Below are 53,075 nucleotides of genomic sequence, written 5' to 3'. Positions count from 1 at the left end.
CCTCTTCGACCCGCGCGCCCAGCAGAATGTAAAGCGTCGCGTCCCCGCCATCGTCGAGGATCATGTTCGCGCCGCCTTCCTCGAACCGGAATATGCGGTCGCAATAGTCCCAGTATTCCTCCAGCGTCTCGCCCTTGATCGCGAAGACCGGAACGCCCGTTGTCGCAATCGCCGCCGCCGCGTGATCCTGCGTGGAGAAGATGTTGCACGAGGCCCACCGCACGTCGGCACCCAGCGCCACAAGCGTCTCGATCAGAACGGCGGTCTGGATGGTCATGTGCAGCGATCCGGCAATCCGCGCGCCCTTCAAGGGCTTCTGCTGACCATACTCCTCGCGCAGTGCCATCAGCCCCGGCATTTCCGTTTCCGCGATGTCAAGCTCCTTGCGACCGTAGTCCGCAAGCCCAATGTCCTTGACGATGTAATCTGCCGACATCCCGCCGCTCTCCTTACGCATTGATTTTGCGATCCAGATAGCACCGGGAGAGGGAGGAGACAATGCTACCCCTCTGAACCAAGGGAAGTGGGGAGCACGCAGGGAGGAGACGCCATGCCCCCAGCACCGAAAATCGCGATCGCAAGCGGTCCGGTAAATCAACCAAATCCGGCAGGACCGCTGGCAGCATGTGATCCGATGGCGAACAGGGTCCACCTCAGATGCGGCAAGACTTGAGCAGCCTTCTCGGGCAATTGCATATCGCACGATGCCGGGCTAGGCAGAGTCAGATCCACGAGCGACCGGAAAACGCGATGCCCTCCAAACCCGCCCGCGCATGGCAACGCATGTTGTCCGGTCGTCGGCTCGACCTGCTCGACCCCACTCCCGTCGACATCGAGATTGACGACATTGCCCACGGTCTCGCCTTCGTGGCGCGCTGGAATGGCCAAACGCGGGGCGACTTCCCCTATTCCGTTGCGGAGCACTCCCTTTTGGTTGAGGCGCTTTTTGCCCGAATATCACCCGGCGCCCCGGCAAAATGGCGGCTTGCCGCATTGCTGCACGACGCGCCGGAATATGTGATCGGCGACATGATTTCCCCGGTGAAAGCGTCGGTTGGTCCCGGTTACGATGAACTGGACAAACGCCTAGCAGCGGCGATTCACATCCGTTTCGGCCTGCCTGCCGTAATCCCGAAAACCGTCAAGGCCCGGATCAAGCGCGCCGACCGGATCAGCGCCTGGATGGAGGCGACGCAGATCGCCGGTTTCTCCGAGGCCGAAGCCGACAAGTACTTCAATCGACCGAAACCGGAGCTGATCGAAGGGCTTTCAATCACACTGCGCCCGCCGGTGGACACCCGAACTGCCTACACTGATCGCCATGCAACGCTTCTGGCCCGTATGGGCTGACGGCCCGTCTCCGTTTGCCAGAGATTGCACGGCGTATTACGCTCACACCGTCAACCGCAAGGAACCTGCCATGAGCGACACCCCTTATCTCATTCCCGCCGAAGACATCGCCGCGATGGGCGGGCTGGAAAAAACACATTTCCTCAATCCCAACGCCCGCCGCGTGAACAAGTCGCTGGGCGATCTGACGGGACTGACAGGCATGGGCTTTCACATCATTGAGATTGCGCCGGGATGCGACACGACAGAGCACCACATGCACCATTTTGAGGACGAATGCGTTTATGTTCTGGAAGGCGAGGCGACAGCCTTCATTGGCGACAAAGCCCTTCCGATCAAACCCGGCGATTTCCTCGGCTACCGCAAGGGCGGGCTGGCCCACTCGATTACCAATACCGGCCGCGACACCTTCCGCTGCATTGTCGTGGGCCAGCGGCTGGCGCACGACGTCGGCGACTATCCCAGACAGGCAAAGCGCATCTTCCGGAATGCCGGAATGCCATGGAACCTTGTCGACCTCGACGACATCGACGAACCGAAGGCCGGGGCAAAGAAGTGACGGCGAAGACGAAATCGACACCGACGTATTGCCGACAAAATACCGACGTTATACCGACATGGGAAATTCAATGATTCTAGCGGCTTATTACCGTGGAGAGCGTTTCGCCAGAATCCGCTGCAACGTCCGCCGATGCATGTTCAGGCGCCGCGCCGTTTCGCTCACATTCCGGTCGCAAAGCTCATAAACCCGCTGGATATGCTCCCACCGCACGCGGTCTGCGCTCATGGGGTTTTCCGGTGGCGGCGGAAGCTCATCGCCCGACCGCAAAAGCGCGTTCGTGATATCGGTCGCATCGGCCGGCTTCGACAGATAATCCGTGGCGCCGATCTTCACAGCCGCCACCGCCGTCGCAATCGCGCCATAGCCTGTCAGCACGACAACGCGGCAATCCCCTCGCCGCTCGCGCAGGACCTCAACGACATCAAGCCCGTTGCCATCGTCAAGCCGCAGATCCACAACCGCATAGGCCGGCGGCCGCGCCGTGGCGATAGCTTTTCCCGCCGCGACGGAACCGGCCATTTCCACTTCGAAACCACGCTTTTCCATGGCCTTGCTCAGGCGACGCAGAAAGGCTTCGTCATCATCGACCAGCAACAAAGAGCGGTCTTCGCCTATATCTTGCAGGTTTGTCTCCGCCATCCCGCCAACCCCTGGAACAAATTCGTCTATGCAACGTCTTAGCCCGCAGGGTGGCGGCGGTCAAACCATCCCCGCAACTTACATGTTTTCAAGGAAACAACCGATCCGCTTCGCCATGTCATCCGCAGTGATGTCACGACGGAAGAACTCGACAAACCCATGCTCTGGCAGCACCAGGTAGCTGAAGGTGGAGTGATCGACGAGATAGTACTCCGGATCGCCTTCTTCCTGCTTCTTGTAGTAGGTGCGGTAGGCTTGGCTCGCGGCCTTCACTTGTTCCGGCGAACCTGTCAGTCCCAGCATGCGCGGATGCAGATAATCGGTAAATTCCGCAAGCACCTCCGGCGTATCGCGCTCCGGGTCGATGGAGATGAAGACCGGCTGAACGATCTTTCCCTGCTTTTCCAGGAGCTCAACCGCTTCAGCATTCCGCGCCGTATCGAGCGGGCAGACGTCCGGGCAGAAGGTATAGCCGAAATAAAGCAGCGACGGCTCTGTTATCACATCTTCGTCGGTCACAGTCTCACCGGTCTCAGAGACAAGTTCGAATGGCCCACCTATCGCATCGGTGCCCCCCGCGACCTGCCCGGAGCGGCATTGCGCAAACTGATCGTCTTCACCGCCGCGCGACACGTACCAGATCGCGGTCAAAAGGGCGATCATGACAACAACAGCAATCATGGCGATAGTGCGGATCATTTCGGGCCTCCGGGGCGCAGCGGTCAGTTGATTGATATGATGGCCCGACTTAACAATTGCTACCATCTGCACAAGAGACAAAGGCGCGCATATGTCCGATTTCTCAACGGATCTGATCTTGGGTCAGCGCCGCAGCAACTCGATCCGGCTACGCACCATCATAATGGTCCGCTGGATCGCCGTGATTGGTCAGCTTGTCGCGCTGATCGTGGCGCAGCGCCTGTTCCATCTGCAACTGGAGCTTGGCCTGTGCTATCTTGCGGTGGGCATTTCCGTGATCGGCAACCTGATCGCGATGTTCACCTTTCCCGAGAACCGCCTCCTGTCCGAGCGGGAAAACGCCGCGATGATCCTTTTCGATCTGTTGCAACTTTGTTTTCTGCTGTTTCTGACCGGGGGTCTGCACAATCCCTTTTCGATTCTCGTGGTTGGCCCGGTGACGATCTCCGCCTCCGCTCTCGGATTGCGCGCAACGCTTCTTATCGCAACCGTGGCCATCGCTCTTGTGACCCTGATGATCGAATTTCATCTGCCATTGCGCACGCGCGACGGGATCATCCTGCGTATCCCGGAAATATTCGTTTTTGGGAACTGGATTGCCATCGTGATTGCCATCTTCTTCTCCTCGCTCTACTCCCGCCGTGTGATGTCGGAAATGGCCGCAATGTCCGCCGCGCTGAGCGCCACGCAGCTGGCCCTCGCACGCGAACAGAAGCTTACAGATCTTGGCGGTGTGGTGGCGGCTACGGCGCATGAGCTTGGCACACCGTTGGCGACGATCAAGCTGACAAGCGCGGAACTGATGGAAGAGCTGAAGGACCACCCGGATCTTCATGACGATGCCGCTCTGATCCGCGATCAGGCAGATCGCTGCCGTGACATTCTTCGGTCGATGGGACGAGCCGGCAAGGACGATCTGCACATGCACAGCGCACCTCTTACGACCGTGATCGAAGAGTCTGCCGAACCCCATATGGATCGTGGCAAGACGATCCATTTCGAACACGGCGGTCAGGGCAGTGCCCTCGGTGCGGTTCCGCTGATCCAACGGCGCCCGGAGGTGATTCACGGCTTGCGCAACCTGATCCAGAACGCAGTGGATTTCAGCAGTGAAAACGTCTGGATTGAATCCGGATGGACCGATAACGAAATCGTAATTCGCATTGTGGATGATGGCGAAGGGTTTCCGCCACAGCTCCTCGGGCGCATTGGCGATCCGTTCGTGCGGCGCCGCCGGAGCGAGAACGACAGGCATCAACGTCCCGGGTATGAGGGAATGGGCCTTGGCCTCTTTATCGCCAAGACCCTTTTGGAACGAAGCGGGGCCGAGCTCAGCTTTGCCAACGGCTCGGATGGGAGCTTCCCGGCCGCCAACTCTAAGCGCCGCGGGGCGATTGTCGAGGTGGTCTGGCCACGCGGACGACTGGCTGCTTCAACCGAACAAACTCGAGTTCTTGGTGAAAACCCTGTTTTCTAATCGGCAAATTCTTATAACGTTAACGATGCGTTAACCACAAATTAAGCAAACTGGTTATGCGCCCAACGCCCGGGGGATGTGGCCATGACGCGAATCGAAAGCCTCGAAATCCTTCTCTTCGCAGGTCTCTGCCTGATCGTCGCCTCCCTCGCTCTCTGGCTGGTTGCGCGGATCGACCGGACCAAGGCCGAACAAAGTGCAGTCCTGGAAACCTCGGATCAGGAGCGTCCAATATTCCTCTTTGATCGCGGTCAGTTCGTGGATGCGACTCTTCCAGCCCTCGATATGGCAAAGGACCACGGACTGGAAGATCTCGGCTGGTCCGGATTGGCGGACATTTTGCAGCCGCGCTTTTCGCGGTTTCCCGACAGGGTCTCCGATCTGGGTCGCGGAAACTACCGCGTGATCCGCGCCGATCCGCCGGATCGTGCTGTGGTGAAGGTGTTGCGATGGGATGAGGTCACAAAGGTCACGATAGTCGAGGCCCGGACTGAATCCAGCGCACCCTCCGGCACCAATGACACGCCCTCTGCCGCAGAGAGGGCCCCCTATCCAATATGGCAAACCGGTGCTTCGGGTGGTGTGTTGTGGGCCAATGCCGCCTACGATGCGCTTGCGCCAGTGGATGACACAGGCTATCGCCCCGCAGTTTTCGACGTGCCGGTATCTGAAAGCTTCGACATCTTGCAGCCTGTGCGAACATCGGTTCACCTGCCCGGACAGGACGAACCGCTCTGGTTCGATGTGGCAAGCGTTGCCGATAATGAAACCTTGTTGCACTACGCGGTTGACGCCAACGCAATTGTCAAAGCAGAGGTTGCCCAGCGCAACTTCGTGCAGACATTGACCAAGACATTTGCGCAGCTTTCCATCGGCCTCGCAATCTTCGATCGGAACCGGCAGCTCGCGCTTTTCAACCCGGCGCTGATCGACTTGACGACACTTCCTGCCGACTTCTTGTCGGCAGGGCCCACACTTTTCTCCTTTTTCGATCGGATGCGCGAAACCCAGGTGATGCCCGAACCAAAGGACTATGCGTCCTGGCGTGAACAACTCGCTGAACTCGTGGACGCCGCAACGGACGGGCGCTACAGCGATACTTGGACCCTTCCGTCCGGTCTGACTTACAGGGTCACAGGCCGCCCGCACCCCGATGGCGCGGTGGCTTTCCTTTTCGAGGATATCAGTGCCGAAGTTTCCCTCACCCGGCGTTTTCGCGCCGAGCTCGAGCTGGGACAATCCGTACTCGACAGGATAACCCAGTCGATCTCGGTATTCTCCTCGGTGGGCGTCTTGTCGCTGACGAACAAGACCTGCAAGCAGCTTTGGGGGGTGGAAACCGGATACTGCTTTGCGGAATTGACGTTGGCGGAATCGTTGGATTTCTGGCGGGAAAGATGCGAACCAACCAACCTTTGGACTCGAATTCGCGATTTCGCCAACAGCTATCAGAACCGCGAACCATGGGAGACCACAGTGACACGGCTTGACGGCACACCCCTGATCTGTCGGGTCGCTCCACTCAGCGGCGGTGCGTTTATGGTGGTTTTCGCGGTCGTCGTGGAGGAAAGGACACAGCGGGAAGAACGCGAGATCTCCGCGCTCTGAGAGGATCGCGCTTGCAGGGGCGGGCAGGGATAGTAGAGTTGCCTCATGCCCACCCGAACGCTTCAGCTTACCCTTTCCTCTCCCGAACAGACCTGCGCACTTGCCCGTCGGCTCGGCGCATGTGTCGGTGCGGGAGACGTTCTCCTGTTGCAGGGGGGAATCGGGGCGGGAAAGACCCATTTTGCGCGCTGCCTGATACGGTCTCTTCTGGCTGAGCCGGAGGACGTTCCTTCACCGACCTTTACCCTTGTACAAACCTATGATGGATTGAAGGGTGAGATCTGGCACGCAGACCTCTATCGTCTCTCCGACCCCGCCGAGATTGAAGAGCTTGGACTGATTGACGCCTTTGCGGATTGCCTTTGCCTGGTCGAGTGGCCTGACCGGCTTTCCGGTCTCGCCCCGGACAGGTCACTTTGGTTCGATTTTTCGATGCTTCAATCCGAAGGCGCCCGCGCCCTGACCCTGAGCTGGTCGTCGCCACGCTGGGACACATTGCAGGATATTCTGATTCATGACTGATCGCGTTGCGAAAACAACTTCTTTCCTGACGCGGGCCGGCTGGGATACAGCAACACGTGAATCCTTGGCTGGAGACGCCTCAAACCGCCGCTATGAGAGGTTACGCCATGCGGACGGACGGCAGGCGGTATTGATGGATGCACCATCCGAACGCGGCGAAGACGTTCGCCCTTTTGCCCGGATCTCCCGGTACTTGCGCGCACTCGGGCTCTCCGCTCCCGATATTCTGGCCGAAGACGATGAAAATGGGCTTCTTCTGCTCGAAGATTTGGGCGATGCCCTCTTTGTCCGCGTCGTTGCTCGGAACCCGGCACTGGAACGCCCCCTCTACGAGGCCGCGACGGACCTGCTTGCGGATCTGCACCGCGCGGATCCGCCAGAGAATCTTGAGGTTTATGATCCGATGTTGATGTCACGCATGGCCGCGTTGGCATGGCGCTGGTATCGACGAGCGGCAGGGCTTGTCTTCGAGGATCAGGCGCAGGCCTTTGAGGCGGCCTTCTATCCGCTTCTCGATCAGCATGCAGGGCAGGCGGATGTACTCATTCAGCGCGACTACCATGCGGAGAATCTGATCTGGCTGCCTGACCGTAGCGGTGTGGCGCGGGTCGGACTTCTGGACTTTCAGGATGCCATGATTGGACATCGCGCCTATGATCTCGTGTCGCTTCTGCAAGATGCCCGCCGCGACGTACCAAGAGAGACAGAGGCCGAGATGACAGATCGCTACATATCGCGATGCGGCGTGGACCGGGATGCTTTTCTGGCCGCCTATCACGTTCTGGGTGCCCAGCGGAACCTCCGCATTCTGGGGGTATTCGCGCGCCTCTCGCTTCAATCCGGCAAGCCACACTACGTTAATCTGATACCCCGCGTCTGGAACCTGCTGGAGCGAGACCTTGCCCATCCCGCCCTTCATCCGATAGCCGAAACCGTCCGCCGGGAGCTGCCCGCACCAACAGACTCCATTCTGACCAGCTTGAAAAATCAATGCGCCACGATCCCGACGCCATAATGCTGTTCGCAGCGGGGTTCGGCACTCGGATGGGCCCGCTCACCGCCACGCGACCCAAGCCGATGATTCCGGTGGGTGGGCGACCGTTGATTGACCATACTCTCGAACTTGCAAAACAGGTTGAGCCTCGGGTGATTGTCGCAAATCTGCATTATCTGCCTGAAGTTCTGGAACGTCACCTCGCGCCAAAGGACGTGCGGTTGAGCCGTGAGCATCCCGATATTCTCGACACCGGGGGCGGGCTACTCGCCGCACTGCCGCTGCTCGGAGCAGAGCCGGTCTATACTGCGAATACCGATGCGATCTGGCAGGGGCCGAACCCCTTTGAACTGCTACGCACAGCATGGGAGCCTGATCGTATGGATGCGTTTCTGCTTTGTGTCGAACCCGCCTCGGCGGTTGGCCATCAGGGGCAGGGAGATTTCCTGCTCGGACAGGATGGTCGCCTGCGCCGTGGGCCGGGGGTGATTTATGGCGGTATCCAGATCATCAGGACGGACAGCCTGCGTGACATTCCCGAACGCAGCTTCTCTCTCAACCTGCTCTGGAACCGGATGGAGACAGAGGGTCGTCTTTTCGGGCTGACCTATCCCGGGCGCTGGTGTGATGTGGGCCGCCCCGACGGAATCAGATTGGCAGAAACCCTGCTGGAGGCGCCTGATGTTTGACGATACCGACGCGCCACGCGTTTTTGCCCTGCCTCCCGGGGCAGATTTTCCTGCAGAGTTGATCGCCGGGCTTCGGACACGCATGGCCGACCGAGCCCCGGAAGCGATGGCGCGGACAGAAGTCATTGTGAACACGCAACGCATGCGCCGGCGCCTGCGGGGCCTGTTCGACAACGGACCACCAATGCTGTTGCCAAAAATCCGCCTTCTCGGTGATCTGGCACAAGGGGCACATGCCGCCGATCTGCCGCCACCGATCCATCCACTCCGCCGCCGATTCGAGCTTGTTCAGCTGATCGCACTCCTGCTGGAGAAAGAGCCGGATCTTGCCCCGCGCACCTCGCTTTTCGATCTGGCGGACAGTCTCGCCGCACTCATGGGAGAGATGAGCGGCGAGGGTGTAGCGCCCGAAGTCATTGCAACCCTTGATGTGTCCGATCAGTCCGGGCATTGGGCGCGCGCACAGAAGTTCTTTGGCATCGTGCGGGAGTTTCTGGATCGCTTCGAGACTGCACCAGATCCGGAAACACGACAACGTCGCGCCGTCGAGCGATTGATAGCGCATTGGCAGGACGCCCCGCCACAAGATCCGGTGATCGTGGCGGGCTCCACCGGGTCGCGGGGCACAACCGCCCTCTTGATGCAGGCGGTGGCGCGACTGCCGCAGGGCGCGTTGATTCTGCCCGGTTTCGATTTCGACATGCCCGGATCAGTATGGGATCGCCTATCCGACGCTCTTCAGGGCGAGGATCATCCGCAATACTGTTTTCGCAAACTCCTGGACGTGCTAGACATGGACCCTGGAGATGTGCGCCCGTGGACCGTTAAAGAGCCGCCGAACCCTGCGCGAAACAGGCTCATCTCGCTTGCCCTGCGGCCTGCGCCGGTTACCGATCAATGGCTCGAAGAAGGGCCCTCACTGGGGGATTTGTCGCCGGCGGCACAGAATGTCACGCTGCTTGAAGCCCCATCGATGCGCATTGAGGCGCTTTCCATAGCGATGCGTCTTCGCAAGGCTGCCGAAGAGGGTCAGGTCGCAGCGTTGATCACCCCGGACCGAATGCTGACCCGGCAAGTCTCTGCCGCATTGGACCGCTGGAACATCCTGCCCGATGACAGTGCCGGAACACCGTTGCACCTAACCCCGCCGGGGCGCTTTCTGCGCCATGTCGCCGCATTGTTTCAAAGAAAACTGACCTCCGAGACACTTCTGACTCTGCTCAAGCATCCGCTCACCCATTCCGGGGGCGGTCGGGGAGAGCATCTGCGTCTGACCCGTGAGCTGGAGCTGACAATCCGGAGAAAGGGGTGGATCTATCCCCGGCCCGAGTCTCTCATCACATGGGCAGCAGAACGCGATGACGGCTCCGAAAACTGGGCTGAATGGGTCGCGTCCTGTTTCTGCGACCGGCAGGAGCCGGCCGCAGTTTCGCTGGAGATGCGCGTTGATCAGCTTCTGGCCCTGTCCGAACGCATTGCGGGCGCAGGAGGAGACGGGCCCTGTGAGCTTTGGCAGGAAGGCGCCGGTCGCGAAGCCCAGGAGGTGATGACCGCGCTTCGCGAGAATGCCGCCTACGCCGGTGAACTCAATGCCGCCGATTTTACCGATCTACTGGGCGCTGTCCTCTCGGGAGGAGAGGTGCGCGACCGCGACGCGCCGCACCCGCGCATCCTGATCTGGGGCACGTTGGAGGCTCGTGTGCAGGGGGCCGATCTGGTCATCCTGGGCGGTCTCAACGAAGGCGGTTGGCCGGAATCTACCCCACCGGACCCATGGCTCAACCGCGCCATGCGGGACAGGGCCGGACTGCTTCTGCCGGAACGGCGAATTGGACTGGCGGCGCATGATTTTCAACAGGCTATCGGTGCGCAAGAGGTCTGGCTCACCCGGTCGATCCGGTCGGAAGATGCCGAAACCGTACCGTCGCGCTGGCTCAACCGGCTATGCAACCTGATGAACGGATTGCCACAACAGGGGGGGGCAAGGGCGCTTGAGGATATGCGCGATCGCGGCCAAGTCTGGCTGGATCATGCAAATACACTTGAGAAGGCAGATGATGTTCCCGCGGTCAAACGTCCCTCGCCCTGCCCGCCCATCGCGGCACGCCCAAGAAAGCTGTCGGTCACCGCAATCAAGCGACTGATCCGCGATCCCTACGCCATCTATGCACGCGAGGTGCTCCGGCTCAAACCTCTCGACCCGCTGCTCAAGACGCCCGATGCGCTTTTACGGGGAATCGTCGTGCACGACCTGTTGGAACGGTTCGTCAGGCAGGGTACCGATGACCCCGACCGCCTTACTCAGATGGCTTTGGTCGATCTCTCGGACAAGGTTCTCGCCGAAAACGTCCCATGGCCATCGGCGAGAGCGCTCTGGAAGGCCCGGATTGAACGGGTCTCCCGGCATTTCGTCGATACAGAGATCGCACGGCAAGCCGAAGCAACCCCTATCGCCTATGAACAGGGCGCCAGAGCGGTCATCGACTCGCTTGGGTTCACACTGACAGCCAAGGCCGACAGAATTGACCGTGATCACTCTGGCCGCCTCATCATCTACGACTACAAGACTGGCAACCCGCCCACCAAGGCTCAGCAGAAGGCGTTTGACAAGCAATTGCTGCTGGAGGCCGCGATGGCGGAACAGGGCGCGTTCGACGGGATAGACCCCGCACCCGTCGCCCGCGCCGTCTATATCGGTCTTGGTACCGCCCCCAAGGACGTGCCCGCACCGCTGGACACGATTCCGACAGAGACGGTCTGGGCGGAGTTTCAGCACCTGATCGCGGCCTACCTCCAACCCGATCAGGGCTTCACCTCCCGTCGCGCGATGGAAAAGGACAGCGACAAGGGTGATTATGATCAACTCGCCCGGTTTGGCGAATGGGAAGCTGCCGACCCTTCCATGCCGGAGACGCTGCGATGACACCACGCGACGACGCCACCGAAAATCAGGTCATCGCGGCACGGCCATCTGTCTCCACCTGGCTTTCGGCGAATGCCGGGTCAGGCAAGACCCGCGTATTGACCGACCGTGTTGCGCGGCTTCTGCTTGATGGCGTGCAACCGCAGCACATCCTGTGCCTCACGTACACCAAGGCCGCAGCCAGCGAGATGCAGAACCGGCTTTTCAGGAGGCTGGGTGACTGGGCAATGCGCGACGACGACGCGCTGCGCCATGAACTGTTCGATCTGGGCATCGAGGGCCCGATCGTCGGTGATCGGCTCCGCGATGCACGGACATTGTTTGCACGCGCCATTGAAACACCCGGCGGGCTTAAGATCCAGACCATCCATTCCTTCTGTGCCGCGCTACTGCGCCGCTTCCCCCTTGAAGCCGGTGTGTCTCCATTGTTCACGGAGATGGAGGACCGCGCCGCAACCCTCTTGCGCGAGGAAATCATGGATGAAATGGCCGAGGGTGAGGATGCGCCTCTGGTCCTTGACATGGCTCGGCTTCTCACGGCGGAGGATTTCGGCAAGCTCACCTCCGAAATCGTAAGATGTGCCCCTGCGGTGCGGGCCTGCGACGTGCAAAGAGATATGCCCGCGTCCCTTGGTATCTCCCCGGACGCCCGGAAAGAAGACGTGTTCGACATAGCCTTTGACGGGACCGAACAGGCGCTTTGGGCGGAACTCCTGCCTGCCCTTCGCGGCGTTGCGGGCAAGACCTATCCAAAGATGGCTGACCAACTTGCCGCGATTGATCCAACCGCGCCGAGTTTTGACGACCTTGAAACGCTCTTTTCGCTGTTTCTCTATCAGTCGAGCCAAAAGGGCCACCACGAGAAGTGGGAGTCGAAATCTGTCAATTTCCCGCAAAGCAACCACAAGACAGCGGTTGAGGCGGTGGCCCCCATCTCCTCGGCTCTACACGCCTTCATGGACCGTGTGGCAGAAGCAAAGCAATTTCTCACTACTCTGGAGGCGATCCGACAGTCGAAGGTTCTTGTCAGTTTCGCTCGGAGATTCCTTCACCACTATGAGCGCCGCAAGCAACAGCGCGGCTGGCTCGATTTCGACGACCTGATCCAGCGGGCACGCGCTCTGCTCAGCGCTCCGGCCGTCGCACAATGGGTGCTTTACCGGCTCGACGGCGGGATTGATCATATCCTCGTGGACGAGGCGCAGGATACCAGTCCCGACCAGTGGCAGGTCATCGAACGCCTGGCACAGGAGTTTACCGCAGGGCACGGCGCGCGCAGCGATGTGAAGCGCACAATTTTCGTCGTTGGCGATAAGAAACAGTCGATCTACAGCTTTCAGGGTGCGGACCCGACGGAATTCGACAGGATGCGTGCGGAGTTCGATCACCGTTTGACTGCGGCAGGCGAGAGGCTCAACAACCGCGAACTCTCCCATTCCTTCCGCTCGTCCGAGGCTATCCTGCGACTTGTCGATCACTGTTTTGAATCAAGCGTGCAGGCCGGTTTTCCGCAAGATATGAACCACCGCGCCTTTCACCCCGGTTTGCCCGGTCGGGTCGATCTTTGGCCTTCTCTTCCAAAGGCGGAAGGAACAGAGCATGGCGAATGGTTCGATCCGGTTGATCGACGGGGCGATACGCATCACGCCGTCCTGCTCGCGCGCAAGATCGCTGGACAGATCCGTCACATGATAGATGACAAGGAACTGATTCCCAGTGAGGACAAGGGCCCAGATGGGCGTCACGTCCTGCGGCCTGTGCGAGCCGGAGACGTGATGATCCTCGTGCAGCGCCGGTCCGAGCTGTTTCATGAGTTGATCAGCGCCTGCAAGTCCGAGGGCCTCCCGATCGCGGGCGCCGACAGGCTCAAGGTCGGGGCAGAAATGGCCGTGCGCGATCTTGGGGCGTTGCTGTCGTTCATGGCCACACCCGAAGACAGCCTTTCGCTGGCCTGCGCGCTCCGATCACCGTTGTTCGGTTGGGACGAACAGGCACTTTTCGATCTCGCTCATAGCCGGACCTCCCGCCACCTCTGGCAGGCGCTTCGCAAACGCGGGGAGGAATTTCCCGAAACCATGGAGATCTTGCGCGATCTCTTGGACCGGACCGATTTTCTGCGCCCCTTCGACCTTATTGAACGCATCCTGACTCGACATGACGGACGGCGCCGTCTTCTTGCACGTCTGGGACAAGAGGCGGAGGACGGCATTGATGCGCTTCTCGGGCAGGCCCTTTCCTATGAACGCAGCGCCATTCCAAGTCTGACCGGGTTTCTGGTCTGGATGGAAACCGACGGGCTTGAGATCAAGCGGCAACTCGACAATGCGGGCGATCAGATTCGGGTGATGACCGTGCATGGCTCCAAAGGGCTTGAAGCGCCTGTTGTCATTCTTCCCGACACCGCCAACCGCGAGGTCCAGTTCAAGGATCAGATCCTGATCGTCAACGGAACTCCCTTTTGGAATGCGGGCAAGGACAGCCTGCCCCGGCAACTCTCCACACGACGCGAGGATATGATGCAGGCCCAGCATCGCGAGCGCCTGCGTCTTCTCTATGTGGCGATGACCCGCGCTGAAAAGTGGCTGATCGTGGCTGCCGCCGGTGATACCGATAAGGAGGGCGAGAGCTGGTACAGCATCGTGGAACAGGCGATGCGCGCGGTCGGTGCTGAACACCATGGGTTCCCGACGGGCGAAGGATTGCGTTTCACACATGGTGAATGGAACGGTCCGGCAACTTCGGATGGCACTCCGCCGCAGCCAGAGACCGCACCATCAAAGCTGCCTGACTATCTGCGCCGCCCCGCTCCGGAACCGCCCGCACCAAACGACACGCTCAATCCTTCTGATCTGGGCGGCGCGAAGGGGCTCGCGGGCGATGACAGCCTCGATGAAGAGGCTGCAAAGGCACGGGGTAGTCGGATACATCTTCTGCTGGAGCACCTGCCTGCCCATCCGCCTGCCGACTGGCCCCGGATTGCAAACAACCTGCTTGGAGAAAGGGCCGACATACCCGCGCTTCTGTCAGAGACGTCGGCGGTATTGGGCAATGCAGATCTGGCCTGGCTGTTCGCCCCCAGAACACTTGCCGAGGTGCCGGTGACCGCCAATATTGGCCAGAAACGAATTCACGGTGTGGTTGACCGCCTGATCCTGTCGGACCACCATGTGCTCGCGGTGGATTTCAAGACGAACACCCTTGTCCCTTCGACGCCGCATCAGGTGCCGGACGCCCTGTTGCGCCAGATGGGTGCCTATGCGCATGCGCTTAAACAGGTCTATCCCGACCACGGCGTGGAAACTGCCTTTCTCTGGACACGTTCCGCTACGCTTATGCGGCTGCCACACGATCTCGTCATCGACGCTCTTGCAGAAGCACTGTCGTCTTGACGCCGTGCGGCGCGCTACATAGGTTCAAACCAACTCACATTCCAATCAGGAGATGCTAATATGGCAACCGTCGCAGTCACCGATGCCACCTTTGACGCCGAAGTGAAAAATTCGGACGTTCCTGTGGTGGTTGATTTCTGGGCTGAATGGTGCGGTCCCTGCAAGCAGATCGGCCCCGCTCTCGAAGAGATCTCGGCCGAGATGGAAGGTAAGCTCAAGGTTGCCAAGGTTGATGTGGACAGCAACCCCAACACTGCCGCGGCGATGGGCGTGCGCGGCATTCCAGCGCTATTCATCTTCAAGGATGGCGAGGTGATTTCGAACCGAGCTGGCGCCGCGCCGAAGGCCGCTCTGCAAAGCTGGATTGAAGATTCGATTTGATCCAATGCCGAAGATGTTTCCAAGCGAGGCGCCCCCCGGGGCGCCTTCTTTCATGATACCGGCCAACCAAACCCTCCCAGCCTTACGGCGATCCGGTCCTCTGCGTCTGGGCGACCGGCATTGATCGACATGTGTTGAAGAAACCACCACAGGTAGGCCGCATAATCCGGTCGCATCTGTTCCACCGCGTCAAATGCCCCGGACGTTCCCAGTTTTTCAACCGATGCGGCGATGTGGTGGAAATCAATCCGCGCATAAAGCACCGATGGTTTTCCGAAAAAATACCCGGCAAAAGCAGCCGATGAATTCTGCGTCACCACGAAATCGCAACGCTGCAAAAGGTCTTGCATCCCGGCTGTGGAGACCGAGAGGCTCCCGTGCCTGCGGGCCATCGAATCGAGACGATCCAGATCATCTTTCGAATAGCTTTCATTGGGATGAAGCGTTGCGACTACGCGCCGGACCCCCGCGCGTTCCAGCACCTGTTCCAGCATTTCGAACGGGCTGCAGGATTGAAATGATCGGTGGTCCGCCAGCCGCCCTTGAAGCGGAACATAAATGAACCCCTCGCGTGAGGTGGCTTTCGGTGCCGCGCCGAAAAGGCGGTTCTGCCAGAAGCGGTAAAACCTCTGGGCGTCGTCTCGCGGCACCTCATTTGGATCGAACGCTGATCTGGCGACATCCCAATTCCAACGTTGGGCGGTCCGCTCGATCTGCCAGAAGGGATAGTAGTAGGCGCGCCGGATCGTTACGGCACGGTCGGGAAAAGGTTCCCTCATATGGAAAACAGACCATTCTCCAGCCTCGCGCGATGCGCGTCTTTCGTCGTCATGGATCACGCGAAAACCGGAACGTTGAAGTACCATCGCCAACTTGGAGATGAAATTGTGCTGACCGGCCTCAGCGCTTTGTCGCAAGCCATCGGGCAGGTGGAAACGAACGGTCTTTGGTCTGGTCATGGACCACACGCTAGGCCGGGGATACGTTGCAAACAAGCCGCCCTTGTGCCTGCATGGCTTGACCCTCATATAGGGCCGAAGACAAAGGAGAGTCCGATGACATCTGAAGAATTGCCTGGCTGGCACGGCACCACGATTATCGGCGTCAAGAAGAACGGCAAAGTGGTCATCGCGGGCGACGGTCAGGTGAGTTTGGGCCAGACGGTGATCAAGGGCACCGCCCGGAAGGTGCGCCGCCTCTCCCCAGGTGGCTTTGATGTCGTGGCGGGCTTTGCAGGGTCTACAGCGGACGCCTTTGCCCTTCTGGAACGACTGGAAACAAAGCTGGAGGCCACCCCGGGTCAACTTGCAAGGGCCTGCGTGGAGCTGGCAAAGGACTGGCGCACAGACAAGTACCTGCAGAAGCTGGAGGCGATGCTTATCGTGACTGACGGCGATCAGATGTTTGTTATCACCGGCGCCGGCGATGTGCTGGAACCCGAGCACAACGTGACGGCCATCGGATCAGGTGGCAACTTCGCGCTCGCCGCAGCGCGCGGCTTGATGGAGGCCGACCTTGACGCCGAAGAGATCGCCCGCAAGGCAATGGCCATCGCCTCTGACATCTGCGTTTATACCAATGGGAACCTGACCGTTGAAACGATCAGCGCATAAGAGCTCCTGGAAGGCTTTTGCGCGTATCTGACAAGACATCCGGCCCCGGAAAGGACCGACATGACCGACCTCACCCCTCGCGAAATTGTGTCCGAACTGGACCGCTTCATCATCGGCCAAAAGGACGCGAAACGCGCAGTCGCCGTGGCATTGCGCAGTCGCTGGCGGCGCAGGCAGCTGTCGGACGATCTGCGCGAAGAGGTATATCCGAAGAATATCCTGATGATCGGTCCCACCGGCGTCGGCAAGACAGAGATCAGCCGCCGTCTTGCCCGTTTGGCAAAGGCCCCCTTCGTCAAGGTCGAAGCGACGAAATTCACTGAGGTCGGCTATGTCGGTCGTGATGTGGAGCAGATCATACGCGATCTTATGGACAGCGCCATCGGCATGACCCGCGAGTTGATGCGTGAAGAGGTGAAAACAAAAGCCCACAAGAATGCCGAGGAGCGGGTCATCTCCGCTATCGCCGGTGAGGATGCCCGCGAAGGCACAAGAGAGATGTTCCGCAAAAAGCTGAAGTCCGGCGAACTGGACGACACCATGATAGACTTGGACGTGGCCGACACCTCAAACCCGTTGCCGATGTTTGACCTTCCCGGTCAGTCTGGTGGCCAGATGGGAATGCTCAACCTCGGCGACCTCTTCGGGAAGGCGATGGGCAGCAGGACGGAACGCAAGCACATGAGCGTGGCCGAAAGCTACACGATTCTGGTCGGGGAAGAGGCCGACAAGCTTCTGGACGATGAGGTTGTGACCCGCAACGCACTCGAATCCGTGGAACAGAATGGTATTGTATTCCTCGACGAGATCGACAAGGTCTGCGCCCGGTCGGATGCCCGAGGCGGAGATGTCAGCCGCGAAGGTGTGCAGCGCGATCTTCTTCCACTGATCGAAGGTACAACCGTTTCAACCAAACACGGCCCGGTCAAAACCGATCACATCCTTTTCATTGCGTCGGGGGCCTTCCACATTGCAAAGCCCTCGGACCTGTTGCCGGAGCTTCAGGGCCGCTTGCCAATTCGGGTAGAGCTGCGCGCGCTGACCGAAGGCGATTTTGTCCGTATCCTCACGGAAACCGATAATGCGCTGACCCGTCAGTATTCCGCTCTGATGGCGACGGAAGGGGTTGATGTGACGTTCACAGATGAAGGCATCGCCGCGCTGGCAAAAATCGCTGCTGACGTGAATCAGTCGATTGAAAACATCGGCGCCCGCCGTCTCTACACAATCATGGAGCGTGTCTTCGAAGAGCTGAGCTACAACGCACCCGACCGCGCCGGTCAGGAGGTCACGGTTGATGCCGCCTTTGTCGAGGCCAACCTCGGAGCGCTTACAAGATCCACAGACATTAGCCGTTACGTGCTTTGATTCCGGAGAATGGCTTGCACGCTACCGTTCACGCCAGAGGCTGATAGGCCTGCTTACCCTCGGCACCATTTCGGGTAACAATGGATCATGCCTCTTCTTAATTTCCTCCGCGAAAACGCACAGTGGCTCGCGGCGGGAATGCTGCTGACGTTCCTATCGAGCTTTGGGCAGACCTTTTTCATCTCGATTTTCGCGGGCGAGATTCGCTCGACTTTTAATCTGAGCCACGGGGAATGGGGCGGAGTCTATTCCATCGGCACAATGGCATCAGCCGCGGTCATGATCTGGTCCGGTGCGTTAACCGATCAATTCCGTGTGCGGACAATTGGTGCGGTAATTTTCGCTCTTCTTGGGGTTTCCTGTCTTTTCATGGCCAATCTTTCGGCGGCCTGGTTGCTGCCGTTCGCGATTTTTTGCTTGCGTCTCACCGGGCAGGGGATGAGCAGCCATCTTGCCGTCGTCGCCATGGCGCGTTGGTTCGTGGCAACACGCGGGCGGGCGCTTTCGATCGCCATTCTGGGATTCACCTTGGGCGAAGCCGTGCTGCCTCTGCTGTTTGTATCGCTGATGAAGGTGATTGACTGGCGCTGGATCTGGGTTGGGGCTTCCGGAGTCGCCTTTCTGGGCATCCCGGTCCTTCTCATGCTTTTACGCAGGGAACGGACGCCAGCAAACCTTGCCAAGGGTGAAAGCGTCGCCGGGATGAACGGTTTGCACTGGACCCGCGGACATGCCCTGCGTCACTGGCTCTTCTGGATGATGGTTCCCGCTCTGCTTGGTCCGTCGGCCTTCAACACATCCTTCTTCTTTCATCAGGTGCACTACTCCGAGATAAAGGATGTATCCCATGTGGCGCTTGTCGCACTTTTTCCGCTCTTCTCTGCCACCTCCGTCGCGTCTATGATATTTTCCGGTTGGGCGCTGGATCGCTGGGGAACAGGTCGGCTTATTCCGTGGTCGCAGCTTCCGATGGTATTGGCCTTCTTCCTGTTTTCTCAAGCTGGTGGGGCCGGAGGGCTGATGCCGGGTCTTGTCTTGATGGGCATAAATACCGGCGCCACCGCCACGCTGACGGCGGCGTTCTGGGCAGAGTTTTACGGCACCCGCAATATCGGCGCGATCAAGGCTGTGGCGGCGGCCATCATGGTGCTGGGAACAGCGATCGGGCCGGGGCTGACCGGCGGTTTGATTGACTTTGGAATCGGGCTGGAGGTGCAATACTTTGGCGCGGCCGTCTACTTCCTTTTCACTACGGCGATCATGGCGATCGGCGTTTCGCATGCCATGCCGCTGCTGCCTGCGAGGTCCGCTTAGCGCTTGCGCAGATATACATAGTAGGCGCCGCTTCCGCCGTGTTTCTGATGGGCTTCAACGATCTGAAGCACAACACCCGCGACCGGCGGCATTGAAAGCCACTGCGGCACCTGATGCTTGATTGCGCCGCGCCTCATCGGGATTGGCCCGTCTTCGCGCGGTGTTCTGCCCTTGCCGGTGATCACAAGAACAAGCCGCTTTCCTGCTGCCTGTGCGCGAAGAATGAACCCCGTCAACGCCGGTTGCGCCTGCTCAAGGGTCATCCCGTGCAGGTCGATCCGGCCTTCCGGAACCAACCGACCACGCTTGAGTTTTCCAAACGCCTTGCGGTCCATCTGCACCGGACTTTTCTCCAGCCGTTCGGAAATTCCCGGCAAAAGGTCATGTCCAAACGCGCCGGAGAGTGACTTGGTGCCAATCTCAAAGGTCTGAAGCGGTGTGCGCGGCGCCGGGTCCGGTTTGGATCTTGATTCCGCGAAATGTGGCGCCGTGCGCCTGCGTTCGAACTGAAGCCGTTCTGCCGATTCTGTCACCTTTCGCCAGAGCGCGGCCTCGTCTTCTGTCAGTTTGCGCCGCGTCACAAGAACGCTCCCGGCAAGAGCGCATAGGCCCTCTGGATAGGCAAGAGCACGACCATGCGCCCCCCATCCTTAAGCCGTCCGGCTCGTCCACCCGCTGCATCCCCGGTACCAAAGAAGATATCGGCCCGTTGCGCCCCCTTGATGGCCGATCCGGTATCCTGCGCCACCATCAGCCGGCGCATTGGATCATCGCCCTCCTTCTCGATCCACACAGGCGCGCCCAGAGGAACGAATTCCGGGTCCACCGCAACCGACCGCATGGCTGTCACCGAACGGTTCATCGCTCCCAGTGGACCGGCATCGGCAGGTACCTGCGAAACTTCGCGGAAAAATACATAGGAGGGATTGTGACGCAAAAGCTCCGACCCCTTGAGCGGATTGCGCCGCACCCAGTTCTTGATCACTTGCGCGCTGACCTGATGGCTGCGGTAGATTCCACGCCGCACCAGCTCAACTCCGACAGAGCGATAGGAATGACCATTCGATCCGCCGTAGCCCACGCGCAAATAGCTTCCGTCGGGCAAGCGAATACGCCCCGATCCCTGAATCTGAAGGAAAAATAGCTCTACAGGATCATCGACCCAGCAAATCTCGAGTCTGCGCCCCTCCATGATCCCCGCAGTCTCGATTTCCGATCGGCTGAGCCATGTTTGCGCCGTCCGTGCCTCAGGGGGCATACGATAGACTGGGTACCGGAATCGCTCCGACGGTGTGCGTGACCCGTCTAGTTCGGGTTCGTAGTACCCGGTAAAGAGAGCCTCTTTCCCATCCTCGATCAGAACAGGACGAAAGAGCAGCTCGAAAAACTTGCGTGCATCCGAAAAATCGCGCGCCGCAGCGCAGATAGATCGCCAATCAGGCGCGTCCATATCAGGGCAGGTTTTCTGAAAAACCTCCAGAGCCTTTGTATGGTCGTCACTGGCCCACCCATTCAGGGCTTCGAACGACAGGATTGTGTAATTCATCTCTGCGGTGGCCTTGACCCCTGTCAGGGTCAAGCCAGCAACCAATAGGGCCCGCAGGGCCCGGGTCATTCGTCAGTGGCAGCAAGCAGCCAGTTCGGATCATCTGACCCCAATGTCCGGGCAAAGGTCCAGACGTCCTTCTGCCGCTTGATCTGGCTTTCGCTGCCTTCCACGAGTTCACCCTCACGATCACGCACCACATAGGTCAGTTCACCGACGAACTTCACTGTGATCTCGCCCTCCTGGGTCTCGGGATCGAACCGGGCGCTTTGAAGGGATAATTCACGCACACCGATGAACTCTGCCTTGATCGTCAGTCCCTCTTTCTCGCGCGCCTCGACAACTTCAGCGAAGGACTCGTAGACATCCTTGGCCAGGAACGGCTGAATAGATTCCATGTCTCCCTTTTCAAACCCCATGAGAATCATTTCATAGGCGCCCCGCGCCCCTTGAAGAAAATCACTCACGCCGAAACTGGGCTCTGCATCCTTCATCGCCTGAAGCGCCTTCGCGCTTTCGCTGGCCTCTGGCACATGGTCGGTAATATCTCGGTCAGGTCCTCCCTCGATCACTTCGAGATTGGGACCTTTTCGGGCACTTTGGCCCTCGGCTTGGCGCGGCGGTTCATAACCGTCGCGGCTGCCCAGTACGCTTTTCAGGCGCAGGATCAGAAACACGGCGATGCCGGCCAGCACCAGAAGCTGAAGAATGGGCGAATTCATCTGGACCTCTTGTCAGGCATGGAAACGGGCGTTTGTCGGACTTATGTAGGACACGCGCGGGATCAAGTCCACCGCGCCCTTGGATCGAAAGGAAATCAGTTCATGTGGCTTTTTCTGGCCTTTCTCATTGTGCCTCTTGTCGAAATCGCTCTTTTCATTCAGGTCGGGGGCGCCATCGGTTTGTGGCCGACGCTCGCGGTTGTGGTGGTGACAGCTATTGTTGGCACCTGGATGGTCCGCAACCAAGGCGCGCTCGCCCTCAACAAACTGCGCCGGTCTCTTAATGAACTTGACGATCCGACCGAGCCGCTTGCCCACGGCGCGATGATACTGGTCTCCGGCGCCCTTCTCCTGACACCTGGCTTCTTCACCGACGCGATCGGTTTTGCATTGCTGATCCCTCCAGTGCGTTTGGCTGTACTTGCCTACCTGCGCAAACGTGTCCGGGTTGAGAGATTTAATATGGGTCGGGGATCGCATCCCTCGGATACACCGCGCGGACCCGCCGCCGACGATGTGATCGAAGGCCAGTATACAGAAGTCGACACGAAAAAGAAACCGACCCATTCACCCTCTGAGTGGACCAGGCATTGAGGCCCTCAATTCTTCCTGCTAAACCAACAATCAAGCATTTTTACCCCTCGGGAGAGAACCAATGGCAGAGACTGAAAATGGTGCCGACAAGGCCGCCCAGCAACCACAGCTCCGGATGAATGTGGTCGCGCAGTACATCCGTGATCTGTCCTTTGAAAACGTGTTGTCGCAAAAGGGATCAAGCGGTGAGGTTCAGCCGGATGTTCAGATTCAGGTGAACCTGGATGCCAAGAAACGGCAGGTGGAGAACCAGTATGAGGTGGCGATCAAGCTGAACATTACCTCCAAGGCCAAAGACAGCGGCGATGCGCTCTTTTTGATGGAGCTCGATTATGTTGGCGTCTTCCATATTGAAGGCGTGCCGGAAGACCAGCTTCATCCCTTTCTGCTGATTGAATGCCCGCGGATGCTCTTCCCGTTCCTGCGTCGGATTGTCAGCGACATCACCCGCGATGGCGGTTATCCGCCGCTGAACCTGGAAAATATCGACTTCATGCAGCTCTACCGCCAGGAAGCGGCTCGCCGTCAGGCTCAGACTGACGAGACGGGAAAAACTGCTGACGCGTGATGGCTCAGATGCCCCGCATTAGCGGGGCGTCTTTACCTGCGCCATAGCGCGCCATCGCCAAGTTCATTCACCAATTCGCCATGGGCCGCCTCTTCCTCCGCCGTCAAGCGCGGGGGCAGAGGGGCCGTTCGAGGCTTGGGCCGCCAATCCTGTTTCACATCCACGGCTGTCTGTTCGCGTCGTCCACCGGACGACAGGCCGAAATCCGGCTGCCGACCTCCGATAAGTTCAAGATAGACCTCGGCCAGGATCTCGGAATCGAGCAACGCCCCGTGCAACGTGCGCGAGGCATTGTCGATTCCGAACCGGCGACACAGCGCATCCAGAGAAGCTGGAGAGCCCGGAAACCTCTGTTTCGCAATTGCCAGCGTGTCGATGGCTCGATCAAACGGGATCAAAGGCAACCTGACCCACTCCAGTTCGGCATTGAGAAACTTCATGTCGAAACTGGCGTTGTGAATTACCAGCTTCGCATCCCCGATAAAATCCAGAAAGCTCTGGCCGATATCTGCAAATATCGGCTTGTCGGCCAGAAACTCATCCCCAAGCCCATGCACTTCGAACGCTCCTTGCGGCATCGCGCGCCTGGGATTGATATACTGGTGATACGTTTCCCCCGTTGGCATGTAGTTATAAAGTTCCACCGCCCCGATCTCCACGATTCGGTCGCCGGTTTCGGGGTTGAAGCCCGTCGTTTCGGTATCAAGTACGATTTCACGCATCTTTCATCCCCGCCCTGATTTCCGCCACGATCTCTTGCACCTGCGACGCAGCATGATCCATCGTGTCCGTGATCACAACATGGTCCGCGCGGGCGCGTTTTTCTGCGTCGGGCATCTGTTTGGCTCGAATGGCCTCGAACTCCGCCTCGGTCATAGTGCCACGTTCCAGAACCCGCGCTTTCTGAACCTCTGGCGGGGCGGAGACACAAACCACCCCGTCCATTTCCTTGTCACCGCCGGTTTCAAAGAGAAGCGGTATATCAAAAACGATGATGTCGCTTTGCACGGTCTTGGCAAACTCTGCTCGGTCCTGCGCGACAAGCGGATGAACGATCTCTTCGATCTGGCGAAGGGCGTCGGGATTGCCAGCGATTATATCTTTCAACCGCGACCTCGAAACGCCGCCCTCGTCAATGGCATCCGGGAAGACCTCTCGCATCGGCTCCACCGCGGCCCCACCCGGTGCATAGAGGCGATGCACCGCCGCATCTGCATCCCAGACGGCGCAACCCGCATCGGCAAAGAGCGCTGCCGTGGTGGACTTTCCCATCCCGATGGAACCCGTCAAGCCAAGCCGAAACGTCATTCGAGAGCGGCCTCTCTCGCGGCCGCATCCACCTCGGGACGAACCCCGAACCATCGTTCAAATCCCGGCACGGCCTGATGCAACAACATCCCAAGTCCATCCACCGCTGTGCAGCCCATCTCTTCGGCCACTTGCAACAGGTGGGTTCTGAGCGGGCTGTAGACCAGATCTGTCACCACCGCCTCTTTCCTTAATCCATCGAGGGGAACCCGTAGTTCAGGTTTTCCCGTCATTCCCAGTGACGTCGTATTGACCACCGTCATCCCATCCTCGAGGATGTTTCCGGCCTTTACCCAATCCACCACCATGACCCGCGTGCCAAAATCCTCTCGCAGTTTTTCCGCGCGCACGCGCGTCCGGTTGGTGATGAGAATCTCCGGCACTCCCACGTCGAGAAGCGAGGCGACAACCGCCCGCGCCGCGCCTCCCGCTCCCAGAACTACGGCTGGCCCGGACTTCGGCTGCCAGTTCGGCGCATTCTGACGCAGGTTCTCCACGAAGCCATAGCCATCTGTGTTGTCAGCATGGATTTTACCATCCTTGCGAAAGATGAGCGTGTTTGCTGCCCCGATAAGCGTAGCGCGATCTGTTACCATATCGGCAAAATCAAGCACCCGTTCTTTGTGCGGAATCGTGACATTGACCCCGACGAACCCGATCCGAGGAAGAAGACCTATCACCTCACCAAGGTCGGATGTTGATACGTTCAGGGGAATATAATGCCCGGAAATTCCATATTTCCTGAGCCAGTGACCATGCAGATGCGGTGAGCGCGAATGGCCTATCGGTGTGCCGATAACCCCGGCAATCGGAGCCGCGTCTGTCATGATTTCAAATCCCCTCGAACTGTCAGGAAAGACAATATCTCAAGAAGCGGCATCCCCAACACGGTAAAATAGTCCCCCTCCACTCGCTCAAAAAGTCGCACGCCCTCCTCCTCCAGCTTGTACGCCCCGACAGACTGGCGTGCACTTTGCCAGTTTCGGGCAAGATAGTCCTCCAGATAGTCATCGGAAATCGAGCGCAACTGCATCCGTACAACACCCACGTGACGCCATATCGGCTCCGCGTCCTCGTAGATCACCGCGGCCGAAAGCAGGCGGTGTCGCTTACCCCGCATTGCCGTGAGCTGCTCGCGGGCATCCTCTAAGCTTTCCGGCTTGGCCAGAACCCGACCCTCGAATTCCAGCACCTGATCGCAGCCAAGCACCAGATTACCGGGGTTCCTGTGGCTCACCTTTCGCGCCTTTGACTCTGCCAGCGCATCGGCAATATCGCGCGGGTGTGCGTCCTCGGACTGAAGCGCAGCCCTGATCATTTCTTCATCGACCCGAGCCTTTTCGACCCGGAAGGGAACGGCAGCATTGGTGAGCATCCGGGCCCTGATCTCGGACCCCGACGCAAGAAGGAGCGGCCTGCTCATGTGGATAACCCAGTGTATGGCGGTAACGAAATCTCAAGTACCCCTTCTGTAAAATTCTGGTCAGAATAACAAGCTGCGGATCAATCGCCTGTTTCGCTACCACACTGCCGGACTTGTCCACGGTGGACAGGGAAAACCTCTGCCTCTGGCAAACTCACCTTTTTCCACAGTTATCCCCTGACATATCCACCACTGTTCTGGTAGTGTTAAGGTAGTAATATATTGATTTTAAATAATAAAACAATGTTTTCAGGATCATCCCAATTATATCCGGAAACTTGTCAGATCATCACGCACCTTGTGGAAGATTCAGCTATAATCCACTAATCCCACGCGACGGATGCCCCTACTTAATCATCATCCTTTTCTATATATCTATATTTATTTAAGAGGGTGATCTGAAAGGATCACGCCGATGACCGACCTGCTCGCGATACTCTACCCTTGGACAAAATCTCTTCACATCATGGCGGTTCTGAGCTGGATGGCGGGCCTGTTCTATCTCCCGCGCCTTTTTGTCTATCACGCAGAGCGCGCCCAAGCCGGTGATCAGCTTGATGACACGCTGAAAGTGATGGAGTACAGGCTTCTTCGCTACATCATGGGTCCGGCCAGCATCGCAACATGGATTGCTGGTCTCATGTTGGTCTTTACCCCTGGCATCGTCGATTGGTCAGCGATCTGGCCCTACACGAAAGGGGCCGGGGTCATCGCCATGACAGGGTTTCATCACTGGTTGATGATCCATCGGAAGAAATTCGAACGGAATGAAAACAACATGTCCGGGCGCAATCTGAGAATGATGAATGAGGTGCCCACCCTTCTGATGATCGTGATCGTGATATCAGTGGTTGTCCGGTTCTGATATGATTGACTCTCCGGCGGACTCTCTTTAGGAACCGCAACCAACAGGCCCGTCCGGGCCATGTGTTCTCCATGCAACGACAACACGCTCCCCTATCGGGTGGATGCAGGATACTCCCATGACAGCTGAAAAACTGACTCTGGCCGATCTCAAGGCCCATAGCCCAAAAGACCTTCTTTCCATGGCCGAGGAACTCGATGTCGAGAATGCCTCGACCATGCGCAAGGGCGAGATGATGTTCCAGATTCTCCGCGAGCGCGCGGACGAAGGCTGGGAGGTCTCGGGCGATGGTGTGCTTGAGGTGCTTCAGGACGGGTTCGGTTTCCTGCGGTCACCCGAGGCAAACTATCTTCCCGGCCCGGATGACATCTATGTGTCCCCCGACATGATCCGCAAGTATTCCCTGCGCACGGGGGATACCATTGATGGTGTCATCAAGGCGCCGGAAGAGAATGAGCGTTATTTCGGGTTGATGAGCGTCAATCTGATCAACTTCGAAGAACCGGAAAAGGCACGTCATAAGATCGCGTTCGACAACCTGACCCCGCTTTACCCAGATGAGCGTATGACGATGGAGATCGAGGATCCGACGATCAAGGATCGGTCTGCCCGGATCATCGACCTGGTCGCCCCCATCGGCAAGGGTCAACGCTCGCTTATCGTGGCACCGCCCCGGACAGGTAAAACCGTCCTGTTGCAGAATATCGCGCATAGCATCGCGGCGAACCATCCGGAGTGTTATCTTATCGTTCTTCTGATCGACGAGCGGCCGGAAGAAGTGACCGACATGCAGCGCAGCGTGAAAGGGGAGGTGATTTCCTCGACCTTTGACGAGCCGGCCTCGCGCCACGTTGCCGTATCCGAAATGGTCATCGAAAAGGCAAAACGGCTCGTGGAGCATAAACGAGATGTTGTTATTCTCCTCGATTCAATCACAAGACTTGGTAGAGCTTTCAACACAGTGGTTCCATCGTCGGGCAAGGTTTTGACTGGCGGCGTGGATGCCAACGCCCTGCAAAGACCGAAGCGATTCTTTGGCGCCGCCCGCAATATTGAGGAAGGCGGCTCTCTCACCATCATTTCCACAGCACTGATCGACACAGGAAGCCGTATGGACGAGGTGATCTTTGAAGAATTCAAGGGCACCGGCAACTCCGAGATCGTGCTTGATCGCAAGATTGCAGACAAACGAATCTTCCCGGCGATAGACATCCTGAAGTCGGGCACCCGGAAAGAGGATCTGCTGATTGAAAAGGGCGATCTTCAAAAAACATTTGTCCTGCGCCGCATCCTGAATCCCATGGGCACAACGGATGCCGTGGAATTCCTGATTTCGAAGCTCAAGCAAACCAAGACGAACGCGGAATTCTTCGATTCCATGAACACCTGAGTATATGCCTGTCACCGATACGATCTACGCTCTGGCCACGGCCCCCGGCAAGGCGGGGGTCGCTGTCGTTCGGGTGTCCGGTTCAAGGGCAGGCTATGCGGCAGAGAGGTTGGCGGGCACGCGCCCCGCGCCCCGCGTCGCATCCCTGCGTGTGCTGAAAGACTCGTCTGGACAAGAGCTTGATCGGGCGCTCGTCCTGCTTTTCCCGGAAGGGCAAAGCTTTACGGGAGAAGAGGTTCTCGAACTTCATCTTCACGGAAGTGCTGCCGTCGTGAACGCTGTTTTGCGCGCGCTTTCGGAACTACCTGACCTGAGGATGGCAGAAGCAGGGGAGTTTACGCGCCGCGCTCTCGAGAATAATCGTCTTGATCTTGCGCAGGTTGAAGGTCTGGCCGACCTGATCGATGCCGAGACAGAAGCTCAGCGCAGGCAATCCTTGCGGGTGCTGTCCGGGGAACTGGGAGAGGTCGCGGAAACCTGGCGTAAGGATCTGATTCGATCGGCGGCCCTTATCGAGGCGACAATCGATTTTGCTGACGAAGAGGTGCCGGTAGACGTCACGCCAGAGGTGTCCACGCTTCTCAAGGGCGTTCTTGACCGTCTGGCAACGGAGATTTCTGGAACCGAAATGTCGGAACGGATACGCGAGGGATTCGAAGTGGCGATAGTTGGTGCCCCGAACGTCGGAAAATCAACGCTTCTGAATGCGCTTGCGGGGCGAGACGCGGCAATTACCTCTGAATATGCCGGAACCACGCGCGATGTGATCGAGGTCAGAATGGAGCTTGGCGGGCTTCCCGTCACCCTTCTTGACACAGCGGGTCTGAGGGAAACGGAAGATGTTGTGGAAGGCATCGGGATCGAACGCGCCCGTGATCGTGCTCGGCGGGCGGACTTGCGAGTTTTCCTGATCGAAGAAGGAACGCTTCCGGATTTCACTCCGGAAGATGGCGATATCGTACTCCGAGCCAAGGCAGATAGACTTTGCGACGCGACCGATGCGGTGTCGGGAAAAACAGGGCAGGGCATCTCGGAGCTTGTTGGCCGCATTTCCGAAATCCTTTCCACCCGTGCTGCCCGTTCCGGGGTAGCCATCCGGGAACGACACCGGGTGCAAATGAGCCGAGCGGAAGATTCGCTTCGTTCGGCACAAAAGGTTCTGTCGATGGGACCCGCTCACTATGATATCGCTGCAGAAGAGCTTCGAACTGCGATTCGGGCACTTGACGCTATCGTCGGTCGGGTTGATGTCGAAAATCTGTTGGATGAGATTTTCAGCAGCTTCTGCGTAGGAAAGTGAGGGGTGTTTCACGTGAAACATTTTGATGTCATCGTTGTTGGCGGCGGTCATGCCGGCGCGGATGCCGCTCACGCCGCTGCCCGAATGGGCGCGTCCACTACGCTCCTTACGCTCAAGATGTCGGGCATCGGGGTGATGTCGTGCAATCCGGCGATTGGCGGGCTGGGAAAAGGTCATCTTGTTCGCGAGATCGACGCCCTGGATGGTGTCATGGGGCGTGTGGCGGATAAGTCCGGCATTCAGTTCCGCCTGCTCAACCGCCGCAAAGGCCCCGCGGTGCAAGGACCACGAACGCAATCGGATCGCCGGATATACCAGGAGTCCATGCTTGCGGAAATGCGGGTCCAGCCGAATCTGACCATCGTTGAAGGGGAGGCGATAGATTTCGTCATGAAGGGGGAACGCGTTGCCGGGGTCGTCCTTGGCGATGGCTCAGAGATTACCGCCTCCGCCGTGGTCCTGACCACCGGCACATTCCTTCGTGGGGTGATTCATATTGGCGACGTGTCCCGATCTGGCGGCCGCATGGGCGAGAAGGCATCCCAGAAGTTGGCGGAGCGAATCGATTGCTTTGGTCTGCCTCTTGGACGTCTTAAGACCGGAACGCCGCCACGTCTCGATGGGCGGAGCATTGATTGGGATTTGCTCGACAAGCAACCGGGCGATGATGATCCCGTGATGTTTTCCTTCCTGTCGAAAGGGCCATCGGTCCGTCAGGTGGCATGCGGCATTACCCACACGAACGAGAGAACTCACGAGATCATCCGAAAGAACCTCAACCGCTCCGCAATGTACGGGGGCCATATCGACGGGATCGGCCCTCGATATTGTCCGTCCATCGAGGACAAGGTTGTTAGATTCGCGGACAAAACCTCGCACCAGATTTTTCTGGAGCCTGAGGGGCTGGACGATTCGACGGTTTATCCAAACGGAATTTCAACGTCACTGCCAGAAGAAACCCAGCAGGAGTATGTGCGCTCGATTCGTGGTTTGGAAGGCGCGCGAATTGTTCAACCGGGTTATGCGATCGAATACGACTACGTTGATCCGCGCGCCTTGGAGTCATCTCTCGCGGTCAAGGGTGTGCCGGGTTTGTATCTGGCTGGCCAGATCAACGGAACCACGGGATATGAGGAAGCAGCGGCCCAGGGCCTGGTCGCAGGGCTGAACGCAGCGCTCACCGCGCTGGGGAGGGAACCGCATGTCTTCAGCAGGACTGACAGCTATATCGGCGTGATGATTGACGACCTGACCACGCGGGGCGTGAGCGAGCCGTACCGCATGTTCACATCCCGGGCGGAGTTTCGCCTGTCTCTGCGCGCCGACAACGCCGACCAACGCCTTACACCAACTGGTGTTGAGCTTGGCCTTGTTGCAGAGGTGCGCAAGTCCGTCTTTTCCGACAAGATGGAGCGATTGGCCGCCGGGCGTTCAATGCTCGAGTCAAAGAGCTTTAAACCAAAACAGATTGCTGCGTCCGGTATTTCGGTGAATCAGGATGGAAGCCGTCGGACGGGATTTCAGCTTCTGTCTTTCCCGGATGTGGGCTTTGACGCACTCACTGTGCTTGATCCTGAACTTGTCAGCGTCGATTCCGAAGTTCGCACCCAGCTTGAGCGCGACGCCCTTTACGCCAACTACATTGACCGTCAAAAACAGGACGTCGAACTTCTGCGCCGGGATGAAGGCTGGGCAATTCCGGAAAGCTTTGACTTCAACGCAGTTGGCGGTCTCTCTAATGAACTGAAGTCTAAGCTTTCTCAAACCCGGCCGTCGAACCTGTCTCAGGCTGGCCGCATAGACGGCATGACGCCTGCCGCTCTCACCTTGATCCTTTCGCGTCTTCGCCACGATCGGCGTAAGAGGTCAGCGTGACAGGGATCGACAATGTTTCACGTGAAACATTGGCGAGGCTGGAACGCTACGCCGCTCTTCTTCACAAATGGAATCCAACGATAAATCTCGTCTCGCGCACCTCCCTGGAGGGATTGTGGAATCGGCATATCCTGGACTCCGTTCAGCTTTTCGATCTGGCTTCGCACCCCGTCGGGCATTGGCTCGACATTGGAAGCGGGGGCGGCTTCCCTGGACTTGTCATCGCGCTGATGCGCGCTGAACGCGGATCGCCGGAACGTGTCACAATGATTGAAAGCGATCAGCGCAAGGCCACCTTTCTACGGACCGTTCTGCGAGAGACAGAACAAGAGGGAGCCGTCCTGTCAGAGCGGATCGAGGCAGCGAGCCCGCAGCGCGCCAATGTTATTTCGGCGCGGGCGGTTGCGGATTTGTCGACACTTCTGGAATATGCCGAACGGCACCTTGCGCCAGATGGCGTTTGCCTGTTTCCCAAAGGCGTCACATGGGAAAAAGAGGTGAAAGCCGCCCGCAAAACATGGTCATTCACCCTTGATGAGCGTAAAAGTCAAACAGAACCTGGCGCCGTTATCCTCAAGATCGGAGATCTTTCCCGTGTCTGATCCCACACGCCCAATCTCCCCGCGAATTATCGCCATCACGAATCAAAAGGGCGGCGTTGGCAAGACGACCTCTGCAATCAACCTGTCCGCCGCGCTGGTAGAGCAGGGGCTGCGTGTGCTCTTGGTCGATCTTGATCCACAGGGGAACGCCTCGACAGGCTTGGGGGTGGAGGCGGAAGATCGTGAGTTCTCAACCTACGAACTGCTCCTGGAAGATGGGGATCTGGCGCAGGTTATCCACGATACCAACATAGCGAACCTCTCGATCGTACCGGCGACGGTCGATCTCAGCTCTGCGGATATTGATCTGGCCTCCAATGAGAAGAGGAGCTTTCTGCTCCACGACGCGCTACGGCAGCCGGCGATGGATCAGTTCGGTTGGGACTACATATTGATTGATTGCCCTCCGTCTCTCAACTTGTTGACAGTCAATGCGCTTGTGGCGGCCCACGCTGTGCTTATTCCGCTGCAAAGCGAGTTTTTCGCGCTGGAAGGCCTGTCGCAGTTGATGCTTTCAATCCGTGAGGTACGCCAATCCGCCAACCCCGGCCTGCGGATTGAGGGCGTCGTGCTGACAATGTATGACAAGCGCAACAACCTGTCGCTACAGGTGGAACAGGACGCGCGGGACAATCTCGGCGAACTTGTCTTCGAGACGAAAATTCCCCGCAATGTCCGGGTAAGCGAGGCCCCATCCTACGCCCAGCCCGTCTTGCAATACGATTCCACCTCAAGAGGGGCAGAGGCATACCGAAGTCTTGCACGGGAACTTTTGTCCCGGCATTTGCGGTTCGCCGCACAATAAGAAGAGGGCAGAATGGCTGAAAACAAATCCAAACGTGGCCTTGGGCGGGGACTTTCGGCGCTCATGGCGGATGTGAACGAGGAACCGCGGACGGAATCCGAAACGGGCATGAAGCGGCCTGATCTGTTCATACCCATCGAGCGCATCAACCCCAACCCCGATCAGCCCCGCCGGAGCTTTACCGAGCAACAGCTACAGGAGCTCGCCGGGTCGATCCGCGAGAAGGGGATAATTCAACCTCTCATCGTGCGTCCGCACCCTTCAAGAGCGGGCGAGTTTGAAATTGTGGCAGGCGAGCGTCGCTGGCGCGCGGCGCAGATGGCAAAGCTGCATGAACTCCCGGTTCTGGTGCGCGAGTTCGACGATACCGAAGTGCTCGAAATTGCGATTATCGAGAACGTTCAGCGCGCCGACCTCAACCCTGTGGAAGAGGCGACCGGATACAAGCAGTTGATGGAGAGGTTCGGCCATACGCAGGAAAAGCTCTCCGAGGCTTTGGGCAAAAGCCGAAGCCATATCGCAAACCTGATGCGCCTTCTGCAATTACCTGACGGGGTGCAACAAATGCTCCGCGATGGCGCGCTGAGCGCCGGGCACGCACGCGCGCTGATCACATCGGACGACCCGCTAACCCTTGCCCGCAAGGTGGCGGCAGAGGGGCTTTCAGTTCGGGCAACCGAAAAGCTCGCCCAGAAGCCGAAGGGCACACCGGCACCGTCCGCGCCCAAGCCGAAGGCCGAAAAAGACGCCGACACCAAGGCGTTGGAAGGGGATCTTTCTGCCTCTCTTGGCCTGTCGGTCAGTATCGATCACAAGCCCGATGGAGAAAGCGGGCAGGTGGTAATTCGCTACAAGACGCTGGATGAGCTGGACGAAATCTGCCGAACGCTAAGCTCTACGCACTAGGCCGGGTCCAGAGAAAGATCATGACCGCACCAAGGGTCAGCGCCTGGATGATCAGGATCATCGGACGCAGGCCCATGACCACCGAAAGCGTGAATACCGCGAGAACAGAGACGGTCGCCCAGCGTTTCGCCGGAAGACTCACCGCCCCCCGCGCGCGCCAGTCAAGGATGGGCGGGCCGAAGGTCGGATGAGAGATCAGCCAGTTATGAAGTCTTTCTGATGATCGGGCGAAAAAGAACGCGGCCAGAAGAAGAAACGGAACCGTCGGTAAAAGCGGCAGGACAATCCCGATCACCGCCAGCAGGATGCAAAGTAGACCGAGAAACCCCCAGAGCCATCGCATCCTAGTCCCCCAGCAGTTCGGCGATCACCGAATTCAGAAGCATCCGTCCCTTTGGCGTTGTGCGTATGCGCGCAAAACCGGGATCCAAAAGTCCCAAATCCTGCAAATGCGCAACTGACTCCGTGCTGAGATTTTGACCTGAGAGTCGTTTGACGCGCTCTGCATCGACGCCTTCGACGAGACGCAAGCCCATGAGAAGGCATTCGACCGCCTGATCCGCGCAGGATACGGGATCTCGCAGCGATTCACCGTTGCCTGCGTCCACGGCGTCCAGCCATCTTGCAGGGTTTCTCCAACTTTCGGTGGCATGGCGCTGACCGCCGAGTGTGAGTCGCCCATGTGCCCCCGGCCCGATGCCGGCGTAGTCGCCATAGCGCCAGTAAATCAGGTTATGCCGCGATTCCTCACCCGGCCGGGAGTAGTTTGACACCTCGTAGCCTTCAAATCCCGCCTGCGCGCAAACCTCCTGCGTGACCTGGTACATGTCTGCCGACAGGTCATCATCGGGCAGGCCGCGCAAACCACCGCGCGCGTAGCGATCGCCAAAGGCCGTACCCTCCTCGATCGTCAGCTGATACAGGGACAGGTGATCCACCGCCATGGATAGCGCCTCGCGCAACTCCGACTGCCAATCCGCAAGGGATTGGTTCTGTCGTGCATAGATAAGGTCGAAGCTCACCCGGTCAAAGACCCCGCGCGCAATATCGAACGCGGCGCGCGCTTCCTCGACCGAGTGAATCCGGCCAAGCCGCTGTAGATCGTGGTTATTAAGTGCTTGAATTCCCATCGAAATACGGTTCACGCCCGCGGCGTGATACCCGGCGAAACGTCCCGCTTCCACGGATCCCGGATTTGCCTCCAGCGTCACTTCGAGAGAATTGGACACAGGCCACAGGCGTCGCACCCGCTCCAGAATCGCGTTCACCGTCTCCGGCGCCATCAGGCTCGGCGTGCCGCCCCCGAAATAAACCGTGCTGAGAACCCGGCCCTGCGTTTCGGCTCCCACGCGGTCCAGTTCCGCAAGATAGGCCCGCTGCCACCGCGCGTGATCGACCTGCGGTGAAACATGAGAGTTGAAATCGCAATAGGGGCACTTGGCCTGACAAAACGGCCAGTGGATATACAGGCCAAAGCCCCCGGTTTCCCAATCTTCAGGCAAAACAGCCCTTTACAAGTTTGTTGAAGGCATCGGCCCTGTGGCTGATCCTGTTCTTTTCCCAACGGTCCATCTCTCCGAATGTCACGTCATAGCCATCGGGCTGAAAAACCGGATCATATCCGTGACCTTCGCTCCCGCGCATGGGCCAGACGACCTGCCCCTCCACTGTGCCGGCGAACACCTCGTCATGCCCGTCGGGCCACGCCAGCACAAGCGTGCAACAGAACCGCGCGGTATGTGGGGCAGTGGCGCCCGTCGCCTCAAGCGCATCATGCGCCCGCGTCATGGCCATGGTGAAATCGCGCCCTTCTTCGGTTTCCGCCCAATCGGCGGTATAAACGCCCGGCGCCCCGTCCAGCGCGTCGATCTCGATCCCGGAATCGTCTGACAGCGCGGGAAGCCCTGTCGCCTTCGCCGCGGCATGGGCCTTGATCCGCGCATTGCCGACAAATGTCGTCTCGGTTTCTTCCGGCTCCGGAATCTTCGTCTCCGCCGCGCCCACGACCTTGACCCCGTAGGGTTCCATCAGATGCGCGATCTCTTCGAGCTTGCCCGAGTTATGCGTCGCCACAAGAAGGGTATCGCCCTGAAACCTGCGGGTCACGCGGCCGCGGCTTTCTGCGCCTCGACAAGCTGCGCGACGCCCTGCTCGGCCAGATCCAGAAGCCTGTTCATCTGATCGCGGGAATAGGTCGCGCCCTCGGCCGACATCTGCACCTCGATAAGCTGCCGGCTGCCGGTCATGATGAAATTTCCATCGACCCCCGCTTCACTGTCCTCAGGGTAATCGAGGTCAAGAACCGGTTGCCCCGCGTAAATACCGCAGCTGATCGCCGCCACCGGATCGACAAGCGGATCGGAAAGAACATCGCCAGCCTTCATCAGTTTGTTGACCGCAAGTCGAAGCGCCACCCAGCCGCCGGTGATCGCGGCGCAGCGCGTGCCGCCGTCCGCCTGAAGCACGTCGCAATCCACGGTGATCTGCCGTTCGCCAAGCGCGACACGATCCACACCGGCGCGCAGGCTGCGCCCGATCAGGCGCTGAATCTCGACGGTGCGCCCGCCCTGCTTGCCGGCTGTCGCCTCGCGCCGCATCCGCGTGTTCGTGGCGCGGGGAAGCATACCATATTCCGCCGTCACCCAGCCAAGCCCGGACCCCTTGATAAAGGGCGGAACGCGGTCCTCAATAGACGCGGTGCAAAGCACATGCGTCTCCCCGACCTTGATCAGGCAAGAGCCCTCGGCATGTTTCGTGAACTCCGTCTCAATGGACACGGGACGCATTTCATCAAGTTGACGGCCGGAAGGGCGCATGTTCAAAATCCTTTGTTGCTCGCGCAGGAGATACAGGGCACATGCCCTAAAATTCAAGCCCGATTGACCTTTGCTCTTGTGGCTCTTTAATGAGCGCATACATGGGACGGACGATGTCTGATAGCGCAAATATCCTTGATGAGATGAATGAGCGCTCGCGCGAGGTTTTTCGCCGGGTGGTCGAGGGCTATCTTGCCACCGGCGGGCCGGTCGGCTCCCGCACGCTGACACGCACACTGTCGGAAAAGGTAAGCCCCGCCACCGTGCGCAACGTCATGCAGGATCTCGAATTTCTCGGCCTGCTCGACTCTCCCCATGTCAGCGCGGGCCGCGTGCCGACGCAACTTGGTCTGCGCATGTTCGTGGATGGGATCCTTGAAATCGGAGATCTGGATGCCGAGGACCGGCTCAAGATCGACTCCAACCTCGGAAGCAACTCCGCCGATGTGGGGGGTATGCTCGATCGCGTCGGCTCGGCCCTGTCCGGAGTCACGCAGGGCGCATCGCTCGTGCTCGCGCCGAAACATGAGGCCCCGATCAAGCATATCGAGTTTGTGAGCCTTGGCCACGACCGCGCGCTGGTCGTGCTCGTGATGGCTGACGGGCACGTGGAGAACCGCCTTTTCACACCGCCGCCCGGCCAGACGCCAAGCTCCATGCGCGAAGCGGCGAATTTCCTCAACGCGCTGATCGAGGGAAGAACGCTGTCGGATCTGCAAACCGTCATTCGCGCAGAGATGGAGACGCGCCGCCAGGAAATCGACAGCATCGCACACGATCTCATCGAAAGCGGCATGGCTGTCTGGGCGGGCGAAGACGACACACACGACCGGCTTATCGTGCGCGGCCGGGCCAACCTGCTGGACTCCGATCAGCCGCAAGAGGATCTTGATCGCATCCGCACCCTGTTCGACGATCTCGAACGCAAGCGCGACATTGCCGATTTCCTCGAACTCGCCGATCAGGGTGAAGGCGTGAGGATCTTTATCGGATCGGAAAACAAACTTTTTTCACTTTCGGGTTCCTCTTTGGTGGTGTCTCCATATATGAACGCGGATCGAAAGATCGTAGGCGCCGTTGGGGTTATCGGCCCGACGCGCCTGAACTATGGACGCATTGTGCCGATTGTGAATTACACGGCGCAGTTGGTTGGAAAGCTGATCTCCGACCGCGGTTAGAGGTGAAATATGGCAGAGCCGAAAGACAATGAATTTCTGGACGACGTGGACGAGGCCGAGGCCGAGGAAAACGCCGTTTCTCTGGAAGAGATGGAGGCCGAAGCAATCGAACTCGATGAACTGCGCGCTGAACGGGATGAATTGAAGAACCGTTGGATGCGCGCATTGGCCGACGCCGAAAACTCCCGCAAGCGCGCCGACAAGGAGCGCCGCGAGGCAGAAAATTACGGCGGCCTGAAACTCGCGCGCGACATGCTGCCGGTCTATGACAACCTCAAACGCGCACTTGAAACCGCCACCGACGAACAACGCGAGCATGCCGGTGCCCTTCTCGAAGGGGTCGAGTTGACCATGCGCGAGCTTCTCAGCGTATTCAACAAGCACGGGATAGAGCTGCTTTCGCCGGAAGTGGGCGACAAGTTCGACCCCAAGATTCACGAGGCTATGTTCGAGGCCCCGCTGCCCGGCACCAACGCCGGAGAGATCATTCAGGTCTCCGCCGAGGGATTCATGATCCACGACCGCCTTCTGCGCCCGGCGAAGGTCGGCGTCTCCTCGAACCACGAATAGAATCGCCGCTCCATCGTCGGGCGGTCTGGCTTGCAGGGCAGGGGGTCTACCCTGCCCTTCGTCATTTCCCCGTCAACTCTTTCAGATCATAGAGAATCTGTAGTGCTTCGCGCGGGGACAGATCGTCCGGTAGTATGCCCTGCAGCCGCTTTTCCACGGGCGAGGGGCCTTTGGGCGCCGCCGGGGCGGGCGCCGGCGTCGCGGCAAAGAGCGGCAGATCATCTATAAGCGCCTTTTGCCCCGATCCTTCGCGCTCACCCTTCTCCAGCATCTCCAGAACCGCGCGCGCCCGCTCGACCACCACCGGCGGAAGTCCGGCAAGCTGCGCGACCTGCACGCCATAGCTGCGGTCCGCCGCGCCGCGTTTGACCTCGTGAAGGAAGATGACGTCGCCGTCCCATTCCTTCACCGTCACGGTGGCATTCTCCACCCCGTCCAGGCGCCCGGCAAGCGCGGTCATTTCGTGGTAATGCGTGGCAAACAGCGCCCGCGCGTGGTTCACCTCGTGCAGATGCTCCAATGTTGCCCATGCAATCGACAACCCGTCATAGGTGGCCGTGCCGCGCCCGATCTCGTCAAGGATCACAAGCGCCCGATCATCCGCCTGATTGAGGATCGCCGCTGTCTCCACCATCTCCACCATGAAGGTGGAGCGCCCGCGCGCCAGATCGTCTGACGCGCCCACGCGGCTGAAAAGCTGGCTCACCATCCCGATCCGCGCGCGCGTCGCGGGGACGTGGCTGCCTATCTGCGCCAGAAGAGCGATAAGCGCATTCTGTCGCAGGAACGTCGATTTCCCCGCCATGTTCGGCCCGGTCAGAAGCCAGATCCGCGCCGCATCGCCCCCCGACAGGTCGCAATCGTTGGCCACGAAAGACGCGCCGCCCTGTCGGCGCAGCGCTGCCTCGACCACCGGATGACGCCCGCCCGCGATGTCGAAATCCCGGCTCTCGTTCACCTCCGGCCGGCACCAGTCCTCGGCAATGGAAAGATCGGCGAGCGCGGTCTGCACGTCGAATTCCGCCAGCGCGCGCGCCGCCCCGGACACTGCGCCGGATTCGGCCAGAACAGCCCCGCGCAAGCTGGAATAGTGACGCTTTTCAATCTCGAGCGCGGTATTTCCGGCGTTGAGAATCCGCGTCTCCATCTCGCTCAGCTCCACGGTGGTGAACCGCACCTGGTTCGCCGTGGTCTGCCGATGAATGAAGGTCTCCGACAGCGGCGGCGACAGCATCCGCTCGGCGTGCTTGGCCGTGGTCTCGATGAAATAGCCCAGAACATTGTTGTGCTTGATCTTCAGCGACGTGATGCCGGTCTGCTCGGTGAATTGCGCCTGCATCCCGGCGATCACACCGCGCCCCTTATCACGCAGCTTGCGGGTCTCGTCCAGCTCCGCATCGAATCCGTCCGCGATGAATCCGCCATCGCGCGCCAGAAGCGGCGGCTCCGCGATCAGCGCCTGATCGAGAAGATCGGTCAACGCCTCATGCCCCCTCAGCGCGGCCAGCGCATCACGAAGCAGCGGCGGCAATTCATGTGCCTCCAGCGTCGCGGCCAGCGCCTCTGCCTGCGCGAGCCCGTTGCGGATCGCGGCAAGATCGCGGGGCCCGCCCCGGTCCAGCGCGAGCCGCGACAGCGCGCGGTCCAGATCGGGCACCTTGCGCAGCGTGTCGCGCACCTGCCGCGCCACGTTCCGGTTCTCCGTGAAGAACCCCACCGCGCCCAGCCGCGCGCGCACCGTCTCCAGCGACAAAGACGGCGAGGACACCCGCCGCTCCAGAAGCCGCGCGCCCCCGGCTGTCACCGTCCGGTCGATCGTCGCCAGAAGCGATCCGGCCCGCCCGCCTTGCAGGCTGTGGGTCAGCTCAAGGTTTCGCCGCGTGGCCGCGTCGATCTGCATTACTCCGCCGGTGATCTCCTTCACCGGCGGGCTCAGAAGCGGCAGCTTGCCCTTCTGGGTGACCTCAAGGTAGTCGATGATCGCGCCCAGCGCCCCGGTTTCGGCCCGGCTGAATGTGCCGAAGGCGTCGAGGCTGGCCGCCTTGAACAGCGCCGCAACCCGCTTTCCCGCCGCCGTGCTGTCGAATGATCCACGTGAAACCGTGGTGATCGGAATCCCCATATCAGAGACTGTTTCCGCCAGATCCGCCTCCGACCCCTCGGGGGCAAGCAGCTCCGACGGGGCCAGCTGCGCCAGTTCCGCCGCCAGCCGCACCCGTGGCAATGTCATCACATGCAGCGCGCCTGTCGAAATATCCGCCCAGGCCAGCGCGCACTCCTCACGCACCTGCGAAAACGCCGCAAGGAAATTGTGGCGCCGCGCGTCCAGTAGGGAATCCTCGGTCAACGTGCCGGGGGTGACAAGCCGGACCACCTCGCGCCTGACCACGGACTTGGACCCGCGCTTTTTCGCCTCTGCCGGGCTTTCCATCTGCTCGCAGACCGCGACGCGGAACCCCTTGCGGATCAGGGTCAGGAAATAACCCTCCGCCGAATGATGCGGCACCCCGCACATGGGTATTTCTTCGCCCTCGTGTTTTCCGCGCTTGGTCAGCGCGATGTCGAGCGCCTCCGCCGCTGTCGCCGCGTCGTCAAAGAACATCTCGTAGAAATCGCCCATCCGGTAGAACAAGAGAGCGTCGGGATGCTGCGCCTTGATCTCCAGATACTGCGCCATCATGGGCGTGACGGTCGCCTTGCCTGCCTCCACGGAAAATCCCCCGGTTCTGATTGCTGTCAGGCTTAGCAAATCCACGCTCTGCGGCGAAAGGTGAAAACGCAACGCGGTTGGCAGAAAGCCGCGCCTCGGCTATGACGCGACGGCGGTATGAAAGGGACAGCCCATGACCAAGAGCAGGATCACCCCGGAAGAGGCGCTCGCCTTCCACCTCGAACCCAGCCCCGGCAAATTCGAGATACGGGCCACCGTCCCCATGACCACGCAGCGCGACCTGTCGCTGGCCTATTCTCCGGGCGTGGCGGTGCCCTGCGAGGCGATCGCGGAAAACCCCGCGACCGTCTATGACTACACCAACAAGGGCAACCTCGTGGCGGTGATCTCCAACGGCACGGCGGTTCTTGGACTTGGCAATCTCGGCGCGCTCGGCTCCAAGCCGGTAATGGAGGGCAAGGCCGTGCTCTTCAAACGCTTCGCCGATGTCAACTCCATCGACATAGAGCTGGACACCGAAGACCCCGACGCCTTCTGTCAGGCGGTGCGGCTGATGGGCCCGACCTTCGGCGGTATTAACCTCGAAGACATCAAGGCGCCGGAATGCTTCATCATCGAACAGCGCCTCAAGGAGGAGATGGATATTCCCGTCTTCCACGACGATCAGCACGGCACCGCCGTGATCTGCGCGGCGGGCCTGATCAACGCGCTGCACATCTCCGGCAAGAAGATCGAGGAATGCAGGATCGTTCTCAACGGCGCGGGGGCCGCCGGCATCGCCTGTATCGAGCTACTCAAACGCATGGGCGCGCGGCATGACAACTGCATCGCGTGCGACACCAAGGGCGTGATCTGGCAGGGCCGGACAGAGGGCATGAACCAGTGGAAATCGGCCCATGCGGTGGAAACCGACCTGCGCACGCTGAAAGAGGCGATGGTCGGCGCGGACGTGTTCCTCGGCGTGTCGGTGCGGGGCGCCGTGACCTCCGAAATGGTGGCGAGCATGGCCGACGATCCGGTGATCTTCGCGATGGCCAACCCCGATCCCGAGATCACCCCCGAAGAGGCCCACGCCGTGCGCAGCGACGCCATCGTGGCCACCGGCCGTTCCGATTATCCCAATCAGGTCAACAACGTGCTGGGCTTTCCCTACCTCTTTCGCGGCGCGCTCGACATTCACGCCCGCGCCATCAACGACGAGATGAAGATCGCCTGCGCGGAAGCGCTCGCCGCGCTGGCGCGCGAGGACGTGCCCGATGAGGTCGCGATGGCCTATGGCCGCAAGCTGTCCTTCGGGCGCGACTACATCATTCCCACACCGTTCGATCCGCGCCTGATCTACCGCATTCCGCCCGCCGTGGCCCGCGCCGGGATGGAAACCGGCGCCGCGCGCCGGCCCATCATCGACATGGACGGATATGAGCTGTCCCTGAAATCGCGGATGGACCCGACCGCCTCCATCCTGCGCGGGTTGAACGTCCGCGCCCGCAACGCGCAGGCCCGGATGATCTTCGCCGAAGGCGACGATCCGCGCGTTCTGCGCGCCGCCGTGATGTATCAGCGGCAGGGGCTGGGCAAGGCGCTTGTCGTCGGCCGCGACAAGGACGTGCAGGAACAGCTAGAGGCCGCGGGACTTGGCGATGCGGTGCCCGAGATCGAGGTGATCAACGCCCGGAAATCGCCGCATCTGGAAACCTACACGGATTTCCTCTACCGCCGCCTGCAACGCAAGGGCTTCGACCGGCAGGATATTTTCAAACTGGCCGCCCGCGATCGCCATGTCTTTGCGGCGCTGATGCTCGCGCACGGGCATGGCGACGGGCTCGTGACCGGGGCAACCCGGAAATCGGCGCATGTACTCGACCTGATCAATCATGTCTTTGATGCCGACGCCGATCATGGCGCGGTCGGGGTGACGGCGCTACTGCTCAATGGCCGGATCGTGCTGGTCGCGGATACTCTGGTGCACGAATGGCCGAGCGCCGAGGATCTGGCCAATATCGCGGAACGCTGCGCCGGAGTGGCGCGCCACATGGCGCTGGAGCCGCGAGTCGCCTTCGTCAGCTTCTCGACCTTCGGCCATCCCATGTCGGAACGCGCCGAAAAGATGCACAAGGCGCCCGCGATTCTCGATGAACGCGGCGTCGATTTCGAATATGAGGGCGAAATGACGGTCGATGTCGCCCTGAACCCGAGGGCGCAGGATAGTTACCCGTTTCAGCGCCTGACCGGCCCGGCCAACATCCTTGTGGTGCCGGCACGGCATTCGGCCTCTATCTCGGTGAAACTCATGCAGGAAATGGCGGGCGCCACGGTGATCGGCCCGATTCTGTCGGGCGTGGACGGCTCTATTCAGATATGCTCCACAGGCTCCACCGCGAGCGATATCCTCAACATGGCGATCCTGTCGGCCTGCAAGGTAGGATAGCAGTCCAGCGCGCCCCTCCGGAAAATGTCGTCAGAGCGGCGCGGGCGCGATCAACTTCCGGCAAAGGGCGCCGCATCTCCCCAAAGCTGGCGAACCCGCTCATCGCGCCCGCAGGCGTCGCGATAGCGTTTATAGGCTTCGGCCTGCCGCTTCGGGCCGAACCGCGTCAGTACCAGCTTCGTGCCCTTGTAGTAATCCTGGTGATAGTCCTCCGCCTCATAGAAGGGCGCGGCCTCAAGTATGGGCGTCACGATTGTCTGGCCAAGCTCGGCCTCGGCCCTTTGCTTGGCGGCTTGCGCAACCTCTCTTTCCGCGGAATCAGAGACGAATATGGCGGTGCGATAGCTGTCTCCGCGGTCACAGAACTGCCCGCCCGCATCCGTCGGATCGATAGAGCGGAAAAACATGTCGAGGATCTGCTTGCGGCTGATCGTGGCGGGGTCGAAGGTGATCTTCACCGCCTCGTAGTGCCCGGTGTCGCCGCCCGTCACCTGCTTGTAGGTCGGGTCTTCGACGGTGCCGCCGGTATAGCCGGACACCGCGTCCCGCACCCCGCGCACCCGTTCGAAATCGGCCTCGACACACCAGAAGCAGCCCCCGGCCACCACGATGGATTCGCTCTCCGCCGCCCGCGCTTCCTTCACGGAAAACCCGACACCGATGAGAAGGGCGAGCGCCGCGAGCTTGATCGTCTGAAGAATTCGCATGGTTAATCCTCCTTTATTCCGACCCTGCGCCCGCGCGGCCCGTTTGGACAAGCCCGGCGCCTCGCGTGTCACGTCGAGTTGATCGGGATTTACCGCTTGGATCGCGGTGTCGGTGCGACTAGCCTCCGCGCGAGCCGAGAGAGGACCGCCATGACCGATACCGTGACCACCCATCAGGCCGCCGAAGATGCCCGCAACGAGAATGTGAAGATCTGGGTGAATGGCCTGCTCAAACCACGCGCCGAGGCGATGGTGAGCGTGTTCGATTCGGGCTTCATGCTGGGCGATGGCGTCTGGGAGGGGATGCGGCTCTACAATGGGCGCTGGGCCTTTCTGGACGACCACCTTGACCGGCTTTTCGAAGCGGCGAAAGCCATTGACCTCGATATCGGCATGACGCGAGCAGCGGTGATTTCCGCCTTGTCAGAGACACAAACGGCCAACGCCATGACCGCCGATGCCCATGCGCGGCTCATGGTGACGCGCGGCGTCAAATCCCGCCCGTTTCAGCATCCGGGGCTAAGCCGTCAGGGACCGACCGTGGTGATCATCATGGAACATTCCCGCCCGTCGATCCCGCGCCCGATCCGCCTTGCCACCGTGCCGCACATGCGCGGCCTGCCGATGACTCAGGACCCCAAGCTCAACAGTCATTCGAAGCTAAACTGCATACTGGCCTGCATCGCCGCCGAAAAGGCCGGCGCGGACGAGGCGCTCATGCTCGACGTGCATGGCTTCGTGAACACCACCAACGCCTGCAATTTCTTCATCGTCCGGCGCGGCGAGATCTGGACCAGCACGGGCGATTACTGCATGAACGGCATCACCCGGCAAAAGGTGATCGACCTGTGCCGCGTGAATGGCATCCCGGTGCATGAGCGGAACTTCTCCCTTGTCGATACCTACGGCGCGGACGAGGCGTTTCTGACGGGCACGTTCGGCGCCCAGACCCCGGTGGGAGAGATTGATGGCCGGGTGATCGGCACCGGCGAAATGGGCCCCATGACGACGCGCCTGCGCGGGCTTTACCGCGAACTGGTCGGCGCCGCCTGAGGGCACCGACGGAATACCGACAGAATACCGACGTTTTACCGACAAGGAATTTATCATGAAAATTGCCATGTGGTCCGGTCCCCGGAACCTCTCCACCGCGATGATGTATGCCTTCGGCAACCGCTCCGATTGCGCCGTGGTGGATGAGCCCTTTTATGCTGCTTACCTCAGGCTCACGGGTCTCAAGCACCCCATGCGCGACGAGATCATGGAGTCGCAATCGCAGGATCCAGCAGAGGTTATCACCGCGCTGACAGGCACTAATCCCGCGCAAAAGCCTTATTTCTATCAAAAGCACATGGCCCAGCACATGATCCCCGGCATCCCCCGCGACTGGATGCGAAAGGTGGTCAACGTGTTTCTCATCCGCCACCCCGCCCGCGTTCTCGCCAGCTTCGCGGCGAAATACGAAAACCCCGGACTCGACGACATCGGGTTTCGCCAACAGGTGGAGTTGATCAATGAAATCAGGGACTTCAGTGAAAATCCCGTGATTATCGACAGTTTCGACATCCGCCAGAATCCCGGCGAAATGCTCAACCTCCTGTGCGAAGCGATCGACGTTCCCTTCTCGCCGGACATGCTCCGCTGGCCCAAGGGCGGTCACAAGGACGACGGCATCTGGGCGCGCCACTGGTATGGCACGGTCTGGACCTCGACGGGTTTTGCCGGGCCGGAGGGCGAATTGCCCCGTGTTCGTGACGATCTACGCCCCGTTCTGGACGCCGCCATGCCGCTCTACGAAGACATGCGGGCGATGGCGATCTAGCTGCCCAGACGCCTGTTCCGCATCGCCAGAAGCCGCAGCCGAAGCGCGTTGAGCTTGATGAACCCCGCCGCGTCCTTCTGATCATAGGCCCCGGCGTCATCCTCGAAGGTGACATGCTCTTCGGAATAAAGCGAATGCTCCGACCAGCGGCTCACCGTGCGCGCCAGACCCTTGTAAAGCTTGAGCCGAACCGTGCCGGTCACGTGCTCCTGACTGCGGTCGATCAGCGCCTGAAGCATCTCGCGCTCCGGGCTGAACCAGAAGCCGTTATAGATCAGCTCCGCATACTGCGGCATGATCTGATCCTTCAGATGCGCCGCCCCGCGGTCGAGCGTGATCTGCTCGATCCCCCGGTGCGCCTCAAGCAGGATCGTGCCGCCGGGCGTCTCATAGATGCCACGCGATTTCATCCCGACAAAACGCCCTTCGACCAGATCGAGCCGGCCAATGCCGTGCCTGCGCCCATAGTCGTTCAGCGCCGTCAGGATCGTTGCGGGGCTCATCGCCTCGCCATTGATCGCCACGGCGTCGCCCTTTTCAAAGGTGACCTCGATGAACTCGGGCGCGTCGGGCGCGTCCTCGGGATTCACGGTGCGCTGATAGACATAATCGGGCGCGTCCTGCGCGGGATCTTCCAGAACCTTGCCCTCGGATGAGGTGTGCAGAAGGTTGGCATCGACGGAAAACGGTGCCTCGCCGCGCTTGTCCGTTGCAATGGGGATCTGGTGCTTCTCGGCAAAATCGATGAGCTTCGTGCGGCTCGTCAGATCCCATTCCCGCCAGGGGGCGATCACCCTGATATCGGGGTTGAGCGCATAGGCCGCCAGCTCGAACCGCACCTGATCGTTGCCCTTGCCGGTCGCCCCGTGGGCCACCGCGTCGGCGCCGGTTTCCTCGGCGATCTCGATCAACCGCTTGGAAATCAGGGGCCGCGCGATGGAGGTGCCAAGCAGGTATAGCCCCTCGTAAACCGCATTGGCGCGGAACATGGGAAAGACAAAATCGCGCACGAACTCCTCGCGCACATCCTCGATATAGATGTTCTCCGGTTTTATCCCGAGAAGCTCCGCCTTCTTGCGCGCGGGGTCCAGCTCCTCCCCCTGGCCGAGATCGGCGGTGAATGTGACGACCTCGCAGCCATACTCGGTCTGCAACCACTTCAGGATGATCGAGGTGTCGAGGCCGCCGGAATAGGCCAGCACGACTTTCTTGGGCGCGGACATGTCATCTTCCCTTCATACGGATATCGCGCGGGCGATAGCGGTTTTTGAACGCAAGGGCAAGGTGGCCGGGCTGCCGGTATCCCGATGTATTCCTTGCCTTGGCGCGTGGCTTGCGGCACTTGGGGGACATGCATGACTTCCGCGATCTCTCCCGTGCCGCCGAAACCGCCATGCGCGACGTGTTTGCCGCCACGCCGCTGCAACTCAATGCGCATTTGTCCGAACGGTTCGGGGCGGAGATCTACCTCAAGCGCGAGGATCTGACCCCGGTGCGCAGCTACAAGCTGCGCGGCGCGTTCAACGCGATGCGCAAGGTTCTGGCGCACGATCCGGACAGGCGGCTTTTCGTCTGTGCCAGCGCCGGAAACCATGCGCAGGGCGTGGCCTTCATGTGCCGCCATTTCGGGGTGCGCGGCGTGATCTTCATGCCCGTGACCACGCCGCAGCAAAAGGTTTTCAAGACCGAAACATTTGGCGGCGATCATATCGAAATCCGCATGATCGGCGACTATTTCGACGACACGCTTGCCGCCGCGCAATCCTACTGCCGTGAGGCGGGGGGCAGCTTTCTGGCCCCCTTCGACGATGAGGATGTGATCGAGGGGCAGGCCTCCGTCGGCGTGGAGATCATGGATCAGCTTGGCCATGCCCCCGACCGCATCGTGCTTCCCGTGGGTGGCGGGGGGCTCTCCGCCGGGGTCTGTAGCTATTTCGGGCAGCGCACAGCCTTCACCCTGGTGGAGCCGGCGGGCGGCACGAGCCTGCGCGCCGCGCTGGAGGCTGGCGCCCCGGTGACCCTTGCCCGCGTCAACAGCTTCGTCGATGGCGCGGCGGTCGCCCGCATCGGCGAGAAAACCTTTGCCCGGCTGGCACATATCGACCCGCAAAATGTTCTTGCCGCGCCGGAGGACCGGATCTGCACCACCATGATGGAGATGCTGAACGTCGAGGGAATCGTGCTCGAACCGGCCGGGGCGCTGGCCATCGACGTGCTCACCGATATTGCCGATCAGATCAGGGGCCAGAGCGTGGTCTGCGTCACATCGGGCGGGAATTTCGATTTCGAACGCCTGCCGGAGGTGAAGGAACGTGCCCAGCGTTACTCCGGGGTGAAGAAGTACTTCATCCTGCGTCTGCCGCAGCGGCCCGGTGCGCTCAAGGAGTTTCTCAATATCCTCGGGCCAGAGGATGACATTGCCCGCTTCGAATACCTGAAGAAGTCGGCACGCAACTTCGGCTCTGTCCTGATCGGGATCGAAACCCGCAGGGCCGAGAATTTCGCCGCGCTGTTCGCGCGCATTGACGCGGCCGGCTTCACCTATACCGACATCACCAACGACGAAACCCTGGCGCAGTTCGTGATCTGACCCCTACGCCGCAAGGGCCTGCGCCAGCCCTTCGTCGAACAGGCGCCTGCTGTGCATGAACTGCGCGGCGATCTCGGCAAGGGCGACCTGCTGCGCCATGCCCTCCGCGGCCAGTGCCTCCCCGGCGTGGCAAAGCGCTGCAAAACCCCGAAACCCGAGGTTCAGCGCGCTGCCTTTGAGGTGATGCAACTCCGCCTCAAGTGTCTCCGGGTGGGGCACGGTGCGCAGACGGGCGATCGTTTCCTGCGCCTCTTGCATGAACATCTCAACCACTTCGTCGAAATCCTGCGCTCCGATCTCGTTGTGCAATGCCTTGACCTGGCTCCAGTCGATCATCACCTGATCCCCATTTTGCCTGAGTCTCGACCTTTGCAGGCAATTGGTAAAATAATCGTTCCCGGTGCCGGAACGACTGGCGCGATTTCAGGTTCATGGGCCGTTAAGGCCACCGGGCTAGGAATGGTGGGTTCATTCAGACGCGCGACCCCGGGGATTTACCATTTGACGGCCTTGCCACATACAGACCGGCTGACGCGGCGCCAGTGCGGGGCGGTGCGCCGTATCCTTCTGGTCGATGACAGCCGCCTGCAACGGCGCGTCCTGTCGGCCACCCTTGCGCGCGACGGATATGAGGTGATGGAGGCCGCCTCCGGACAGGAAGCGTTGGCGGTCTGCCGCACTCATCCCCCCGATCTGGTGATCAGTGACTGGATGATGCCGGGGATGGACGGGCTTGATTTCTGCCGCGCCTTCCGCGAGATGACCGGCGAGGCGTATGGCTATTTCATCCTCCTCACCTCCAAGAGCGAAAAGCAAGAGGTTGCGCGTGGACTGCAAAACGGCGCCGATGATTTCCTGATCAAGCCGGTCAATGCCGACGAACTGCGGGCCCGCATCACCGCCGGAGAGCGTATCCTGCGCATGCAGCGAGAACTCACCGAAAAGAACCGCGTGATTACCGACACCCTTTCGGAATTGCAGCGGCTGTACGACACAATCGACCATGATCTGATTGAGGCCCGCAAGCTTCAGCAATCACTGGTGCGCAACAGGTTTCAGGTCTATGCGCGCGGCACGGTCTCACTCCTCCTGCGGCCATGCGGGCATGTCGGCGGTGATCTCGTCGGGCACTACCGCATCAACCGCGATCAGGTCGGGCTTTTCGCCATCGACGTGTCCGGCCACGGCGTCAGCGCCGCGCTTATGACTGCGCGCCTTGCGGGTTATCTTTCGTCCGCTGCACCGGATCAGAATGTGGCGTTGCGGCGAAACAGGGACGGAAGTTATGGACATCTTCCCCCGGCAGAGGTGATCCGCCGCCTGAATCGCCTCATTCTGGATGAAATGAAGACAGAGCACTATTTTACGATGCTGCTCGCCGTGGCCGATCTGCGCGACGGGCGCGTGACACTCGCACAGGCCGGGCATCCCCATCCCGTGCTATTGCGCCGCGACGGGCGGGTGGAACAGGCAGGATCGGGCGGCTTGCCGGTCGGGCTCATCGAAGGGGCGGACTTCGCGCAATTCGAAATGCGGCTCGATCCCGGTGACAGGCTTTTCCTTCTGTCCGATGGCGTCACCGAATGCCCCGACCCTCATGGCCACTTTCTGGGGGAAGATGGGCTTGCCATGTTGATGGGTGACCTGCGCGCACAGCCGGCCTTTTCGGTTCTGGAAACCCTGCTGTGGAAACTGGGGGACCATGCGGGCGGGCAGGGGTTTGCCGACGATATTTCGGGCATCCTGCTCGAATACTCGGGTCGCTGAAGCGCCCGCGACCGAGTGTGCCGGCCCGCCCTACCGCGCGGCCAGAAGCGCCGCGAAATGCCGGTCGCCGGAATTGCCAAGGTGGCGCGCCGCCTCCTGCGCGGGCATCCAGACGGCTTCATGCGCGGGCTCCGTCGGAGGGCCGATCTGCCGCACCGGCCTCGCAGTATAGATGGTGCACAGCTTGTCAGCCCAGATGTCGTAATCCGGCATATAGACAAAGCGCCGGAACGCCCCCGCCCGGCGTAGCCCGGTGATGGTCCAGCCCGTTTCCTCGTAGACTTCCCGGTGCAGCGCGGGGATGGGCGATTCGCCGGGATCGATCCCGCCGCCGGGAAGCTGAAACTCCGCGACGGGGCGCGCCTGATGCGTCAAAAGCACCTGATCACCAAGCCGCAGCACCGCATAGACCCCCGGCCTTCGCAGGTAGCAGCGGTTTTTCTGGGGCGTCGGACCGAACCGTCTGATCATCCTGTGCGCCTCACCCTTTTGCCTTTGCGTGCATAGACCTATATAGGCCCCGCAAGCGAGACAAGGCGCACCGATGCGCATAAGGACATCCCATGACTCTCGGAACCAAAATCGCCTGGGACGACACGGTATTGCCGTTTCAGCTCGACAGATCGGACATGCGCGGCCGCGTGGCGCGGCTCGACGGGGTGCTCGACGGCATCCTCAGACAGCACGACTACCCCCCCGCGGTCGAGGCGCTGGTGGCGGAAATGGCGCTGCTGACCGCGCTGATCGGCCAGACGATCAAGCTGCGCTGGAAGCTCTCGCTTCAGGTGCAGACAAAAGGCCCCGTGCGCATGATCGCCACCGATTACTACGGACCCACCGACGAGGGGGAGCCGGCGCGCATCCGCGCCTACGCCAGTTTCGATCGCGACCGCGTGACCGATGGCCCCCCCTTCGCGCAGTTGGGCGAGGGCTATTTCGCCATCCTCATCGACCAGGGCAAGGGAATGCAGCCCTATCAGGGCATCACCCCGATTGCCGGCGGCTCCCTGCGGGCCTGCGCCGAGGCGTATTTCGCGCAGTCCGAACAGCTGGCCACCCGGTTTTCCCTGCGGTACGGCAAATCCACCGAACGCGGCGTGCCCGAACACTGGCGCGCGGGCGGGATCATGCTGCAACATATGCCCAAGGCATCCCCCTTCGCCAGCGGCGAGGGCGGATCGGGTGAGGGCGGGCTGCTCACGGCGTCGGATTTCCTCGATGAGGACGACGGCGAGAACTGGAACCGCGTGAACATGCATCTCGACACGGTCGAGGATCTCGAACTGATCGGCCCGGCGCTGCCGCCGACCGACCTTCTGGTGCGCCTGTTCCACGAGGAGGGGCCGCGCGTGTTCGATTCGCAGCCCGTGCGCTTCGGCTGCACCTGTTCGGAGGATCGTGTGCGCCAGAGCCTGTCGATCTATTCGGCCAAGGACATCGGCCGCATGACCACCGAAGAAGGGATCGTCACCGCCGATTGCCAGTTCTGCGGCGCGCATTACGAGCTTGACCCCGACACGCTCGGTTTCGAGGCCACGAAAGAGGCGGGCGGTGAGTGATCCGCTCGCCCCGGTGATCGCGGCGCTGACGCGCGAGTCGGGCGCGTCCTCGGACTTTGACCTGAACCCCGAGATGACGCTTCCCCCCGCGCGCCGCCTGCGCCCGGCCGGGGTTCTCGTCGCCTTCACCCTGCGCGCCGGTGTGCCGCATGTCATCCTGACCAAGCGCGCCTCGCATCTCAAGCACCACCCCGGACAGATCGCCTTTCCCGGCGGTAAGCAGGACGAGGGTGACGCCGATGTGATCGCCACCGCCCTGCGCGAGGCCGAGGAGGAGATCGGCCTGCCCCCCGACCGGGTGGAGATTCTGGGTCACCTGCCCAACCACGAAACCGTGACCGCCTTCAACATGACGCCGGTACTGGGCCGCATCACCGATCATTTCGAAATTCGCCCCGAACCCGGTGAGGTCGATGAGGTGTTCTTCGTCCCCTTCCACCACCTGTCCGATCCGGCGCGCTACTCGGTGCAGGCCCGGCGCTGGCAGGGGCGCTGGCGGTATTACCAGACGATCCCCTACGGCCCCTATTACATCTGGGGCGCGACCGCTCGCGTCCTTTACGGGCTGGCCCAAAGGATGGCCGCGTCATGACCGTGATCTCCGGCGACTGGTTCACCGCCCCCGACACTCGCGCGGTCTGCGACATGCTCACCGGCGCGGGGCATCAGGCGCTTTTCGTTGGCGGCTGCGTGCGTAACGCGCTTCTTGGCGTGCCGGTGGCGGATGTGGACATCGCCACCGATGCCCGCCCCGAGCGGGTGATCGAACTGGCGCGCGCGGCGGGGCTCGATCCCGTGCCCACCGGCATCGAGCATGGCACGATCACCGTCGTCGCGGGGGGCATCCCGCATGAGGTCACGACCTTTCGCAAGGATGTGGAAACCGATGGCCGCCGCGCCGTCGTCGCCTTCTCCAGCCGGGTCGAGGATGACGCCCACCGCCGCGATTTCACCATGAACGCGCTTTACGCTACGCCGGACGGGGCGGTGGTCGATCCGCTGGGCGGCGGGCTGGCCGATCTGCGGGCGCGGCGTGTGCGCTTCATCGACGACGCCGATCAGCGCATTCGCGAGGATTACCTGCGCATCCTGCGCTATTTTCGCTTTCACGCGCATTACGGCGATGCCGCGCGCGGGATGGACCGCGAGGCGCTTTCCGCCATCGCCGAACATGCCCACGGGCTTGACGCGCTGTCCTCCGAACGGATTACGGCGGAGTTTCTGAAGCTGCTGGCGGCCCCCGACCCCGCCCCCGCCCTCGCGGCCATGCGCGCCTGCGGGGTGCTGACGCATATCCTGCCGGGCGGCGACGATACCGCGCTCGCCCCGCTGGTTCACCTCGAAGGCGATGCCCCCCCCGATCCCCTGCGCCGTCTCGCCGCGCTGGGTGGAGAGGCCGCCGCCCGCCTGCGTCTGTCGAAACGGCAGGCGCGCCGCCTCGCCAATCTGCGCGAGGCCGCCGGCAGCCCCGATGGCCCCGCGACCCTCGGCTATCGCCACGGGGAAGACACCGCGCGCGATATCCTGCTGATTCG

The 53,075-nt window shown here is 60.4% G+C and carries 52 protein-coding genes (1 of these 52 only partly in view); 32 read left to right on the top strand and 20 right to left on the bottom strand.

All coding sequences use genetic code 11. The features are described from left to right. Nucleotides 1-436, bottom strand: a 436-nt coding sequence (locus BMW66_RS01895; protein WP_139196104.1) for an adenosylhomocysteinase, incomplete at its 3' end; no start/stop codon positions are given. Between the two features lie 314 nt (nt 437-750). Here BMW66_RS01895 and BMW66_RS01890 point away from each other — a divergent pair. Both BMW66_RS01890 and BMW66_RS01885 read left to right on the top strand, forming a co-directional pair. Further along, on the top strand, nt 751-1,350 hold the full coding sequence (locus BMW66_RS01890) for an HD domain-containing protein (RefSeq protein WP_093114927.1): 600 nt from the start codon (nt 751-753) through the stop codon (nt 1,348-1,350). Nucleotides 1,351-1,420: 70 nt separating this feature from the next. Then, a complete protein-coding gene (locus BMW66_RS01885) occupies nt 1,421-1,909 on the top strand; it encodes a cupin domain-containing protein (RefSeq protein WP_093114926.1) in 489 nt (162 codons plus the stop codon). An 87-nt stretch (nt 1,910-1,996) separates the two neighbouring features. Here BMW66_RS01885 and BMW66_RS01880 read toward each other — a convergent pair whose 3' ends face one another. Further along, nucleotides 1,997-2,551 (bottom strand): ActR/PrrA/RegA family redox response regulator transcription factor, encoded by a 555-nt coding sequence (locus BMW66_RS01880; RefSeq protein WP_093114925.1) that lies wholly within the window; start codon nt 2,549-2,551, stop codon nt 1,997-1,999. 78 nt (nt 2,552-2,629) lie between these two features. Beyond that, nucleotides 2,630-3,250, bottom strand: coding sequence for an SCO family protein (locus tag BMW66_RS01875; protein ID WP_093114924.1), 621 nt, complete (start codon nt 3,248-3,250; stop codon nt 2,630-2,632). A gap of 91 nt (nt 3,251-3,341) precedes the next feature. On the opposite strand from BMW66_RS01875, the gene regB reads away from it, so the two are divergent. The 8 genes from regB (at nt 3,342) to trxA (ending at nt 15,233) form a co-directional block, all read left to right on the top strand. After that, nucleotides 3,342-4,727 carry a sensor histidine kinase RegB gene (gene regB, locus BMW66_RS01870; RefSeq protein WP_093114923.1) on the top strand — a complete coding sequence of 462 codons (1,386 nt, stop codon included), beginning with the start codon at nt 3,342-3,344 and terminating at the stop codon, nt 4,725-4,727. A 402-nt stretch (nt 4,728-5,129) separates the two neighbouring features. Then, entirely contained in the window at nt 5,130-6,335 is a 1,206-nt protein-coding gene (locus BMW66_RS01865; protein ID WP_175483135.1) for a PAS-domain containing protein, read from the top strand. Between the two features lie 45 nt (nt 6,336-6,380). Next, the gene (gene tsaE, locus BMW66_RS01860) at nt 6,381-6,857 is read left to right on the top strand and encodes a tRNA (adenosine(37)-N6)-threonylcarbamoyltransferase complex ATPase subunit type 1 TsaE (protein ID WP_093114921.1); all 477 of its coding nucleotides are present in this window, start codon (nt 6,381-6,383) and stop codon (nt 6,855-6,857) included. Continuing rightward, on the top strand, nt 6,850-7,872 hold the full coding sequence (locus tag BMW66_RS01855) for an aminoglycoside phosphotransferase family protein (RefSeq protein WP_093114920.1): 1,023 nt from the start codon (nt 6,850-6,852) through the stop codon (nt 7,870-7,872). The genes tsaE and BMW66_RS01855 overlap by 8 nt, the downstream gene beginning before the upstream one ends. Further along, nucleotides 7,848-8,540 (top strand): nucleotidyltransferase family protein, encoded by a 693-nt coding sequence (locus BMW66_RS01850; RefSeq protein WP_093114919.1) that lies wholly within the window; start codon nt 7,848-7,850, stop codon nt 8,538-8,540. The genes BMW66_RS01855 and BMW66_RS01850 overlap by 25 nt, the downstream gene beginning before the upstream one ends. Continuing rightward, nucleotides 8,533-11,463, top strand: coding sequence for a double-strand break repair protein AddB (addB, locus tag BMW66_RS01845; protein ID WP_093114918.1), 2,931 nt, complete (start codon nt 8,533-8,535; stop codon nt 11,461-11,463). Before BMW66_RS01850 ends, addB begins: the two co-directional genes overlap by 8 nt. Further along, the gene (gene addA / locus BMW66_RS01840) at nt 11,460-14,852 is read left to right on the top strand and encodes a double-strand break repair helicase AddA (RefSeq protein WP_093114917.1); all 3,393 of its coding nucleotides are present in this window, start codon (nt 11,460-11,462) and stop codon (nt 14,850-14,852) included. The genes addB and addA overlap by 4 nt, the downstream gene beginning before the upstream one ends. Before the next feature lie 60 nt (nt 14,853-14,912). Then, nucleotides 14,913-15,233: a thioredoxin gene (gene trxA, locus BMW66_RS01835; RefSeq protein ID WP_093114916.1), complete on the top strand. Its 321-nt coding sequence runs from the start codon at nt 14,913-14,915 to the stop codon at nt 15,231-15,233. 50 nt (nt 15,234-15,283) lie between these two features. On the opposite strand, the gene BMW66_RS01830 is transcribed toward trxA, so the two are convergent. Next, nucleotides 15,284-16,261, bottom strand: a complete 978-nt coding sequence (locus tag BMW66_RS01830; protein WP_245729286.1) for a hypothetical protein — start codon at nt 16,259-16,261, stop codon at nt 15,284-15,286. A 27-nt stretch (nt 16,262-16,288) separates the two neighbouring features. On the opposite strand from BMW66_RS01830, the gene hslV reads away from it, so the two are divergent. From hslV to BMW66_RS01815, 3 genes are all read left to right on the top strand, one after another. Next, the gene (gene hslV, locus BMW66_RS01825; protein ID WP_093114915.1) at nt 16,289-16,846 is read left to right on the top strand and encodes an ATP-dependent protease subunit HslV; all 558 of its coding nucleotides are present in this window, start codon (nt 16,289-16,291) and stop codon (nt 16,844-16,846) included. A gap of 60 nt (nt 16,847-16,906) precedes the next feature. Then, nucleotides 16,907-18,214, top strand: coding sequence for an ATP-dependent protease ATPase subunit HslU (hslU, locus tag BMW66_RS01820; RefSeq protein ID WP_093114914.1), 1,308 nt, complete (start codon nt 16,907-16,909; stop codon nt 18,212-18,214). Between the two features lie 87 nt (nt 18,215-18,301). After that, complete coding sequence (locus BMW66_RS01815) at nt 18,302-19,528, top strand: MFS transporter (RefSeq protein WP_093114913.1); 1,227 nt, start codon at nt 18,302-18,304, stop codon at nt 19,526-19,528. Here BMW66_RS01815 and BMW66_RS01810 read toward each other — a convergent pair. Genes BMW66_RS01810 through BMW66_RS01800 form a run of 3 tightly spaced genes read right to left on the bottom strand, consistent with a single transcriptional unit; the run spans nt 19,525 to nt 21,796 of the window. Continuing rightward, nucleotides 19,525-20,109, bottom strand: a complete 585-nt coding sequence (locus tag BMW66_RS01810) for a Smr/MutS family protein (protein ID WP_093114912.1) — start codon at nt 20,107-20,109, stop codon at nt 19,525-19,527. The genes BMW66_RS01815 and BMW66_RS01810 overlap by 4 nt on opposite strands. Further along, on the bottom strand, nt 20,106-21,143 hold the full coding sequence (gene mltA / locus BMW66_RS01805) for a murein transglycosylase A (protein ID WP_093114911.1): 1,038 nt from the start codon (nt 21,141-21,143) through the stop codon (nt 20,106-20,108). The genes BMW66_RS01810 and mltA overlap by 4 nt, the downstream gene beginning before the upstream one ends. Then, on the bottom strand, nt 21,140-21,796 hold the full coding sequence (locus BMW66_RS01800) for a Tim44/TimA family putative adaptor protein (RefSeq protein WP_093114910.1): 657 nt from the start codon (nt 21,794-21,796) through the stop codon (nt 21,140-21,142). Before BMW66_RS01800 ends, mltA begins: the two co-directional genes overlap by 4 nt. A 102-nt stretch (nt 21,797-21,898) precedes the next feature. Between BMW66_RS01800 and BMW66_RS01795 the strand changes: the two genes are divergently transcribed. Continuing rightward, a complete protein-coding gene (locus tag BMW66_RS01795) occupies nt 21,899-22,390 on the top strand; it encodes an FxsA family protein (RefSeq protein ID WP_093114909.1) in 492 nt (163 codons plus the stop codon). Between the two features lie 61 nt (nt 22,391-22,451). Further along, nucleotides 22,452-22,958, top strand: coding sequence for a protein-export chaperone SecB (gene secB, locus BMW66_RS01790; protein WP_093114908.1), 507 nt, complete (start codon nt 22,452-22,454; stop codon nt 22,956-22,958). A 32-nt stretch (nt 22,959-22,990) separates the two neighbouring features. Here the strand turns inward: secB and dnaQ are convergent, their stop codons facing one another. Genes dnaQ through BMW66_RS01770 form a run of 4 tightly spaced genes read right to left on the bottom strand, consistent with a single transcriptional unit; the run spans nt 22,991 to nt 25,689 of the window. Next, the gene (gene dnaQ / locus BMW66_RS01785) at nt 22,991-23,680 is read right to left on the bottom strand and encodes a DNA polymerase III subunit epsilon (RefSeq protein WP_093114907.1); all 690 of its coding nucleotides are present in this window, start codon (nt 23,678-23,680) and stop codon (nt 22,991-22,993) included. Then, nucleotides 23,673-24,266, bottom strand: a complete 594-nt coding sequence (gene coaE / locus BMW66_RS01780) for a dephospho-CoA kinase (protein WP_093114906.1) — start codon at nt 24,264-24,266, stop codon at nt 23,673-23,675. The genes dnaQ and coaE overlap by 8 nt, the downstream gene beginning before the upstream one ends. After that, complete coding sequence (locus tag BMW66_RS01775) at nt 24,263-25,093, bottom strand: shikimate dehydrogenase (protein ID WP_093114905.1); 831 nt, start codon at nt 25,091-25,093, stop codon at nt 24,263-24,265. Before BMW66_RS01775 ends, coaE begins: the two co-directional genes overlap by 4 nt. Then, nucleotides 25,090-25,689 carry a Maf family protein gene (locus BMW66_RS01770; protein ID WP_093114904.1) on the bottom strand — a complete coding sequence of 200 codons (600 nt, stop codon included), beginning with the start codon at nt 25,687-25,689 and terminating at the stop codon, nt 25,090-25,092. Before BMW66_RS01770 ends, BMW66_RS01775 begins: the two co-directional genes overlap by 4 nt. Nucleotides 25,690-26,104: 415 nt before the next feature. Here BMW66_RS01770 and BMW66_RS01765 point away from each other — a divergent pair, with 415 nt between their 5' ends. The 7 genes from BMW66_RS01765 to BMW66_RS01735 all read left to right on the top strand — a co-directional run bounded on the left by BMW66_RS01765 (nt 26,105) and on the right by BMW66_RS01735 (nt 33,432). Then, nucleotides 26,105-26,554, top strand: coding sequence for a CopD family protein (locus BMW66_RS01765; RefSeq protein WP_093114903.1), 450 nt, complete (start codon nt 26,105-26,107; stop codon nt 26,552-26,554). Nucleotides 26,555-26,672: 118 nt separating this feature from the next. After that, on the top strand, nt 26,673-27,944 hold the full coding sequence (rho, locus tag BMW66_RS01760) for a transcription termination factor Rho (protein ID WP_093114902.1): 1,272 nt from the start codon (nt 26,673-26,675) through the stop codon (nt 27,942-27,944). Between the two features lie 4 nt (nt 27,945-27,948). Further along, nucleotides 27,949-29,244 carry a tRNA uridine-5-carboxymethylaminomethyl(34) synthesis GTPase MnmE gene (gene mnmE, locus BMW66_RS01755; protein WP_093114901.1) on the top strand — a complete coding sequence of 432 codons (1,296 nt, stop codon included), beginning with the start codon at nt 27,949-27,951 and terminating at the stop codon, nt 29,242-29,244. Between the two features lie 12 nt (nt 29,245-29,256). Then, nucleotides 29,257-31,119: a tRNA uridine-5-carboxymethylaminomethyl(34) synthesis enzyme MnmG gene (gene mnmG, locus BMW66_RS01750; protein WP_093114958.1), complete on the top strand. Its 1,863-nt coding sequence runs from the start codon at nt 29,257-29,259 to the stop codon at nt 31,117-31,119. Then, a complete protein-coding gene (gene rsmG, locus BMW66_RS01745) occupies nt 31,116-31,721 on the top strand; it encodes a 16S rRNA (guanine(527)-N(7))-methyltransferase RsmG (RefSeq protein ID WP_093114900.1) in 606 nt (201 codons plus the stop codon). The genes mnmG and rsmG overlap by 4 nt, the downstream gene beginning before the upstream one ends. Then, nucleotides 31,714-32,526 (top strand): ParA family protein, encoded by an 813-nt coding sequence (locus BMW66_RS01740; protein WP_093114899.1) that lies wholly within the window; start codon nt 31,714-31,716, stop codon nt 32,524-32,526. The genes rsmG and BMW66_RS01740 overlap by 8 nt, the downstream gene beginning before the upstream one ends. 12 nt (nt 32,527-32,538) lie before the next feature. Next, a complete protein-coding gene (locus tag BMW66_RS01735; RefSeq protein WP_093114898.1) occupies nt 32,539-33,432 on the top strand; it encodes a ParB/RepB/Spo0J family partition protein in 894 nt (297 codons plus the stop codon). On the opposite strand, the gene BMW66_RS01730 is transcribed toward BMW66_RS01735, so the two are convergent. The 4 genes from BMW66_RS01730 to rph are packed head-to-tail and all read right to left on the bottom strand — an operon-like array spanning nt 33,422 to nt 36,248. Further along, entirely contained in the window at nt 33,422-33,775 is a 354-nt protein-coding gene (locus BMW66_RS01730; RefSeq protein WP_093114897.1) for a YbaN family protein, read from the bottom strand. The two genes, BMW66_RS01735 and BMW66_RS01730, sit on opposite strands and share 11 nt — an antisense overlap. 1 nt (nt 33,776) lies before the next feature. Continuing rightward, nucleotides 33,777-34,934: a radical SAM family heme chaperone HemW gene (gene hemW / locus BMW66_RS01725; protein ID WP_093114896.1), complete on the bottom strand. Its 1,158-nt coding sequence runs from the start codon at nt 34,932-34,934 to the stop codon at nt 33,777-33,779. Further along, nucleotides 34,927-35,538 (bottom strand): RdgB/HAM1 family non-canonical purine NTP pyrophosphatase, encoded by a 612-nt coding sequence (rdgB, locus tag BMW66_RS01720; protein WP_093114895.1) that lies wholly within the window; start codon nt 35,536-35,538, stop codon nt 34,927-34,929. Before rdgB ends, hemW begins: the two co-directional genes overlap by 8 nt. Next, nucleotides 35,535-36,248 (bottom strand): ribonuclease PH, encoded by a 714-nt coding sequence (gene rph / locus BMW66_RS01715; protein ID WP_093114894.1) that lies wholly within the window; start codon nt 36,246-36,248, stop codon nt 35,535-35,537. The genes rdgB and rph overlap by 4 nt, the downstream gene beginning before the upstream one ends. A 113-nt stretch (nt 36,249-36,361) precedes the next feature. Here rph and hrcA point away from each other — a divergent pair, with 113 nt between their 5' ends. Both hrcA and BMW66_RS01705 read left to right on the top strand, forming a co-directional pair. Next, on the top strand, nt 36,362-37,426 hold the full coding sequence (gene hrcA, locus BMW66_RS01710; RefSeq protein WP_093114957.1) for a heat-inducible transcriptional repressor HrcA: 1,065 nt from the start codon (nt 36,362-36,364) through the stop codon (nt 37,424-37,426). Between the two features lie 9 nt (nt 37,427-37,435). After that, a complete protein-coding gene (locus BMW66_RS01705) occupies nt 37,436-37,996 on the top strand; it encodes a nucleotide exchange factor GrpE (RefSeq protein ID WP_093114893.1) in 561 nt (186 codons plus the stop codon). A gap of 61 nt (nt 37,997-38,057) precedes the next feature. On the opposite strand, the gene mutS is transcribed toward BMW66_RS01705, so the two are convergent. Then, complete coding sequence (gene mutS / locus BMW66_RS01700; protein ID WP_093114956.1) at nt 38,058-40,676, bottom strand: DNA mismatch repair protein MutS; 2,619 nt, start codon at nt 40,674-40,676, stop codon at nt 38,058-38,060. A 163-nt stretch (nt 40,677-40,839) separates the two neighbouring features. Between mutS and BMW66_RS01695 the strand changes: the two genes are divergently transcribed. After that, nucleotides 40,840-43,095, top strand: coding sequence for an NADP-dependent malic enzyme (locus BMW66_RS01695; RefSeq protein ID WP_093114892.1), 2,256 nt, complete (start codon nt 40,840-40,842; stop codon nt 43,093-43,095). 50 nt (nt 43,096-43,145) lie between these two features. Here BMW66_RS01695 and msrA read toward each other — a convergent pair whose 3' ends face one another. Next, entirely contained in the window at nt 43,146-43,802 is a 657-nt protein-coding gene (msrA, locus tag BMW66_RS01690; RefSeq protein ID WP_093114891.1) for a peptide-methionine (S)-S-oxide reductase MsrA, read from the bottom strand. Nucleotides 43,803-43,952: 150 nt separating this feature from the next. Here msrA and BMW66_RS01685 point away from each other — a divergent pair, with 150 nt between their 5' ends. Further along, nucleotides 43,953-44,855, top strand: a complete 903-nt coding sequence (locus BMW66_RS01685; RefSeq protein WP_093114890.1) for a D-amino acid aminotransferase — start codon at nt 43,953-43,955, stop codon at nt 44,853-44,855. Nucleotides 44,856-44,910: 55 nt separating this feature from the next. Further along, nucleotides 44,911-45,624 carry a sulfotransferase-like domain-containing protein gene (locus BMW66_RS01680; protein ID WP_093114889.1) on the top strand — a complete coding sequence of 238 codons (714 nt, stop codon included), beginning with the start codon at nt 44,911-44,913 and terminating at the stop codon, nt 45,622-45,624. On the opposite strand, the gene BMW66_RS01675 is transcribed toward BMW66_RS01680, so the two are convergent. After that, on the bottom strand, nt 45,621-46,847 hold the full coding sequence (locus BMW66_RS01675) for an argininosuccinate synthase (protein WP_093114888.1): 1,227 nt from the start codon (nt 46,845-46,847) through the stop codon (nt 45,621-45,623). The genes BMW66_RS01680 and BMW66_RS01675 overlap by 4 nt on opposite strands. 128 nt (nt 46,848-46,975) lie before the next feature. Between BMW66_RS01675 and ilvA the strand changes: the two genes are divergently transcribed. Beyond that, a complete protein-coding gene (gene ilvA / locus BMW66_RS01670; RefSeq protein WP_093114887.1) occupies nt 46,976-48,214 on the top strand; it encodes a threonine ammonia-lyase IlvA in 1,239 nt (412 codons plus the stop codon). 3 nt (nt 48,215-48,217) lie between these two features. On the opposite strand, the gene BMW66_RS01665 is transcribed toward ilvA, so the two are convergent. After that, a complete protein-coding gene (locus BMW66_RS01665) occupies nt 48,218-48,550 on the bottom strand; it encodes an Hpt domain-containing protein (protein ID WP_093114886.1) in 333 nt (110 codons plus the stop codon). 174 nt (nt 48,551-48,724) lie between these two features. On the opposite strand from BMW66_RS01665, the gene BMW66_RS01660 reads away from it, so the two are divergent. Then, a complete protein-coding gene (locus BMW66_RS01660) occupies nt 48,725-49,981 on the top strand; it encodes a PP2C family protein-serine/threonine phosphatase (RefSeq protein ID WP_245729283.1) in 1,257 nt (418 codons plus the stop codon). 30 nt (nt 49,982-50,011) lie between these two features. On the opposite strand, the gene BMW66_RS01655 is transcribed toward BMW66_RS01660, so the two are convergent. After that, complete coding sequence (locus tag BMW66_RS01655; protein ID WP_093114884.1) at nt 50,012-50,452, bottom strand: NUDIX hydrolase; 441 nt, start codon at nt 50,450-50,452, stop codon at nt 50,012-50,014. A gap of 92 nt (nt 50,453-50,544) precedes the next feature. Between BMW66_RS01655 and hslO the strand changes: the two genes are divergently transcribed. The 3 genes in view from hslO to BMW66_RS01640 are tightly spaced (each overlapping or abutting the next) and all read left to right on the top strand, a layout consistent with a single transcriptional unit that may run on beyond the window. Then, nucleotides 50,545-51,540 carry an Hsp33 family molecular chaperone HslO gene (gene hslO, locus BMW66_RS01650; RefSeq protein WP_093114883.1) on the top strand — a complete coding sequence of 332 codons (996 nt, stop codon included), beginning with the start codon at nt 50,545-50,547 and terminating at the stop codon, nt 51,538-51,540. Next, on the top strand, nt 51,533-52,132 hold the full coding sequence (locus BMW66_RS01645) for a CoA pyrophosphatase (protein WP_281242604.1): 600 nt from the start codon (nt 51,533-51,535) through the stop codon (nt 52,130-52,132). The genes hslO and BMW66_RS01645 overlap by 8 nt, the downstream gene beginning before the upstream one ends. Next, nucleotides 52,129-53,075: the 5' portion of a CCA tRNA nucleotidyltransferase gene (locus tag BMW66_RS01640; RefSeq protein WP_093114882.1), read on the top strand. 223 nt of this gene lie beyond the right edge of the window; the window shows 947 of its 1,170 coding nt (coding positions 1-947); it begins with the start codon at nt 52,129-52,131; its stop codon lies off the right edge, out of view. Before BMW66_RS01645 ends, BMW66_RS01640 begins: the two co-directional genes overlap by 4 nt.

Origin of the sequence: Salinihabitans flavidus, from assembly GCF_900110425.1 — a bacterium.
In the GTDB taxonomy this organism is placed as follows: Bacteria; Pseudomonadota; Alphaproteobacteria; order Rhodobacterales; family Rhodobacteraceae; genus Salinihabitans; species Salinihabitans flavidus.
This window is presented reverse-complemented; position numbering and strand designations above follow the sequence as displayed.

Coding starts and splice junctions, on each gene's coding strand:
- BMW66_RS01675 (WP_093114888.1), bottom strand. CDS start 46,847: ATGTCCGCGCCCAAGAAAGTCGTGCTGGCCTATTCCGGCGGCCTCGAC.
- trxA (WP_093114916.1), top strand. CDS start 14,913: ATGGCAACCGTCGCAGTCACCGATGCCACCTTTGACGCCGAAGTGAAA.
- BMW66_RS01855 (WP_093114920.1), top strand. CDS start 6,850: ATGACTGATCGCGTTGCGAAAACAACTTCTTTCCTGACGCGGGCCGGC.
- secB (WP_093114908.1), top strand. CDS start 22,452: ATGGCAGAGACTGAAAATGGTGCCGACAAGGCCGCCCAGCAACCACAG.
- BMW66_RS01765 (WP_093114903.1), top strand. CDS start 26,105: ATGACCGACCTGCTCGCGATACTCTACCCTTGGACAAAATCTCTTCAC.
- BMW66_RS01705 (WP_093114893.1), top strand. CDS start 37,436: ATGGCAGAGCCGAAAGACAATGAATTTCTGGACGACGTGGACGAGGCC.
- BMW66_RS01880 (WP_093114925.1), bottom strand. CDS start 2,551: ATGGCGGAGACAAACCTGCAAGATATAGGCGAAGACCGCTCTTTGTTG.
- BMW66_RS01815 (WP_093114913.1), top strand. CDS start 18,302: ATGCCTCTTCTTAATTTCCTCCGCGAAAACGCACAGTGGCTCGCGGCG.
- tsaE (WP_093114921.1), top strand. CDS start 6,381: ATGCCCACCCGAACGCTTCAGCTTACCCTTTCCTCTCCCGAACAGACC.
- BMW66_RS01800 (WP_093114910.1), bottom strand. CDS start 21,796: ATGAATTCGCCCATTCTTCAGCTTCTGGTGCTGGCCGGCATCGCCGTG.
- hslU (WP_093114914.1), top strand. CDS start 16,907: ATGACCGACCTCACCCCTCGCGAAATTGTGTCCGAACTGGACCGCTTC.
- BMW66_RS01695 (WP_093114892.1), top strand. CDS start 40,840: ATGACCAAGAGCAGGATCACCCCGGAAGAGGCGCTCGCCTTCCACCTC.
- msrA (WP_093114891.1), bottom strand. CDS start 43,802: ATGCGAATTCTTCAGACGATCAAGCTCGCGGCGCTCGCCCTTCTCATC.
- BMW66_RS01735 (WP_093114898.1), top strand. CDS start 32,539: ATGGCTGAAAACAAATCCAAACGTGGCCTTGGGCGGGGACTTTCGGCG.
- addB (WP_093114918.1), top strand. CDS start 8,533: ATGTTTGACGATACCGACGCGCCACGCGTTTTTGCCCTGCCTCCCGGG.
- mnmE (WP_093114901.1), top strand. CDS start 27,949: ATGCCTGTCACCGATACGATCTACGCTCTGGCCACGGCCCCCGGCAAG.
- BMW66_RS01685 (WP_093114890.1), top strand. CDS start 43,953: ATGACCGATACCGTGACCACCCATCAGGCCGCCGAAGATGCCCGCAAC.
- coaE (WP_093114906.1), bottom strand. CDS start 24,266: ATGACGTTTCGGCTTGGCTTGACGGGTTCCATCGGGATGGGAAAGTCC.
- mltA (WP_093114911.1), bottom strand. CDS start 21,143: ATGACCCGGGCCCTGCGGGCCCTATTGGTTGCTGGCTTGACCCTGACA.
- regB (WP_093114923.1), top strand. CDS start 3,342: ATGTCCGATTTCTCAACGGATCTGATCTTGGGTCAGCGCCGCAGCAAC.
- BMW66_RS01885 (WP_093114926.1), top strand. CDS start 1,421: ATGAGCGACACCCCTTATCTCATTCCCGCCGAAGACATCGCCGCGATG.
- ilvA (WP_093114887.1), top strand. CDS start 46,976: ATGCATGACTTCCGCGATCTCTCCCGTGCCGCCGAAACCGCCATGCGC.
- BMW66_RS01830 (WP_245729286.1), bottom strand. CDS start 16,261: ATGAGGGTCAAGCCATGCAGGCACAAGGGCGGCTTGTTTGCAACGTAT.
- BMW66_RS01680 (WP_093114889.1), top strand. CDS start 44,911: ATGAAAATTGCCATGTGGTCCGGTCCCCGGAACCTCTCCACCGCGATG.
- BMW66_RS01655 (WP_093114884.1), bottom strand. CDS start 50,452: ATGATCAGACGGTTCGGTCCGACGCCCCAGAAAAACCGCTGCTACCTG.
- addA (WP_093114917.1), top strand. CDS start 11,460: ATGACACCACGCGACGACGCCACCGAAAATCAGGTCATCGCGGCACGG.
- BMW66_RS01770 (WP_093114904.1), bottom strand. CDS start 25,689: ATGAGCAGGCCGCTCCTTCTTGCGTCGGGGTCCGAGATCAGGGCCCGG.
- rph (WP_093114894.1), bottom strand. CDS start 36,248: ATGCGCCCTTCCGGCCGTCAACTTGATGAAATGCGTCCCGTGTCCATT.
- hslV (WP_093114915.1), top strand. CDS start 16,289: ATGACATCTGAAGAATTGCCTGGCTGGCACGGCACCACGATTATCGGC.
- BMW66_RS01775 (WP_093114905.1), bottom strand. CDS start 25,093: ATGACAGACGCGGCTCCGATTGCCGGGGTTATCGGCACACCGATAGGC.
- BMW66_RS01795 (WP_093114909.1), top strand. CDS start 21,899: ATGTGGCTTTTTCTGGCCTTTCTCATTGTGCCTCTTGTCGAAATCGCT.
- BMW66_RS01850 (WP_093114919.1), top strand. CDS start 7,848: ATGCGCCACGATCCCGACGCCATAATGCTGTTCGCAGCGGGGTTCGGC.
- rho (WP_093114902.1), top strand. CDS start 26,673: ATGACAGCTGAAAAACTGACTCTGGCCGATCTCAAGGCCCATAGCCCA.
- hslO (WP_093114883.1), top strand. CDS start 50,545: ATGACTCTCGGAACCAAAATCGCCTGGGACGACACGGTATTGCCGTTT.
- hrcA (WP_093114957.1), top strand. CDS start 36,362: ATGTCTGATAGCGCAAATATCCTTGATGAGATGAATGAGCGCTCGCGC.
- mutS (WP_093114956.1), bottom strand. CDS start 40,676: ATGATGGCGCAGTATCTGGAGATCAAGGCGCAGCATCCCGACGCTCTC.
- BMW66_RS01875 (WP_093114924.1), bottom strand. CDS start 3,250: ATGATCCGCACTATCGCCATGATTGCTGTTGTTGTCATGATCGCCCTT.
- BMW66_RS01890 (WP_093114927.1), top strand. CDS start 751: ATGCCCTCCAAACCCGCCCGCGCATGGCAACGCATGTTGTCCGGTCGT.
- BMW66_RS01665 (WP_093114886.1), bottom strand. CDS start 48,550: ATGATCGACTGGAGCCAGGTCAAGGCATTGCACAACGAGATCGGAGCG.
- dnaQ (WP_093114907.1), bottom strand. CDS start 23,680: ATGCGTGAAATCGTACTTGATACCGAAACGACGGGCTTCAACCCCGAA.
- BMW66_RS01730 (WP_093114897.1), bottom strand. CDS start 33,775: ATGCGATGGCTCTGGGGGTTTCTCGGTCTACTTTGCATCCTGCTGGCG.